This is a genomic window from Nonomuraea sp. NPDC002799 (assembly GCF_053592075.1).
Genome location: NZ_JBSFVA010000011.1, coordinates 225578 through 280735 on the forward strand (window position 1 = coordinate 225578; position 55158 = coordinate 280735).

The 55158-nt window shown below is 70.6% G+C and carries 56 protein-coding genes and 1 tRNA gene (2 of these 57 only partly in view); 26 read left to right on the forward strand and 31 right to left on the reverse strand.

All coding sequences use genetic code 11. The features are described 5' to 3' along the window. The 3 genes in view from ACWD0F_RS22030 to ACWD0F_RS22040 are tightly spaced (at most 22 nt apart) and all read left to right on the forward strand, a layout consistent with a single transcriptional unit that may run on beyond the window. Window positions 1-684, forward strand: the 3' portion of a protein-coding gene (locus ACWD0F_RS22030; protein WP_449878211.1) for a serine/threonine-protein kinase. 981 nt of this gene lie to the left of the window's left edge; only the last 684 of its 1665 coding nucleotides appear in the window; its start codon lies off the left edge, out of view; the stop codon is at window positions 682-684. Then, on the forward strand, window positions 684-2261 hold the full coding sequence (locus tag ACWD0F_RS22035; protein WP_449878213.1) for a serine/threonine protein kinase: 1578 nt from the start codon (window positions 684-686) through the stop codon (window positions 2259-2261). Before ACWD0F_RS22030 ends, ACWD0F_RS22035 begins: the two co-directional genes overlap by 1 nt. A gap of 22 nt (window positions 2262-2283) precedes the next feature. Further along, a complete protein-coding gene (locus ACWD0F_RS22040) occupies window positions 2284-2706 on the forward strand; it encodes a VOC family protein (RefSeq protein WP_449878215.1) in 423 nt (140 codons plus the stop codon). Here the strand turns inward: ACWD0F_RS22040 and ACWD0F_RS22045 are convergent. The 6 genes from ACWD0F_RS22045 to ACWD0F_RS22070 form a co-directional block, all read right to left on the reverse strand. Next, window positions 2703-3647 carry a hypothetical protein gene (locus ACWD0F_RS22045; RefSeq protein WP_449878216.1) on the reverse strand — a complete coding sequence of 315 codons (945 nt, stop codon included), beginning with the start codon at window positions 3645-3647 and terminating at the stop codon, window positions 2703-2705. The two genes, ACWD0F_RS22040 and ACWD0F_RS22045, sit on opposite strands and share 4 nt — an antisense overlap. Then, window positions 3644-6121 carry an AAA family ATPase gene (locus tag ACWD0F_RS22050; RefSeq protein WP_449878218.1) on the reverse strand — a complete coding sequence of 826 codons (2478 nt, stop codon included), beginning with the start codon at window positions 6119-6121 and terminating at the stop codon, window positions 3644-3646. The genes ACWD0F_RS22045 and ACWD0F_RS22050 overlap by 4 nt, the downstream gene beginning before the upstream one ends. Continuing rightward, window positions 6121-7260, reverse strand: coding sequence for an exonuclease SbcCD subunit D (locus ACWD0F_RS22055; RefSeq protein ID WP_449878219.1), 1140 nt, complete (start codon window positions 7258-7260; stop codon window positions 6121-6123). The genes ACWD0F_RS22050 and ACWD0F_RS22055 overlap by 1 nt, the downstream gene beginning before the upstream one ends. 13 nt (window positions 7261-7273) lie before the next feature. Next, window positions 7274-9040, reverse strand: a complete 1767-nt coding sequence (locus ACWD0F_RS22060) for an ATP-binding protein (RefSeq protein ID WP_449878221.1) — start codon at window positions 9038-9040, stop codon at window positions 7274-7276. 428 nt (window positions 9041-9468) lie between these two features. Then, window positions 9469-9876, reverse strand: a complete 408-nt coding sequence (locus ACWD0F_RS22065; protein WP_449878222.1) for a hypothetical protein — start codon at window positions 9874-9876, stop codon at window positions 9469-9471. Between the two features lie 135 nt (window positions 9877-10011). Further along, complete coding sequence (locus tag ACWD0F_RS22070) at window positions 10012-10851, reverse strand: SDR family oxidoreductase (protein ID WP_449878224.1); 840 nt, start codon at window positions 10849-10851, stop codon at window positions 10012-10014. A gap of 151 nt (window positions 10852-11002) precedes the next feature. Between ACWD0F_RS22070 and ACWD0F_RS22075 the strand changes: the two genes are divergently transcribed. The 3 genes from ACWD0F_RS22075 to ACWD0F_RS22085 all read left to right on the forward strand — a co-directional run bounded on the left by ACWD0F_RS22075 (window position 11003) and on the right by ACWD0F_RS22085 (window position 13012). After that, window positions 11003-11647, forward strand: a complete 645-nt coding sequence (locus ACWD0F_RS22075; RefSeq protein WP_449878226.1) for a hypothetical protein — start codon at window positions 11003-11005, stop codon at window positions 11645-11647. Further along, on the forward strand, window positions 11647-12021 hold the full coding sequence (locus ACWD0F_RS22080; protein ID WP_449878228.1) for a type II toxin-antitoxin system PemK/MazF family toxin: 375 nt from the start codon (window positions 11647-11649) through the stop codon (window positions 12019-12021). The genes ACWD0F_RS22075 and ACWD0F_RS22080 overlap by 1 nt, the downstream gene beginning before the upstream one ends. A gap of 91 nt (window positions 12022-12112) precedes the next feature. Continuing rightward, window positions 12113-13012, forward strand: coding sequence for an SMI1/KNR4 family protein (locus tag ACWD0F_RS22085; protein WP_449878230.1), 900 nt, complete (start codon window positions 12113-12115; stop codon window positions 13010-13012). A gap of 42 nt (window positions 13013-13054) precedes the next feature. On the opposite strand, the gene ACWD0F_RS22090 is transcribed toward ACWD0F_RS22085, so the two are convergent. The 5 genes from ACWD0F_RS22090 to ACWD0F_RS22110 all read right to left on the reverse strand — a co-directional run bounded on the left by ACWD0F_RS22090 (window position 13055) and on the right by ACWD0F_RS22110 (window position 15756). Beyond that, a complete protein-coding gene (locus ACWD0F_RS22090) occupies window positions 13055-14110 on the reverse strand; it encodes a ParA family protein (RefSeq protein WP_449878231.1) in 1056 nt (351 codons plus the stop codon). Beyond that, window positions 14107-15081: an ATP-binding protein gene (locus ACWD0F_RS22095; RefSeq protein ID WP_449878233.1), complete on the reverse strand. Its 975-nt coding sequence runs from the start codon at window positions 15079-15081 to the stop codon at window positions 14107-14109. The genes ACWD0F_RS22090 and ACWD0F_RS22095 overlap by 4 nt, the downstream gene beginning before the upstream one ends. Next, complete coding sequence (locus tag ACWD0F_RS22100) at window positions 15075-15284, reverse strand: AlbA family DNA-binding domain-containing protein (protein WP_449878235.1); 210 nt, start codon at window positions 15282-15284, stop codon at window positions 15075-15077. Before ACWD0F_RS22100 ends, ACWD0F_RS22095 begins: the two co-directional genes overlap by 7 nt. Window positions 15285-15374: 90 nt before the next feature. Further along, window positions 15375-15551 carry a hypothetical protein gene (locus ACWD0F_RS22105; RefSeq protein ID WP_449878237.1) on the reverse strand — a complete coding sequence of 59 codons (177 nt, stop codon included), beginning with the start codon at window positions 15549-15551 and terminating at the stop codon, window positions 15375-15377. A 13-nt stretch (window positions 15552-15564) separates the two neighbouring features. Next, a complete protein-coding gene (locus tag ACWD0F_RS22110; protein ID WP_449878239.1) occupies window positions 15565-15756 on the reverse strand; it encodes a hypothetical protein in 192 nt (63 codons plus the stop codon). 485 nt (window positions 15757-16241) lie between these two features. Here ACWD0F_RS22110 and ACWD0F_RS22115 point away from each other — a divergent pair, with 485 nt between their 5' ends. Further along, on the forward strand, window positions 16242-16922 hold the full coding sequence (locus tag ACWD0F_RS22115; protein ID WP_449878240.1) for a hypothetical protein: 681 nt from the start codon (window positions 16242-16244) through the stop codon (window positions 16920-16922). Window positions 16923-16934: 12 nt separating this feature from the next. Here the strand turns inward: ACWD0F_RS22115 and ACWD0F_RS22120 are convergent, their stop codons facing one another. Continuing rightward, the gene (locus ACWD0F_RS22120) at window positions 16935-17585 is read right to left on the reverse strand and encodes a hypothetical protein (protein ID WP_449878242.1); all 651 of its coding nucleotides are present in this window, start codon (window positions 17583-17585) and stop codon (window positions 16935-16937) included. Between the two features lie 76 nt (window positions 17586-17661). Here ACWD0F_RS22120 and ACWD0F_RS22125 point away from each other — a divergent pair, with 76 nt between their 5' ends. From ACWD0F_RS22125 to ACWD0F_RS22135, 3 genes are all read left to right on the forward strand, one after another. Then, complete coding sequence (locus tag ACWD0F_RS22125) at window positions 17662-18120, forward strand: GNAT family N-acetyltransferase (RefSeq protein ID WP_449878243.1); 459 nt, start codon at window positions 17662-17664, stop codon at window positions 18118-18120. Between the two features lie 22 nt (window positions 18121-18142). Continuing rightward, complete coding sequence (locus ACWD0F_RS22130) at window positions 18143-19402, forward strand: hypothetical protein (RefSeq protein ID WP_449878245.1); 1260 nt, start codon at window positions 18143-18145, stop codon at window positions 19400-19402. A gap of 284 nt (window positions 19403-19686) precedes the next feature. Beyond that, window positions 19687-20430, forward strand: coding sequence for a hypothetical protein (locus tag ACWD0F_RS22135; RefSeq protein WP_449878247.1), 744 nt, complete (start codon window positions 19687-19689; stop codon window positions 20428-20430). Here ACWD0F_RS22135 and ACWD0F_RS22140 read toward each other — a convergent pair. Continuing rightward, the gene (locus tag ACWD0F_RS22140; protein ID WP_449878249.1) at window positions 20427-22799 is read right to left on the reverse strand and encodes a DUF4132 domain-containing protein; all 2373 of its coding nucleotides are present in this window, start codon (window positions 22797-22799) and stop codon (window positions 20427-20429) included. The two genes, ACWD0F_RS22135 and ACWD0F_RS22140, sit on opposite strands and share 4 nt — an antisense overlap. Before the next feature lie 28 nt (window positions 22800-22827). Next, window positions 22828-23226: a hypothetical protein gene (locus tag ACWD0F_RS22145; RefSeq protein WP_449878251.1), complete on the reverse strand. Its 399-nt coding sequence runs from the start codon at window positions 23224-23226 to the stop codon at window positions 22828-22830. A gap of 121 nt (window positions 23227-23347) precedes the next feature. Here ACWD0F_RS22145 and ACWD0F_RS22150 point away from each other — a divergent pair, with 121 nt between their 5' ends. After that, window positions 23348-24253 carry a S41 family peptidase gene (locus tag ACWD0F_RS22150; RefSeq protein WP_449878253.1) on the forward strand — a complete coding sequence of 302 codons (906 nt, stop codon included), beginning with the start codon at window positions 23348-23350 and terminating at the stop codon, window positions 24251-24253. A 157-nt stretch (window positions 24254-24410) separates the two neighbouring features. Here ACWD0F_RS22150 and ACWD0F_RS22155 read toward each other — a convergent pair. Then, window positions 24411-24487, reverse strand: a tRNA-Lys gene (locus tag ACWD0F_RS22155). A 102-nt stretch (window positions 24488-24589) separates the two neighbouring features. On the opposite strand from ACWD0F_RS22155, the gene ACWD0F_RS22160 reads away from it, so the two are divergent. Then, window positions 24590-25429 (forward strand): AAA family ATPase, encoded by an 840-nt coding sequence (locus ACWD0F_RS22160; RefSeq protein WP_449878255.1) that lies wholly within the window; start codon window positions 24590-24592, stop codon window positions 25427-25429. Next, window positions 25422-26786 carry a vWA domain-containing protein gene (locus ACWD0F_RS22165; RefSeq protein ID WP_449878256.1) on the forward strand — a complete coding sequence of 455 codons (1365 nt, stop codon included), beginning with the start codon at window positions 25422-25424 and terminating at the stop codon, window positions 26784-26786. The genes ACWD0F_RS22160 and ACWD0F_RS22165 overlap by 8 nt, the downstream gene beginning before the upstream one ends. Before the next feature lie 4 nt (window positions 26787-26790). Here ACWD0F_RS22165 and ACWD0F_RS22170 read toward each other — a convergent pair whose 3' ends face one another. After that, entirely contained in the window at window positions 26791-27561 is a 771-nt protein-coding gene (locus ACWD0F_RS22170) for a nuclease-related domain-containing protein (protein ID WP_449878258.1), read from the reverse strand. Window positions 27562-27725: 164 nt separating this feature from the next. Between ACWD0F_RS22170 and ACWD0F_RS22175 the strand changes: the two genes are divergently transcribed. Beyond that, on the forward strand, window positions 27726-28334 hold the full coding sequence (locus ACWD0F_RS22175; RefSeq protein WP_449878260.1) for a TetR/AcrR family transcriptional regulator: 609 nt from the start codon (window positions 27726-27728) through the stop codon (window positions 28332-28334). Here ACWD0F_RS22175 and ACWD0F_RS22180 read toward each other — a convergent pair. From ACWD0F_RS22180 to ACWD0F_RS22190, 3 genes are read right to left on the reverse strand one after another with little or no spacing between them, the layout of a single operon-like run. Continuing rightward, complete coding sequence (locus ACWD0F_RS22180) at window positions 28305-29384, reverse strand: acyl-CoA dehydrogenase family protein (RefSeq protein ID WP_449878262.1); 1080 nt, start codon at window positions 29382-29384, stop codon at window positions 28305-28307. The genes ACWD0F_RS22175 and ACWD0F_RS22180 overlap by 30 nt on opposite strands. Continuing rightward, entirely contained in the window at window positions 29381-30544 is a 1164-nt protein-coding gene (locus ACWD0F_RS22185; RefSeq protein ID WP_449878264.1) for an acyl-CoA dehydrogenase family protein, read from the reverse strand. Before ACWD0F_RS22185 ends, ACWD0F_RS22180 begins: the two co-directional genes overlap by 4 nt. Beyond that, a complete protein-coding gene (locus tag ACWD0F_RS22190) occupies window positions 30541-31743 on the reverse strand; it encodes an acyl-CoA dehydrogenase family protein (RefSeq protein ID WP_449878266.1) in 1203 nt (400 codons plus the stop codon). The genes ACWD0F_RS22185 and ACWD0F_RS22190 overlap by 4 nt, the downstream gene beginning before the upstream one ends. 107 nt (window positions 31744-31850) lie before the next feature. Between ACWD0F_RS22190 and ACWD0F_RS22195 the strand changes: the two genes are divergently transcribed. From ACWD0F_RS22195 to ACWD0F_RS22205, 3 genes are read left to right on the forward strand one after another with little or no spacing between them, the layout of a single operon-like run. Beyond that, window positions 31851-32426, forward strand: coding sequence for a GNAT family N-acetyltransferase (locus tag ACWD0F_RS22195; RefSeq protein ID WP_449878268.1), 576 nt, complete (start codon window positions 31851-31853; stop codon window positions 32424-32426). A 24-nt stretch (window positions 32427-32450) separates the two neighbouring features. Further along, a complete protein-coding gene (locus ACWD0F_RS22200; protein WP_449878270.1) occupies window positions 32451-34838 on the forward strand; it encodes an nSTAND1 domain-containing NTPase in 2388 nt (795 codons plus the stop codon). 10 nt (window positions 34839-34848) lie between these two features. Further along, complete coding sequence (locus tag ACWD0F_RS22205; protein WP_449878271.1) at window positions 34849-35469, forward strand: VOC family protein; 621 nt, start codon at window positions 34849-34851, stop codon at window positions 35467-35469. A 14-nt stretch (window positions 35470-35483) separates the two neighbouring features. Here the strand turns inward: ACWD0F_RS22205 and ACWD0F_RS22210 are convergent, their stop codons facing one another. After that, on the reverse strand, window positions 35484-36032 hold the full coding sequence (locus tag ACWD0F_RS22210; RefSeq protein WP_449878273.1) for a TetR/AcrR family transcriptional regulator: 549 nt from the start codon (window positions 36030-36032) through the stop codon (window positions 35484-35486). Window positions 36033-36134: 102 nt separating this feature from the next. On the opposite strand from ACWD0F_RS22210, the gene ACWD0F_RS22215 reads away from it, so the two are divergent. Continuing rightward, on the forward strand, window positions 36135-37295 hold the full coding sequence (locus ACWD0F_RS22215; protein ID WP_449878275.1) for an FAD-dependent monooxygenase: 1161 nt from the start codon (window positions 36135-36137) through the stop codon (window positions 37293-37295). Window positions 37296-37574: 279 nt separating this feature from the next. On the opposite strand, the gene ACWD0F_RS22220 is transcribed toward ACWD0F_RS22215, so the two are convergent. The 6 genes from ACWD0F_RS22220 to ACWD0F_RS22245 all read right to left on the reverse strand — a co-directional run bounded on the left by ACWD0F_RS22220 (window position 37575) and on the right by ACWD0F_RS22245 (window position 45312). Next, window positions 37575-38729 (reverse strand): DMT family transporter, encoded by a 1155-nt coding sequence (locus ACWD0F_RS22220; RefSeq protein ID WP_449878277.1) that lies wholly within the window; start codon window positions 38727-38729, stop codon window positions 37575-37577. A gap of 176 nt (window positions 38730-38905) precedes the next feature. Continuing rightward, window positions 38906-39280 (reverse strand): VOC family protein, encoded by a 375-nt coding sequence (locus ACWD0F_RS22225; RefSeq protein WP_449878278.1) that lies wholly within the window; start codon window positions 39278-39280, stop codon window positions 38906-38908. 602 nt (window positions 39281-39882) lie between these two features. Continuing rightward, the gene (secA2, locus tag ACWD0F_RS22230; protein ID WP_449878280.1) at window positions 39883-42084 is read right to left on the reverse strand and encodes an accessory Sec system translocase SecA2; all 2202 of its coding nucleotides are present in this window, start codon (window positions 42082-42084) and stop codon (window positions 39883-39885) included. Window positions 42085-42223: 139 nt separating this feature from the next. Then, the gene (locus ACWD0F_RS22235; RefSeq protein ID WP_449878282.1) at window positions 42224-43117 is read right to left on the reverse strand and encodes a DMT family transporter; all 894 of its coding nucleotides are present in this window, start codon (window positions 43115-43117) and stop codon (window positions 42224-42226) included. Window positions 43118-43322: 205 nt separating this feature from the next. Beyond that, window positions 43323-44138: an SAM-dependent methyltransferase gene (locus ACWD0F_RS22240; protein WP_449878284.1), complete on the reverse strand. Its 816-nt coding sequence runs from the start codon at window positions 44136-44138 to the stop codon at window positions 43323-43325. Window positions 44139-44226: 88 nt separating this feature from the next. Beyond that, window positions 44227-45312, reverse strand: coding sequence for an acyltransferase family protein (locus ACWD0F_RS22245; RefSeq protein ID WP_449878286.1), 1086 nt, complete (start codon window positions 45310-45312; stop codon window positions 44227-44229). 159 nt (window positions 45313-45471) lie between these two features. Here ACWD0F_RS22245 and ACWD0F_RS22250 point away from each other — a divergent pair, with 159 nt between their 5' ends. Then, window positions 45472-45816 carry a PRC-barrel domain-containing protein gene (locus ACWD0F_RS22250; RefSeq protein WP_449878288.1) on the forward strand — a complete coding sequence of 115 codons (345 nt, stop codon included), beginning with the start codon at window positions 45472-45474 and terminating at the stop codon, window positions 45814-45816. An 82-nt stretch (window positions 45817-45898) separates the two neighbouring features. On the opposite strand, the gene ACWD0F_RS22255 is transcribed toward ACWD0F_RS22250, so the two are convergent. Next, window positions 45899-46495, reverse strand: coding sequence for a nucleotidyltransferase (locus ACWD0F_RS22255; RefSeq protein ID WP_449878290.1), 597 nt, complete (start codon window positions 46493-46495; stop codon window positions 45899-45901). A gap of 80 nt (window positions 46496-46575) precedes the next feature. Here ACWD0F_RS22255 and ACWD0F_RS22260 point away from each other — a divergent pair, with 80 nt between their 5' ends. Further along, on the forward strand, window positions 46576-47061 hold the full coding sequence (locus ACWD0F_RS22260) for a DUF1360 domain-containing protein (protein ID WP_449878292.1): 486 nt from the start codon (window positions 46576-46578) through the stop codon (window positions 47059-47061). Between the two features lie 81 nt (window positions 47062-47142). Then, a complete protein-coding gene (locus ACWD0F_RS22265) occupies window positions 47143-47292 on the forward strand; it encodes a GPGG-motif small membrane protein (protein WP_020543887.1) in 150 nt (49 codons plus the stop codon). Window positions 47293-47600: 308 nt separating this feature from the next. On the opposite strand, the gene ACWD0F_RS22270 is transcribed toward ACWD0F_RS22265, so the two are convergent. The 3 genes from ACWD0F_RS22270 to ACWD0F_RS22280 are packed head-to-tail and all read right to left on the reverse strand — an operon-like array spanning window position 47601 to window position 49586. Continuing rightward, window positions 47601-48344, reverse strand: coding sequence for a metallophosphoesterase family protein (locus ACWD0F_RS22270; protein ID WP_449878294.1), 744 nt, complete (start codon window positions 48342-48344; stop codon window positions 47601-47603). Continuing rightward, window positions 48328-48576, reverse strand: a complete 249-nt coding sequence (locus ACWD0F_RS22275; RefSeq protein ID WP_449878296.1) for a BON domain-containing protein — start codon at window positions 48574-48576, stop codon at window positions 48328-48330. Before ACWD0F_RS22275 ends, ACWD0F_RS22270 begins: the two co-directional genes overlap by 17 nt. A 44-nt stretch (window positions 48577-48620) precedes the next feature. Beyond that, entirely contained in the window at window positions 48621-49586 is a 966-nt protein-coding gene (locus ACWD0F_RS22280) for a DNA topoisomerase IB (protein WP_449878298.1), read from the reverse strand. Between the two features lie 27 nt (window positions 49587-49613). On the opposite strand from ACWD0F_RS22280, the gene ACWD0F_RS22285 reads away from it, so the two are divergent. From ACWD0F_RS22285 to ACWD0F_RS22295, 3 genes are all read left to right on the forward strand, one after another. Next, window positions 49614-49940: a hypothetical protein gene (locus tag ACWD0F_RS22285; RefSeq protein ID WP_449878300.1), complete on the forward strand. Its 327-nt coding sequence runs from the start codon at window positions 49614-49616 to the stop codon at window positions 49938-49940. A gap of 7 nt (window positions 49941-49947) precedes the next feature. Next, entirely contained in the window at window positions 49948-50958 is a 1011-nt protein-coding gene (locus tag ACWD0F_RS22290) for an SDR family oxidoreductase (RefSeq protein WP_449878302.1), read from the forward strand. A gap of 111 nt (window positions 50959-51069) precedes the next feature. Then, window positions 51070-52896, forward strand: a complete 1827-nt coding sequence (locus tag ACWD0F_RS22295; RefSeq protein WP_449878304.1) for a transketolase — start codon at window positions 51070-51072, stop codon at window positions 52894-52896. Window positions 52897-52994: 98 nt separating this feature from the next. Here ACWD0F_RS22295 and ACWD0F_RS22300 read toward each other — a convergent pair whose 3' ends face one another. Beyond that, the gene (locus tag ACWD0F_RS22300; protein WP_449878306.1) at window positions 52995-53270 is read right to left on the reverse strand and encodes a hypothetical protein; all 276 of its coding nucleotides are present in this window, start codon (window positions 53268-53270) and stop codon (window positions 52995-52997) included. Between the two features lie 38 nt (window positions 53271-53308). Here ACWD0F_RS22300 and ACWD0F_RS22305 point away from each other — a divergent pair, with 38 nt between their 5' ends. Together ACWD0F_RS22305 and ACWD0F_RS22310 are read left to right on the forward strand one after the other, a co-directional pair. Continuing rightward, window positions 53309-53800, forward strand: a complete 492-nt coding sequence (locus ACWD0F_RS22305) for a shikimate kinase (RefSeq protein ID WP_449878308.1) — start codon at window positions 53309-53311, stop codon at window positions 53798-53800. A gap of 165 nt (window positions 53801-53965) precedes the next feature. Beyond that, on the forward strand, window positions 53966-55158 hold the start of the coding sequence (locus tag ACWD0F_RS22310) for a protein kinase family protein (protein WP_449878310.1). The gene runs 2173 nt beyond the window's last position; 1193 of the gene's 3366 nt are visible here — the first part of the coding sequence; the start codon lies at window positions 53966-53968; the stop codon falls past the right edge of the window.

The window sequence follows — 55158 nt, forward strand, 5'->3', positions numbered from 1 at the left end:
GGGCGGGGGCATCGGGCGGGCGGGCCGAGGTCGGTCGGCGTGCCCGTGGCCGTGGGGGTGGCGGGTGTCGTGGTGGCGGCGCTCGTGGGCGGCGTCGTCTGGCTCGCCCCCTGGTCGGGCCGGCCGAGCTCGCTGGCCGACGCGTCACCAAGCCCTTCCACACAGATCACCCAGAACCCGGCCAAGACCTCGAAGTCACCCAAGCCCACCGGCAAGAGCACACCGAAGGCACCCAAGACCTCGGCACCGCCGTCGTCCCAGCCGAGCCCGACGCCGGCCCGTACCACCAAGAAGCCGTCCCCCACCCCGACCAGCAAGAAGCCGACGCCGACCCCCACCACCAAGAAGCCGGTCACCGGCGCCAGGATCAGCATCCTGGCGATCGAGTTGTCCGGCGGTCCGGGCCAGAGCGACGCCGACGGCTGCTACATGCCGCCCGTGCACTTCCAGACCAACGTGGAGTCGTCCCGCCAGGGGGTGTGGGTGTCCGGCGCGTGGCAGGTGGACGGCAGCGTCGTCTCACGGGACAGGTCGTGGGTGCCGGAGGACGACTACACGGCGTTCATGACCTCGGGGCAGTACATGCTCAAGGCCGGCCGCCACACCGTCACCCTCAAGGTCACCTCACCGTCCGTGGTGAGCAAGAGCGTGTCGTTCAGCGTGTGCGCCATGGAGACCTGGTGATGCCGGACGCCATCGGCCCCTATCGGGTGATCGGGCAGCTCGGGGAGGGCGGCCAGGGGATCGTGTACCTCGGTGAGGCCAGTGACGGCACGCGTGTCGCCATCAAGGTGCTGCGGGAGGGCGTGCCCGGGGACGGCCGCTTCGCCAAGGAGATCGCCGCCGCGCGGCGGGTGGAGCCGTTCTGCATCGCGCAGGTGCTCGACGCCTCGCTGGGCGCCCGGCCGTACATCGTGACCGAGTACGTCGAGGGGCCATCCCTGCAGCAGGCGGGCCGGCACGGCGGAGCCGACCTGCAGCGGCTGGCCGTCGCCACCGCCACCGCCCTCGTCGCGATCCACCGGGCCGGGGTCGTGCACCGCGACTTCAAGCCCGCGAACGTCCTGCTCGGGCGGGACGGGCCGCGCGTCATCGACTTCGGCATCGCCCGCGCCATGGACGACCAGGTCACCCGGACCAGCAGCATCGTGGGGACGCCCGCGTACATGGCGCCCGAGCAGTTCGCGGGCGCGCCCGTCGGGCCGGCGACGGACGTGTTCGCGTGGGCGTCCGTGATCGGGTACGCGGCCAGCGGCACCCCGCCGTTCGGCAACGACTCGGTGGTGGGGGTGTTGCGGCGGATCCAGTACGACGAGCCGCAGCTCGGAGGCGTGCCCGAGCCGTTGCGATCGATCGTGTACGCCTGCCTGGCCAAGGATCCACGGGCCCGCCCCGCCATGCAGGACGTCCTCTTCCGCCTCATCGGCGCCCCTGCCCCACCCCCCGGCGCCCCGCCCCAAGGCAGCTACCCGAACGGCCCCATACCGGCCGCACCCATGGGGGGCGGCTACCCAGGCGGCCCCATACCGGCCGCACCCATGGGCACCGGTTACCCAGGCGGACCGACGCCGGCGTCACCTCAAGGACCGGGTGGCTACCCTCGTCATCCGGGAGCGCGCCGCCATGCCGAAGCCACGAACCCCTCCTCCTCCCGCCTGCTCCCCGCCCTCGTGGCCGGCGGCACGGCGATGACCGTCACCGCCGCCGCCGTCGTCGCCTGGATCTGGCTCCCCCTCTCCCCCGGCGACCCCAGCACCGACACCGCCGCCATCGCCACCACGGCCACCACTCCCCCACCCTCCCTGCCCACCAGCGGGAAGCAGTCCGCCAGAACCCGCCGCCCACCCCCCACCAAGAGCACGAAGACCCCGCAGCGGACCAAGACCACCACCCCGGCGACCACGGAACCCACCACGAGCAGCAGCCCGACCACGAGACCCACCACCGCCAAGCCGACCGCGACCTCGGGCGGCGTGCGGTCGGTGTCCTTCACCTACGAGGGCATCCGGCTCGGAGACTGCTGGCGCTCCGACCTGAACATCTGGGCCACCGTCTCGGCCTCCGGCACCTACAGCTACCGCTGGCTGGTCAACGGCCAGAATCAGGGCAGGAAACAGGGCAGCTCGGGCACCAAGCCACTACTGCCGTCCATCGTCTGGAAGAAAGCCGGCACACACCAGGTCGTCCTCGACGTGATCACGCCGACGAGCCGCCAGAAGAGCGCCACCGTGAACATCTGTGACTTCGACAAGGGCTGGTAACACCGGCGCCGAAAGGACGACGATGACACCCACGATCCCCCGGTTCCATCTGGCGATGCCCGTGGACGACCTGGAGGCGGCCCGCCACTTCTACGGCGACCTCATCGGCTGCGCCCAGGGCCGCAGCTCCGACACCTGGATCGACTGGAACCTGCACGGCCACCAGTTCGTCACCCACCTGGCCCCCACCCGCCCGCAACCGGCGCACAACCCGGTGGACGGCCACGACGTACCGGTCCCACATTTCGGTCTCATCCTGACCATTCCCGGCTTTCAGGAACTGGCCGCCCGGTTCCGCGACGCGGGCACCGAGTTCGTCATCGAGCCGTACCTCCGCTTCGAGGGCCTGCCCGGCGAGCAGTGGACGATGTTCCTGCTCGATCCGGCGGGCAACGCCCTGGAGTTCAAGGCGTTCGCCGACGACGCGCAGGTGTTCGCGATCTAGGCGAGCGCGACCGACCGCAGCGCGCGGTACAGCAGCCGCGAATCGCCCAGATGGTGCCGCAACAGCTTCTCCAGGCCGCCGATCGGCACCAGGTTCTGGGGCGCGCGCGGATCCTTGTAGTCCACCCCGGCCAGCGGCTGCAGGGCCAGGGTGACGGAGTCGGCCAGGCGCACCACCGCGGCCGGATCCAGGTCAGCGCTGGCCTCGCACCGGGCGATGCCCGCCCACGGGGCCGGCGACTGGACCGGAAGCCGGACGTACCAGGCGTGCCGCCGCCAGCTCGTGCCCATCAGGAACACCGGCGTGCGCTGCCCAGGCGTGAGCGCGGCGACCACCGCGGACTGCGGGGACGGCAGGTAGGCGGCGTGGTGGGTCTTGATGTAGCCGACCGTGCGCGGCAGGTGGGTGCGCCCGCGCAACGGCCCGTCCACCAGCAGCAGGTCCTCGCCGTGAGACCGGTGCCGCACCGCCAGGTCCACCTCCAGTTGGGTGACCTGGCGCTGCAGCGCCAGGGACAACTCCTCGAAGCTGGAGTCGGCGGCCTTGCTGGGCTGGTAGGTGGCGTGCGCGGTCTTGACCTCCGGCGTGTACGGCGAAGCCGAGATGAGCGTCCGGTTGACCTCGATCGCCGCCAGATCGGCCCCCTCGGGACCGCATCGCACGATGCCGGCCGCGTAGGAGGCCGCGATCCCGGGCACCGGCATGGGCACCTCGGCGTCGTGCACCCACACGCGGGCGTCGATCCGCCGTACACCGTCGATGACCAGCAACGTCTCCGGAGCCTCGGCGTCGGGTCCCGGCGTGACGGGTTTCCAGTCGGCGGCCGGGCGTTCGACGTCCATCACCAGCTCGGCGCTCGTGGCACCCAGCTCGGCGAGGGCCTCGACGGCGAGGGCGGCGGCGTAGCCCGGATCCCACGGGTCGACGGTGAAGCCTGTCAAATGCCCGCCTTCCGGACGTGGGAGCCCTTCGCGTCACGCTGGACCTCGAAGCGTACCGGCACCCGCTCGGCCAGCGCGGGCACATGGGTGACGACGCCGATCATGCGCTCCTGGCCGGCGGCGAGGCGTTCGAGGGTGGTGGCCACGGTGTCCAGCGTGGCCGGGTCGAGGGTGCCGAAGCCCTCGTCGAGGAAGATCGAGTCGAGCCCCCTGGCGACGGCGCCGGACAGCGCCAGGGCCAGGGCCAGGGCGGCCTGGAAGGTCTCGCCGCCGGAGAGCGTGCGGGCGCTGCGCCGCAGGCCCGCCTCGCCGTAGTCGATGACCTCGATGTCGCCGGTCTTGTCGCTGAGCGCCAGCTCGTACTGGCCGTCGGACAGCTCGCGCAACGTCTCGGAAGCCCCGGCGACCAGGATGGCGAGGGCTTCGGCGCAGAGCCAGCGTTCGAAGGCGTTGGCCCGCAGCCGCAGGGCCAGCTCGTGGGCGACCTTGGCCTCGTGCTCCTTCTGGGTTGCCGCCACCTCCAGCTCGGCGGCGCGCTTGCGGTCCTCGCTTACCCGTTCGAGCGCGCCTTCCACGCGCGCGGCCGTCGCGGCGACGGCGGCGCCGAGCTGGTCGGGAGAGGCGTCGCGCGGCGGGACGATGCCGTGCTCGGCCAGGCGCTCGCCCAGCTTGCGGCGCTCGGCGGCGAGTCTGGCGGTGGCCTGGGCGAGCTCGTCCTCGCGCGCGGCCAGCGCGGCGCGCCCGGCCTGCGCGGCCTGGTCCCGCCAGGCGAGCAGCTCCGTCCAGGCCCGGTGCAGGTCCTCGCGGGTGAGCGGCGGCGGTGGCTCCTCGTGGGCGCCGGAGACGAGGAGGCGGTCGCGGGTGCCCTCCAGGGTGCGCCAGGCGGTCTCGGCCTGGCGTTCGATCTGCTGCACCTCGGCCCGTGCCTGCTCCAGCTTCTTGCGGGCGGCGCGTACGGCGTTCCGCGCCTGGGCGGACAGCTCGTCGGCCTTGGCGATGGCGGCCAGCCGCCCTTCGATCTCGGCCCGGTCACCGGGGGCGGGCAGCGCGGCCAGCTCGGACGCGAGGCGGGTGGCCCGCTCGGCCAGCATCGCCGCCGACGTCTCGGCCCTGGCCTGCGCGGACCGCCCACGGACGGCCAGCTCGCGCGCCGCCGCCAGGGCACGATCGGCGGCGAGCAACTCGGAGTCCGCGTGGCCCGCGTGACCAGCCTGGGCGGCCTGGCCGGACGACTCCGCGCCCGCACGACCCGCGTGGCCGGGCAGCTCGGCGACCGGATGCCGACATACCGGGCACGGTTCCCCCACGGTCAGCCGCTGCGCCAGGTCGGCGGCGGTGTGCGCGTCCCGCAGCCGCTCCCGTTCGCGCTCGGCGTCGACCAGCGCCTGTTCGGCGGCGGCGACCCGCGTCAGGATGCCCTCCAGCGCCTCGGCCTCCGCCCCGGCCGCGGCCCCGGCGGAGGCGGTCTCCGCCGTCAGCCGCTCGCGGGCGTCCAGGGCGGACAGCGCCGCCATCGGCTCGGCCCGATCGCCCAGCGCCGCCCGCGCCTCGTACGCCTCATGATCGTCTGCTTCCAGGGACGCCACCTCGGCGGCCAGCCCGTCGATGGACTCGGCGGCGGCCCGCCGGGTGGCGGCCAGGGTCGGCACCGCGGCGGGCATCCGCAACGACGACAACACCGACTGCCGCTCGGCCACGGCCGCCCGCTCCTGCTCGGCCCGCCGGATGTCGCCCTCGCGGGCCCGCAGCAGGTCCAGGTCGGTGTCGATGCTCTCCGTCAGCCGCCGCAGCGCGGTCAGCCGGTCGGCCAGCTCCCGCTCGGCCTCCTCGGTGGCGCCCGACAACCGGGCGAGCTGGTCGCGGGCGAAGGAGGCGGCCTGCTTGGCGCTCTCCTCCTCACGGGCCGCCTGCTGCCTGATCAGCTCGTACACGTCGGCGTCGAGGAGCTGCACCAGCAGGTCCTGGCGCTCGCGCGGCGCGGCGTGCAGGAACTCGGCGAAGCGCCCCTGCGGCAACACCACGCACTGGGTGAAGAACTTGTACTCAAGGCCGGTGACCCGCTGCACCTCGGGCGTGACGTTCTCGCCCTCGGCCAGGGGTTTGACCACCGCCTCGTACGCGTCGGCGAGCGCCGCGGCCGGATCCAGCTCGTCGATCCTGGCCTCTTTGGTGCGCACCGCGCCCTTGGCGTCGCGCACCATGGACCGGACCACGCCGTAGCGCCGCCCGTCGCTCTCGAACACCAGCGCCACCTTGCCGGAGCTCGCCGAGGGCGCCAGGGCGTGCGCGATCACGTTCTCCTTGCCCCAGCGGGGCACCGTGCCGTACAGGGCGAAGCAGATCGCGTCGATGATCGTGCTCTTGCCCGCGCCGGTCGGCCCGACCAGGGCGAAGTATTCGATGTCGGAGAAGTCGACGCTCACCGGCTCGCGGAAGCTGCCGAAGTGGTCGAGGTGCAGCAACAGCGGGCGCATCAGCTCGTCACCTCGTCGTAGAGCCGGTCGAACAGCGTGGCCACCTGCTCGTCGTGGCGTCCGGTGGCCGTCAGATACTCGCGGAACAGCTCGCGCGGGCTGCGGCCGGCCGTGCCGCCCTTCCGGGTGGCGGGCACCGGGCGGAACCGCTCGTCCAGCATGACGTCGACGGAGCCGGGCAGCAGGTCGCGTACGTCGTCGGCCAGGCCGACCCGGGGTTTCTCCTCCACGATGACCTTGAGCCAGTCGTCTCCCGGCTCCAGCCCTTCGAGCTGCTCCAGCGTGCCGCGTACCGTCCGCAGCTTGCGAGCGGAGGCGAACGTCAGCTCCCGCACCACCGCGGGGCGGCCCGGCTCGACCTCAACCAGCAGCGCGCCCGGGGTGTTGCCCTCCTCGCCGAAGTCGACGGCGATGGGCGAGCCGCTGTACCAGATCGGGCAGGGGCCGGGGATCTGCTGGCGGCGGTGCAGGTGGCCGAGGGCGGCGTACTGGGTGGCAGGCGGGAACGCGGTCGGCTCGAAGTAGTAGGAGAAGATCGACTGGGCCTCCCGCTCGCCGCCGCCGAGCGCGCCGCCGGGCAGGGTGCCGTGCGTGGTGACCAGGTTGACGGTGTCGTTCTCGAAGCCGGCGGTCAGCGCGCCCATCAGCTCGGAGATCCGGGCGGCGTAGTCGCGGTTGTGGTCGGCGGCGCCGCCGGTCAATACCTCGGCGGCGCGTACGACGTAGCGGTGGGACAGGAACGGCAGCACGGCCAGGCGCACCGGCTCGCCGGAACGCGCGGTGAAGGCCAGCGTGCCGCCCGCGTCGGGGCGGCGGAAGGCGCCGACGACGTGCATGCCGAGCTTGCCGAGCACCGGCCGGTAGACCTCCAGGAGCTGGGGGTTGTCGTGGTTGCCCGCCAGCACGATGACGTCGCGGCCGTCGCCGCGCAGGGCCATGAGGGCGTTCAGCACCAGCGACTGGGCCTCGGGCGTGGGGGCCGAGGTGTCGAAGAGGTCCCCGGCCACGATGACGGCGTCCACGTCGTGCGTACGGGCGGCGGCGTAGAGCTCGCGCAGCACGGCGCGATGCTCCTCGATGCGGGGCCGCCCCTTGAGCACCTTGCCCACGTGCCAGTCCGCGGTGTGCAGGATCTTCACTGAACCCCCAGGATCAGAACGGCGGGATGTCGTCTTCGACGCCGGGCAGCCCCTGGAACGGGTCCGCCGGGGCCCTGCTCCCCTGGACCGCCGGGGTCGCCGCCTCCGCCGGCCGCGTCGCCCAGGCCGGGAACGGGAACGCGACGGCCAGCGGCACCGGGATCTCCGGCTGCGCCACGAACATGGTGCCCGGCTTGGCGATCGTGGCGCGTTCGCGCACGGCCGTGGGCAGCCAGCCGTACTCGGACCTGGCGGCCTCGGCCGGGTCCAGGCGGCCGGCGACGCGTACGGCGCTGTTGGAGACGATGCGGCGCTCCACCTCGGAGGCGGTCTGCTGAGCGCCGATGAGGATCACGCCCAGCGAGCGCCCCCGCTCGGCGACGTCGAGCAGGATCTCCTTGATCGGGGAGTCGCCCTCGCGCGGCGCGTACTTGTTCAGCTCGTCGAGCACCACGAACAGCAGCGGCCTGGCCGTGCCCGAGGACTCCTTGCGGTGGAACTCCCCGCGCAGCACCACGCCGACCACGAACCGCTGCGCCCGCTCCGGCAGGTTGTGCAGGTCCACGATCGAGACCTGCGCGTCGGAGGTCTTGACGGAGTGGTTGCGGTAGAACGGCAGGTCGCCGCGGACGATCGGGGACAGCGGGCGCACGGCGCTGCGCAGCCTGCGCAGGAACGCGTTGACGGTGCCGAGCGGGGTCTGCGCGCCGGTCCACTGCTGGCGGCTGCCCTCGTCCTGGAGCTGGTCGGACAGCAGCTCGACCAGGTCGGAGAAGGTACGGCAGGTGGTGCCCTGCACCCTGATCGCGCCGCCGTCGCCCACCGGCTCCGCCCACGCCTTCAGCCGGGCGGCGACCGTCCCCACCAGCAGCGAGTATCCGGCCCGCTCGTCGTCGGCGTCGGCGAAGACGAACCGCAGCAGCTCGTCCTCGCAGAACTCGACCAGCGTCCAGTAGAAGGCGCTGACCCCCTGGGTGCGCGCGGCGACGTGCGGCACCCCGTTGGGGTCGTTCGGCCGGGGCGGGGCGAAGACGTGGACGCTGCCGAACGGCCGCGCGGGCAGGCCCAGCCTGGCGTAGACGCCGCGGGCCTTCTCGTCGAGCCGGACGTTGTCGTGGTCGAGGAAGAGCAGGTCCTCGCCCTTGACCGAGAAGATGAGCGCCTTGGTGTTGGCCGCCTCACCCTCCAGCACCCCCGAGTTGAAGATCGAGTAGAGCAGGAAGGTCGCGAACGAGGTCTTGGTGGCCACGCCCGACACGCCGGAGATCGACACGTGCGCGCCACGGGTGCCGTCGAGGAAGTCGAAGTTGACGTAGAGAGGCAGGCCGTCGCGGCCCAGGCCGATGGGGATGCGCCGGTCCATCACGTCGAAGTAGAGCGCCTGGTCGCGGTCGCCCGCACCGGCCAGGTAGACCTTGGAGCCGGGCAGCGGCGGCACGAACACCTCCGGCTCGACCCTGGTCACCCGCACTTCGGCCACCTCGATCACGGCGGCGGGCAGCGCGCCGTCGGCGATGAGGAAGACGTCGGAGTCGTAGGCGGCGCCCTCGTGCCTGGCCTCCACGGTCGTCACCACGCCCGCGACCAGCACCATGCCGTAGCCCGGCACGTCGCGCCTGGTCACCACGACGTCGTCCAGCTGCAGGACCTTGCCCTGCTCCAGACCGACCCAGAAGGACAGCGGCGAGGCCGCCTGTGTGCCGAGCACCCGGCCGACCACCTCACCGGCCACTTCCGCCTGATCGGTGGCCTCCCGGCTCGCCGCCCCGTTGACCGTCACGAATCCCTCCGCCCCCACACATGCCCGTCAATGGGAGCGTAGTGGCGGTCGAGGGGTGCGTCCGGCCAGTTCCCCGAACGTCGGCGCCCGTGTCCGGCCAGGACACGCACGGCACGGCCTGCTACACGCACCTGCGCTCAACCTCAGGTCGTACGGTCACCCTGAGGTGGCCCATGCCGCGCCGCGAAACGGACTGCAGCCTTCTGGCACCCAGCCCAGCTCGTCTCCTTGGCGGGTGGTCAACAGGGCGCGCCTGTTCACCGTTTCGCGTGCGTGCGACGGCGTTTCGCGTGCGTGCGACGGCGAAGACTGAGTGGACCCAGCCATCGAGCAGCCCCCTCCTGTTTGCCTCCACGAGCTCTGCAGCGAACGTACGCGCCGCCTCCGACATTTCCGGGACGGACACATCGTGGAGCGCGCGGATTCTCCTAGAAGCGGAGGTGGCGTCCGCTTTCCCTTTCGACGATGAGTCGTCCTCCAAGCGGAGCACGCAGTCGAACATCCACGGCGTATGGATGACCAACCCCCGAACCTCGCACCGTTCCCCAGGACAACGAGGGAGCGCACTCGTTGTAGACCTGTACGCCCACTGTCACCAGAGCGGCGGTCTCTTCCACTGCCGTGTCCACCACTCGCTGGCAGAAGGTGCCATCGGGCCTCGGCTTGCTGAACATCAGTTCCACGCGCAGAGTACGTCCGTCGGCCAGCGGTTGCACCTCCGCGATCCGCCACCAGCGCGGTAGGTTGATCCGCACGGTTGCGAAGAGGATGGCGACGGCTACCAGCAGCAGAAGCCCAAGGATGATACTGAGCCTGCTACGGCGAGTGGTGAACATGAGGTGACGGTTCCTGCTTACGCTTGGCGATGCGGTTGCCGCAGGCCAGGGCCACATCGTGGATATCGGTGACTCCGGCCTCGCAGCTGGTCTTCAGCGGTGTCCCGTCGTCATTGACCGGGAGCGTAGTGGCGGTCAAGGGGTGCGTCTGGCCAGTTCCCCGAACGTCGTCGCCGGTCTGCCGGTGAGAGCGGGCACCGCATCGCTGACTCCTTCGAGCTCACCCGCGGCGATGGCCAGATAGGTGGACACCCAGGCATCGACCTGCCAGCCGGGCGCGTCGTAGCGCCGGCGCGACTCATAGGCCTCTTCGACGCTCTCATCGTGGTAGGTGACGCTCCGCCCGGTCGTCGCGCTCAACGTGGCGGCGACCTCCTCCAGCGTCAGCGCCTGCGGGCCGGTGAGGTCGTACGTCGCCCCTTCGTGCGCTCCCGGGTCCAGCAGCACCGTGGCCGCCGCCGCGGCGATGTCGTCCTGGGCCACGGCCGCGACCCGCCCCTGCCCCGCCGGACCCCTGATCACGCCGTCGTCGTCTGCCATGCCGGGCAGGAAGTCGGCGTACAGGTTGTCGCGCAGGAAGGTGAAGGGCAGGCCGCTGCCGCGGATGTGCTGCTCGGTGGCCCAGTGGTCGCGCGCCAGTGTGAACGTGGCGTCGGGGGCGGCGCCGTAGAAGGAGATGTAGACGAGGTGCGTCACGCGGGCATCGCGGGCGGCTTCGACGAAGGTCCGGTGCCGGTCAAGGCGGTCGGCGCTCTCCGACGCGGACACGAACAGCACGGTCGAGGCACCGTCCAGCGCCTGGCGCACCGCGGCCGGGTCACCGTAGTCGGCGCTGACGGCACCGGCGCCGGGGAGGGGGGCGACACGGTCCGCGTGCCGGGAGACCAGCCGCTGCTCGGCTCCGGCTTGGGAGAGCAGCGCGGCGATCCGCCCACCGAGCCGGCCACTGGCACCTGTGGTGACGATGAAGCCCATGACGCCACCTTAGGTGCCCTGATCGCCGGACACACGAAGGCAACAGAGGGTAGCGTTTCAGATAACAGAGAGCTATTATAGAATGTGTATTCGAAAAAATGGGGAGAGGGGATGAGCGGCGATGAGGAGCTCCGTGCCTACACTGGAAGACGTGTCGGACGCTGTGTCCCTTCGCGGTCCCGCGGGTGTCATCGCCTACCTTTTGGCGACCGCTCGGGCCAGCGGCATGCGAGTCAACCGCACCAAGCTCACCAAGCTCCTCTATCTGGCCGATCTCCGTGCCGTCGAGCAAGGCTTGCCTCCCGGCTCCGGAGTGGAGTGGCGTTGGCGCCATTACGGCCCGCACAGCCATCGTCTCGGCGAGGTCGAGCGTGACCTCCGTGAAGCCGGCGTCCTTCTCGTCGAGGAGGGCGCCGATCCCTTCGCCGGCTACCGCGAGTGCGTCATCCACCTGGTGGACGCTCCACACATGGTCATCGACGCCGCATTCGCCAGGATCGTCGACGGCGTCCTGGCGGACTATGGGAGATGGTCGGCAGGCCAACTACGTGACCTCACCTACCAGACGGCTCCGATGCAGGCCGCGATCAAACAACGCCAACGTGAAGTACGCCTTGACCTCGCCGGTGGTCCCCCGCTACCCGACCTAGGCTCCGGTTTGACCCGCTTGCGTTACTGGGCTGCGCGCAACCCCTTGCCCGATGACGAGCCTGGTGGCATCGACGATCTCATCGAAGAGAGCCGGCAACTCGGCGAACACCGTGCGGAGGCGACCCGCCGCCTCTTGGAGGAGTAGTGCCGGGCCCCTACATTTCCGGCGGTGTCTATCTCGTCAGCGACAAGACGCTCCGTCTCATCCCCGAAGAGGAACGCGTGGTCCACGACGAGCGCCGTCCCGTGGTCGTGGTCACCAGTGCGGCATCCAACGGCGATCCCGGCTGGCCGTTTGTCCTAGCTTGTCCCATCTCCGGCTCCACCTCGCGGCGCACTCGATTCGACGTGCAGTTGGCCAAGGGCCAAGGTGGCGTGGTCAAAAAATGCTGGATCCGCATCCCGGCGATACAACCTCTCACGAAGTCCGCTCTGGAGGATCGCACCGGCACACTGGACGAGGATCTGCTGACTCAAGTCCAAGGCCGCCCGGCCCAATATCTCGGTCTGCTGAGCTGAGCTCGGGTCCTCGACCGATGGGGCGACTGTGCCCACCACTGCCCTTGAGCCAATGATCGTTTTGTCGGGCGGGTGCCGTAAGGTGCCGCTCATGATCGGCTTACCTGCGTGGCGTACGGTCCGGCTGGGGCTCGCGTCCGTTCTGCTGGCGGGCGCGCTGGTCGCCAGTGGTCCGGTCGCCGAGCGCAGATTCTGCGGCTTCGTGGGCAACGTGATCTCGTGCGGAGACCCCGAAGTGGACGCGGCCATGAGGACCAGGGCTTTCACGCCCGCCGAGGCCCGCGCCGTCGGTTGTTCACCCGTCTACTTCGGCGAAGGGCCCGACGAGCCGATGGCCACGCTCGACGGGCCGATGCCCCGTTACCCGGAGCGCACGCCCGACCCGGCCGTGGCGGCGCGGGTCGGCCGGGCGTGGGAGCGGATCGAAGGCTGGCTCGGCACACACGCCCCGGCCACCCTGCGCAAGCTGAGCCCCGGCGCGGAGCCGCAGCTCCTGGCCCGGCGGGAGGCCACCGGCGGCGTGCGACTACCCGATGAACTGTACGCCTCCTACCTCCGCCACAACGGAGCCGAAGGCAACCTGGGCGACAACTTTCAGCTCCCCGGCTCGTACGGCCTCCTGGGGGTCTCCGACATCGGCTACATCAACGCGAGCAACTGCCAGACCCTGGTCATGCGCGGCGACCCGAAGCTGGCGAACGACGAGACCGGCCACTGGCACGGCAGCCTGCTCCCGATCGGCACCACCGCAAGCGGCCAGAACCTCTTCGTCAACCTGCGCACCGGGCGCGTGGGCGAGGCCGAGTCCGGCCGGCCGCTGCGTTACGACGGCCCGATGGGCTGGCCGTCCCACGCCGCGATGCTCGAAGGGGTGGCCACCGCGCTGGAGCTCGGTGGCGGGCTGCGGAGCTGGTTCCCGACGGTGACCTCCGGCTGCGAGCTGCGCTGGGCGAACGAGCCCGCCGCCCCGCCCACGGGCTGCGTCACTTGAGGTCCGCGAGCACGCGACGAACACTGCGGTGGGCCCGAACCGTCAGCCGTAGAATCGGCGTCCCCCGTCATCTACGGTCGGCGTCTCGCGTATCTGGTCCAGGCGTTCGAGGACATTTTCAGCAAGGTGCTTGAATTCGGTGCGGCACTTGTGCACATAGGCTTGCGTGCTGCCCAGCGCACCGTCGGCCGCTTTCAGATCGAACATCGGCTTCCTGGCGTCATGCGCGAGCGGCATCAGGCTCTGGTAATTGCGCATGGTGGCGATCTCATGAGAGCGGCCGTGCGATGCGGAGACGTTGGCGATCACCGCGTCCGCGAAAACCTTGGGGATCCGCTCCAACCACCGGTGGTACGCCTTGACCGGCCGATCCAGCCGCATGGTCGGCTGCATGATCACATAACCCAGGGGACGCATCGACCCGGAAGGAGCCGAAATGCTCGCCGGCACCTTGGGCAGCACCGTCTCTTGCCACGTCGTTCGCCAATGGCGCAGGGTCGGCCCCAGATTGCGCAGGCCACGCAGCGAGAAGAGGTCGGCGGCCAGCGGCATCACGACCGTGTCTGCCGCCAGCAGCGCCGCCCGGTTGATCGCCCCCAGGTTGGGTCCGACGTCGATGAGCACGATGTCCGCCTCCACCTGCCGTGCGGCATCCTCGATCACCCGGTGGAAGGCCGTCGTCGTGCGCAGGGCTGCTTGGTCTCCGGTGAAGCAGAGCGGCCAGGCGGCGGAGAGCCGGTCCTCGAACGCGCTGAGCTCGAGGTCACCTGGAACGAGCCAGAGACCCGGGAGGATTTTGGTGGGTTCGAAGAGTTGGACGTCACCCAGCCCTTCCATGATGGGCCGGACGGACGCCGCCACCGTGCCGTTCTCTTCGCTCACCCGCCCGAAGAGCGGATACAGCTCCGGCGTCTCCGGCTCGGCCCAGAGCGTCACCAACTCGTCCTCTTCCAAGAACGCCGCGGTGAGATTGGCCTGCGGATCGAGATCCACGGCCAGCACCGCGTGCCCGAGGCGCTGCATCATGTGCGCCAGATGATAGGTGAGTGTGGTCTTTCCGACGCCGCCCTTGTTGTTGAAGAGCGCGATCGAGATCATTTAGCTTTCCTCAATGTCACTGACCACGATGTTTCGTCAACTCGAAATTCCGCCGGCGGGTTTCCATTGCGACCAAGCTCCATCTGAATCCGGGTGATGCCCCGGCCGAAGCGATTGACGTAACCGAGGGACTTCATCGCCGCGGCCACGGATGGATTCCGATAGTCGTTCACCCGGTCGAAGTTGTCGGCCCGGACCTGCCCGTACGGACCGCCCGGATTGGACACCTCCACACGGTCGGAGAACCACAAGACGCGGATGGGCGCGTTCGACGTCTCATAGTTGCGGTGCATCACAGAGTTCATGCAGACCTCTCGCAACCCGGCCAGTGGATAGTCAGGCTGATGGCGCTCCCTGAAACCCGTTTCCTCGACGACCCTGGTGTGGAGATGCCCCTTGAGCAGCACTTCGAGACGCTCAGCGAGGTCGACCACATTGTGGCGCAACTCCTGCTCGTCAATGATCGCGGCACCGACGTCCACATCGTCGTACCTGACGAACTGAAGGTAGGCGCCGGGGACGAAAGCACTGGGGTCATAGCCGAGAACCAGCAGGCCGAGCACGGTCGGCGTGCCCGTCTGGTCGGTCATGCGCAGGCTGTTGAGCTGCTGTGGCTCCGGTCTCCCGTTCTCCTCGATCACTTCGGGCGCGACCACCGACGGCAGGTAGGTGGAGCGGAAGAGCGTCAGATCGAGGTCTTCCACCGTGCTTCCTGGAACAGCCCGGCCGTCGAGAGGGCCATCAAGAGCCCTGCGGCGTTCGGCGAGCACGCGCTCGTCATCGCGGTTGGCCTTACGCGTCGTGGGCCCCGGCCGCACCCAGACGACCCCGTCATAGCGGACCGGCGGCGTCGCCGACGCCTTGACCCGGATGCGGATCACCGTCTCGCCCTTGAAAACCGCCCGCTCCACCGTCAGGCACGGCCGGTCGAGAATTTGCCCGCTGTCGCGGAAGTCGGCCAGCTTCAGCAAGTCCTTGTCGCCTGCCCTGACATGCGGAACCGGTTGCCCTTGTCGTCGACCCCGATGAGAATGTCCCCGCCGCCCCGTCCGCACAGGTCATTGGCGAAGGCGCAGATGGTCTGCCCGATGCGGCTGGGGTTGGCAGCGGACTGCTTGAACTCCAGGACCATGCTCTCCTGGTCGCCCAGCAGGGTGGCGAGGTCGATCGTCATGCCGCTCATTCTCCCACCCGGCACCGACAAACCGTGTGGCAGAGACGAGTTCGGTGGCCATTTCCCGGCACGGCCCGACCGGCGAGTCTCCTACGGGTCGCGCCGGTTCAGCAGTTTGGGCAGGCTCGCCAGCGTCGCCCCGCCCGCGCCGCCGCCGCTGAGCAGAGCGCTCGGCCAATCCGCGCCGGCGGCCAGGACGAGTGCGCAGGTGATCGCGGCGATCGTGATCGCCAGAGTGAGCGTGAGCAACTGGTGGGTGGTGAACATGGGTCCTCTTTCGTCACGTGTGGTCGTCGGCCCAGAAGTCGATGAGCTCTTCGGGGGTGAGGTCGTCGGGGCGTACGGCGGGCGGCGGGCGTCCCGTCGCGAGCACCCAGGTCGTCAAGAGCGTGACCAGCAGGCGCTCGTCCGCCGGGCAGTGGGCGTCGGCGCAGTACACGATGCTTGACGGGCGAGCCGTGAGTAACGGCATGGGGCAGTGGCCTCCGGGAGCGGCAGCGATGAATGCGGCCAACCCTGCAGTCTGCGAAAGGCCGTCGGCCAGTGGTTCCGGCGTGTTCGGACGGAGCCGTACAAGACCGAAGTGAAATGTCAGGAGGCAAACCTCCGCGATCTTCCGACCTCGTCCGGATTCATGCGGAATCATCCGGCTGTAGCGCCGCCAATAGCGACATAAGACCAGCTAGCTGCCCGAACCGGCACCCGCCTCTACTCTTGTGGCAGATGGGATGGCGATCAGGTGCAGGGGCCACAGCGACCGGATGAGATGGAATCTTCCAAGTGTCCTGGCTTACCGGACTATTTCTGGAAATATGGCGATGACCAGCTAGTTGACCTTCCAACTCCCCCAGGACGATGACTGAAACTCTCAGGGCCGGATCCCATTCCGCCTTCATAGCCGCGCTCATAGAGCTGCGCGAATCCGCTGGCCAGCCCAGCTATTCCACGATGCAACGGTTGTCACGCGCGCCGGACATCCCCAAGGAACTGCCGGGGAGCACGGTCAGCGACATCCTCAACGGCAAGCGGGAACGCCTGCCCGACTGGAGCCTGGTCGTCTCCTTCGTGATGGTCTGCCGGCTCCACGCCCAGCAGCACGGCCTGCCCACGGACGCCCTCGGCACGGTGGAGCAGTGGCAGGCCCGCTGGCGCGCCGCCAGGAACGACCAGACCCGGCCCGCGGCCACCGGGTCGTACGACCTCTACCGCACACCCGCCGACGAGGCCGAGCGGCGCACCACCAGGACCATCGCGCGCCTGGTCCGCCTGGCGGCCGACGGTGACGCCGAGTCCGCCTACCGTCTGACGATCATCCACTTGCTGACCGGCGCATCGGCGGAAGCCCGCTACTGGATCCACGCCGCCGTCCAGAAACATCACCCGGAGGCCCAAGCCCTGTCGGGCACCCAGCGCCCCATCGAGTTCGCGGCGAACGTGTCCTTCGCCTACGGCCAGGCCTACGAGCAGGAGGGCCCGGCCAAGCTCGACATCGCCAGGTTTTACTATCGGCTCGCCGCCGACCACGGCCACCCGCACGCCACCGAACGTCTCCGCGCCCTGCGCACCCTCCCGTTCGGCAAGCTGCTCCTCTCACCGGCCCACCCGCCGGCGAATCGCCAAGGCGACGCCGTTCTCTGACGACCGTTCGGCTCAGGAGGCGAGCTGCTGGTGCAGGTACGCGCGGAACTCCCGCACCTGGACGGTGCCCTCGTACGGCCGCAACCGCCTGTCGAACTGCCGGATGCTCTCGACGAGGCGTGCGGAGGCCAGGTCAGCGGCCACCGGAACCGCTGACCGCACGCTGTGGAGGGCCTGCTCCAGCTCTCGTCCGCCCAGGTAGGCGTCGGCGGCGGCGAGGCGGTTGAGCTGGGCGGATCTGGGACGTGACACGGCGAACTCCCGGACCGCGTGCTCGGCGTTCGCGGCCCCTCGGTCGTACGCACCCAGCAGGTTGCAGGTCGTGCCGATCTCCGCACCCAGCTCGGGCTCATCGTAGTTCTCGATCCAATGCGGATCACGATCGGTCCTGCCGTGCGCGTACGCCTGCTCCGCCTCCCCGATCAGCCGCTCGATCCGCGTGGCGGTGTGCGGGTCGGGGGTCTTCGCCGGGCCCGCCCGCAGAGCCGTGGTCCAGGCCTCTCTGACCAGCATGAGCGCCATGACCCGAGGGGACGCCTCGCCCTTGCGCGCGCTTTCGACGCCGAGCACGGACGCGGCCTCGTGATCGTCGCCACGGTCGCCGATCAGGTCGGCTACGAAGGCGACGACGCGGTGGGCCACCGAGTCTGGGCGAGAATCCACACCCGTCCCAGCCTTTGGTGAGGGGCGGGATCAATCCGGATGCGGCCCATGGGCTCGGCCTCATAGCCTCGGCCTCATGAGCGACCATGCCTTCGTCCCCGACGACTTCGCCGTCCCCCCGTCCCTGGTCACCCCGCGGTTCCGTCTGGAACCCCTGGGACCCCAGCACAACGCCGCCGACCACGCCGCCTGGACCAGCAGCATCGAGCACGTCCGCGCCACCCCGGGCTTCCCTGACGGAAAATGGCCTCCCGTGGGCGGCATGACCCTGGAGGCGAACCTCGCCGACCTGCGGCGCCACGCGAACGACTTCGCTCAGCGCCGCGGATTCACCTACACCGTCCTGGAGCCGCCGGCCGACGAGGTGATCGGATGCGTCTACATCTATCCCTCCCACAGCGACGGCCACGACGCCGACGTGTCCTCCTGGGTCCGGGCCGACCGAGCCGAGCTGGACGTGCCCCTGTATGAAGCCGTGACAGCCTGGCTGTCCACGCATTGGCCCCTCGGGACGCTCAACTATCACCCGCGCTGACGGCGCATGGCACTACATGCTCATGCCGCCGTCCACCGCCACCGTGCTCCGGGTGGCGACCAGGGTGCAGTGCCTGCTGGAGGGCCGTACGACATTGGCGGGACGCCCACAGGACCTCACCCGGCCCCCGATCGAGTCCGCCTATTTCGGACTCGCCACCCCGGCTGAGGGTCTTCCCTATGCTGCGCGGGTGCCCACAGAAGCCGCCGGCCGGCTCGCCGAAGCGGAATCGCTGCTCTCCCGCCATCACGCCGCACCGGTCACCATCACCGAGTGGCAGCACCTGACGCCCTGGGCCGTCGCCCGAGCACGTTTGCAAGGCCATCCCGACCGGGTGATCGTCAAATGGATGCGCCCCCACCCCGGCCCCGGATATCCCACGTCATGGCGCCACCGCACCGAGTCGGCCGCCCTCCGTTTCCTCTCCGACGACCTCGCCCTGAGCCTGGCCCCACGCGTCATCGCCGCCGACCCGTCGGCCGAGCTCCTGGTCCTGGAGGACCTTGCTCCCCGCACTGCGCTCGACCGCTTGTTACGCGCTCAAGGCGCGCCCGCGCACATGGACCGCCTGGCGGCCTTCGCCCGTGTACGCGGCGAGCTCAACGCCGTCACCGCAGGCCGGGCCGCGCTCTACCACGCCCGCCGGGCGGCCCTCGGACCCGATCATCCCGTCGTCTCACCTATGGACGAGGCCCGCGCGCAGGCCGCCGTCCTGGGCGCGCCCATCACCGGCCGAGCCGAGACCGAGCTGACCGCCGCCCTGGACGAACTGGCCGCGCCGGGCCCGTTCCTGGCCCTCAGCAACGGCGACCCGGAAGCGAACAACGTCCTCGTGCACGAATGCGGCGCTCCGGACCCCCGCCTCATCGACTTCGAGTTCGCCGGCTACACGCACGCCCTCAACGACGCCGTCTGCCTGCACGTCCCCGGCCCCGCCTGGTTGTCGGTCGACCCGTCGATCGCCGATCACTACCGCCGTGCGCTGGCCGCCGGCGTACCCGAGGCCGAGGACGACCGGCGGTACGGCTTCGGGCTGGCAGCGGCCTGCGTCCGCTTCGCCCTTCTCCGCCTCGGCCGGCTCCCCGCTCTCGACGCCCGCGTACCGGGCGACGACAGCCGCCCGCAACTCATCGCCGCCCTGGAAGCCACCGCCCGCACCGCCGAGTCCCACCACGCGCTGCCCCACCTCACCGGCTGGGCCCGCCGGGCAGCCGACACCCTCCGCCGCCGCTGGCCCGACGCCGACCGGACGACCGCCCCGCCCTACACGCCCCGCCACTGACGTAACGCCGCAGAGCCTGCTATGCCGCGCTCGCCTCGAACGAGAGCGACCCAAGATCATGCCCGGACGTGAGACGGACGTCGGCATCGAGCGCGAAAGCCAGGCGGCGTAGGGGGGCCTTTCAAAAGGCTCCGTCGCAGGACTATAGATACATCGCTGCAGGGTCCGCAGACCGTCGGAGCAAAAGCTTCCGAGCGGGGTTGTCCGGATGTGGACAGCGGTGTCAACCCAACGGCGACGCGCGACGTCCCTCATATGCCTCATCCGTAGCAAAGGGGGCCTCTGTGCGCGTCCGTTTGATGGTCTTAGCCGCCTCCGTGCTCCTCCTGCCCCAGCCCGCACACGCCGCCGCCGACGTCGTGCCCTACGAGTGCACCACCGCGGCCGGCGAGACGCAGAACATCAAGGTCACCATCGAGCTGACCGTCCCCACCGACGCCATCGTGGGCGTGGAGATGGCCATCGGCTGGCAAGGCTCGTACGTCACGGGCTCCGAACTCAAGGCACCCGCCACCGGCCTGGACGGCGAAATCAACCTGTACGCCTACGCCGGCATCAGCGGCTACCCCGGCCTGACCTCCGCCACCGGAGTGGCCCCGGTCGGCACCATCACCCCGGGTGGCCCCATCCCGCTCCCGGCCACGCCGGTCCAGCTCAAGACCAAGGCGAACAGTGAGGACCAGGGCACCGTGCACGCGGCCGCCATCAACTTCGGCCCCACCCCTCAGCAACCCCTGATCGAGTGCGAGATCTCGGACGGGGCAGCCCTCACCGAGCACCCCCTCACCGTCCCTGGAACAGGCGGCCCAGCCGACCCGGACCCGGCCGACCCGGACCCGGCCGCCTCGGAAAGCCCCGACCCGGAGCCGACCCCGACCATCACCCAGACCCCCGAGGGCGGTGTGCAGACCGGAGGCGGCGGGGAAGCCGGCCCCGACGGGCGGATGGTGATGCTGACGGGCTCCATGCTGATCCTCGTCTCGACCACCGGCCTGGCCCTGCACCGCCGCCGGCGCCCGCCCCACTAACTGACGAGCTGACGGGTGATGCTGGGATCGGTGATCGCCGTGTCATCCGCCAGCAGGAACGCCTTGGACAGGATGATCGACAACATCCCGCCGTCCTCCTCGAACGGCAGGAACACCGACTGCGCGGCGCGCTTGCCGCCCGGGACGATGCACAGGTAGGCGTCGTTCGGCTCCATCAGGATGTTCCCCGACCCCAAATGGATCTTGTACGTGCGCAGTTCCCCGCGCACCCGCAGGAACCGATCCGTCAGCTCCGCCCGGTCGGCGATCTTCAGCCGGGGCAGCAGCCTGACCAGCGCGTCCCGCCGCATCTGCGCCGTCTCCAGGAGCTCCCCGAACCCGTACGACTGCCAGTAGTCCTCATGACCGCCGGCCGCCTGCTGGTCGAGCCCCATCGAGGCGACCCCCACGGCCAGGTCGCAGTCGCGCAGCACCTCCGACAACACCATCGGCGGCACCTCGGTCATCAGCGCCGCTCCGGTGGGCCCGGAGAAGCGGATCGTGCCGGAGGTGCAGGAGGAGGCCGCGCCCCACCCGTCGTCGTGCGGATCGCCGGCGATGTGCATCCCCCAGCGGGCCTGCCAGCCGTTCAGCTCCTTGACGGCCTCCCCCTGGTCGGCGCCGCCTGCGTAGTCCCAGTGGCCGATCGACAGGTCTGTCCAGCCGCGCTGGCTCAGCAGCGCCTTGGCCTGGCCATAACGCAGCACGTGGCCGGCGAAGCGGCCCGAGTAGGCGCCGGTGCCCTCCTCTGCCGGGGTGAGCAGGTAGACCTCGCGGAAAGCCTGTTTGTACGGCTGGCGCACCCCCCGCTCCAGCAGGTGATCGCGCCAGGCCCGCACGTCGCCGGCCGTCTCGCGGATCGGGTGCCAGAGCTGGACGGGCGTGTCGGGGTAGGGCTGGATGCGGCGGCCGAGCGGGTCGGTGAGCTCCCAGCCGGTCTCGGTCCTGACCGGCAGCCCGGCCGGGCCTTGCAGGATCTGCCAGATCAGGTTGCGCGCGTACAGGCCGGTGACCGGATGGTCCAGGAAGAACTCGACGACGTGCCGCCAGCGCCACAACCGGTCCTCGATCAGCGCCCGCTCCAGCCGGAACCGCTCGGCCGGCAGCGCCTGCCTCAGCTCCTTCAGCGTGGCCTTGAGCTCGGCCACCGCCGGCTCCTTGCGGACGGCCTGCGGCGCCGCCCGCAGGACGCGCCCGGCGGGGTTGACGAAGGTCAGCGCCGGGCCCTCGGCGCGCAGACACACCGTGTAGTCGCCGGCCCGCTCCGTCCGCGCCCCGTCCTGGCCCAGCCCGAACGTCGGCACCGTACGGTCCAGCAGTTGCTCGGGGCTCAGCCCCGCCTGCGCGGCCACGGTGTCCAGGGTGTCCGCCACCTTGGCCAGCACGGACTTCCGGCGTACCTTGACCTGGATCCTGGCCAGCACGGCCACGATGTCGAGACCGCCTCGGCGGGCCAGCGCGCTGACGGCGGCGGTGGCGATCTTCTCGCTGCGGCAGTTGGCCCCCGTGCCGCCCATCCCGACGCCGCAGGTCACCGCGACATCGCCGAGCAGCCCGTGCACCCAGGGCCGGTCGATGACCCCGCAGGTCCACACCATGGCGCGCACCGGCAGGACGGTCTGCTCGTCGAGGAAGACCGTGCTCTCCCACTCGTGGCCGGCGCTCAGGCGGCGCTCGGCCGTCTCCCGGTGCGCCGCCACCCGGGTGAGGATCTCGCGGACCAGCTCGATCGCGTCGTCCGTCAGCAGCTTCTGGGTGCGTTCCAGCCACTTCTCACTGGGTTTCGTGGCTTTCGACGCCATCCAGTGCTTCAGCAGCGGCAGGACGGCGGGAGCGGCCAGGCGCGGGCCATACTCCTCGGCCATGACGCGGGCGATGGGATCGAAGTCCCCGGCCAGCATGCGCACGAGGCCGGCCGGACCGTTCTCCGGCGGCTCGGTGAGCACCTCTGTCAGCCGCTCGTGCAGTGCTTCCCACACCGGCCGGTGCCACTTGCGATACCAGCCCAGCGAGGACTTCAGGACGCGGCGCCGTCCGGGGTAGTCGATCGCCTCGATGGCGGCCAGCGGGATCCGATAGAGCTCCGCGTAGTTGGTGTGCAGCGAGACCATCAGCGTGTTGGCGGCCCACCAGAGGAAACTCGCGTCCTCGACGGTCCACGGGAGGTCCTCGCGGGCCACGTCACGCACGGCCGCCAGCAGTTCGGGGTCATGGTCGTGCCCGCCCCTGGCGCCGAGGTTGAGCCGTAGCTGCGTCCAGCGCGCGTGCGTCCGCCGCTCGGTGACGTCCGCGCCGGGCCGGTGACCCTGGTCGAGGCGGGCGAACAACTCCCGCTCGGACTGATCCAGCACGCCGCTATAGCTGTTCACGCGAAAAAAGTCGTCGACGACCCCCACGTCAGCCTCCGACCAGCGGCACGAGCTTGACGAACGACACGACGGGGTCGACGGTCAGATCGATCATCTCCGACAGGTCGCTGATCTGCCGCTCCCCCACCAGCAGCAGGAACCCGTTGTGCTGGAAGGCCCGCTCGGCGACGTCGGCCTGCCGCTCCCAGTCGATCCGCCGGACCCTGCCCCCGCCCATCCGGTAACCGTTCAGCTCCACCTCGGCCGCCACCGGGCGCACCAGGCCGTTGAACCGGGCCGCCGGGTCGGCGTTGTGGCGGGCCACCTCCTCGCGGACGCGCAGGCGGACGAGCTCGCGCGCCGAGATGCGCTCGGGCAGGTCGGGCAGGGAGAACTCGGCTAAGTGCCGGCCGGTCGCGCTCTCGTCCCTGAAGGTCACCGTGACCATCTCATGGCTCCATCGTCGTCGTCGGAGATCATCGTGATGAGCCATGAATACCAACCGCCGCCGACAGAACCTCCAGACGCGCCTTTGACGTTGTCGTCAGGGCGGTGCTCTACTCCCTGCCATGACGACTCTGACGAATCTTCGGCCTGCCCCTGTCATCGACGAGACGGCCCGGCTGCTGACCGAGCACTACGTCTTCCCTGAGATAGCCGAGCAGCTCGCCGGCCTGCTCCAACGACGCCTCGCCGAGGGCGCCTATGACGTCGGCGGTGCCGAGGAGCTCGCCCGTCTGGTCACCACGGACCTGCAGTCCGTCAACAACGACAAACACCTGAGACTGAAGCACCACGCCGACCCGGTCTCCCCCGAGCAGGGCGCGGCCACCCTGGAATCCATCCGCCGGGACTTCGACAGCTCGCTGGGCGGTGCGCCCCGGGTGGAGTTGCTCGACGGAGGGGTCGCCGTGGTGGAGCTGGCGCCGATGCTGTTCCCGCTGGAGTGGGCCGCCGAACCGCTGAGCGCCGCGCTCACCCTGGCCTCCCGCGCCCGAGCGCTGATCGTGGACCTTCGCCACAACCGGGGCGGCGACCCGGACACCGTCGCCTTCGTCTGCAGTTACCTCCTGAACGAGCGCACCCACCTCAACACCATGTACTGGCGCGATGGCGAGCGCAGCGAGCAGTCCTGGAGCCTGCCGCACGTTCCCGGCGCGCGTTTCGGCGGCAGCAAACCGTTGTACGTGTTGTCCAGCGACGACACCTTCTCCGCCGCTGAGGAACTGGCCTACGACCTGCAGCAGCTCGGGCGCGCCGTGGTCGTCGGCGAGCCCACCCGCGGCGGCGCGCACCCGTGCAAGGGCTGGACCGTGCACCCCCACCTGGAAGCCACCGTCCCCACCGGCCGCGCCATCAACCCCGTCTCCGGCGCGAACTGGGAGGGCGCCGGTGTGCGGCCGGACGTCCCTTGCGCCGCCGCCGAGTCCCTCGGCCAGGCGCACGCACTGGCCCTCGCCCAACTGGCAGGCTGACGCAGCCCGGTTCATCGGCAGCGTGGCACCGAACGTCGTTCGTGATCAACGCGATCGGACATTCGAGCGAACACCGGGCGGAAACCGGCACGAATCAGGACACCGGAAACCCGACCAGCGCACCCCTTGTGATCAAGGGATGCGCTGATCGGGTGTGTGGTGCGCCGCCAGGGACTCGAACCCCGGACCCGCTGATTAAGAGTCAGCTGCTCTAACCAACTGAGCTAGCGGCGCGCTGCACGTAGGAATATACCGGCGATCCGCATGTTGGTCGAATCGGTATCAACCGGGCTCAAGCCGCTAGAATAAAGTTCGGCCTTGTAGACAGGAGCATCGATGTTCGACTCGCCCGCCGACGTGACGGAACGGCTCGCCGCCGTGGACTACCTCTCCGACGACGCCATCTCCACCTCCGTGTTCCTGGCCGGCGCGCTGGGCAAGCCCCTCTTGGTCGAAGGTCCCGCAGGGGTCGGCAAGACACAGCTCGCCAAGGCGGTGGCCCAGACCACCGGCGCCGAGCTGATCAGGTTGCAGTGCTACGAAGGGCTCGACGAGGCACGCGCCCTGTACGAATGGAACTACAAGAAGCAGCTGCTCCGGATCCAGGCCACCAGCGACGACGACGACATCTTCACCGAGGAGTTCCTGCTGGAGCGGCCGCTGCTCAAGGCGATCAGGTCGGCGACCCCGACCGTGCTGCTCATCGACGAGACCGACAAGGCCGACGTCGAGGTCGAGGGGCTGCTGCTGGAGCTGCTGTCCGACTTCCAGGTGACGATCCCCGAGCTGGGCACCGTCGTCGCGACCCGCAAGCCGTACGTCGTGCTGACCTCCAACGCCACCCGCGAGTTGTCGGAGGCGCTCAAGCGGCGCTGCCTCTACCTGCACATCGAGTACCCCACCCCCGAACGCGAGCGCGACATCGTGCTCGCCCAGGTGCCGAGCATCCGCGCCGACCTGGCCGAGCAGCTCGCGCGGACCGTGGCCACGCTCCGCGCCATGGAGCTGAAGAAGGCGCCGTCCGTGGCCGAGACCGTCGACTGGGCCAACACGCTGCTCGCCCTCGGGCGCACGGAGCTGGACGAGGCGACGGTGGCGGGGACGCTCGGCGTGGTGCTCAAGCACGCCTCCGACCACACGCGGGCGATCAAGGAGCTGGGGCTGCCGGATGCCTGACCTGATCGACCGGCATGTCGGCTTCGTGCACGCGCTGCGCGAGGCCGGGATACCGGTGTCGGTGGCCGAAGGGCTGGACGCCGCGCAGTCGCTGCGGGTGATCGAGCTGACCGACCGGGAGTCGCTGCGCGCCGCCTACGCGGCGACGCTGGTGAAGAAGCCCGCCTACCGGCCGGGGTTCGACGTGCTGTTCGATCTGTGGTTCCCCGCCTCGACGACCGGGCTGCACGCCGGCCGCACCGGCCAGGCGCTGGATCCGGCCCAGGCCACCGTCCCCGAGTTGCGCGCCTACCTGGCCGGGCTGCTCACCGACGGCGCCGACCAGGAGCTGCGCGAGTTCGCCCAGGCCATGGTCGAACGCTTCGGCCGGCAACAGGCCGGCCCCGGCCGCCAGAACTGGTTCTCCTACAGCGTCATGCGGGCACTGTCCCCCGAGACCCTGATGGCCGGCATCCTGCGCAACGTGCTGCAGGGCCACGAGCGCGGCGGCCTGGCCGAGCGGAACGCGCGCCGCCGCGTCAGCGACGGCGTCAAGCGCTTCGAGGACGCCGTGGCCACCGACGTGCGCCGCCGCATCGCCGAGGACTCCGGGATCGAGCGCATCGCCCGCTCGGCCGTACGCCCGCCGCTCGACCAGGTCGACTTCCTGCGCGTCACGAAGGCCGATCTGGCCAGGCTGCGCAGGGAGGTTCATCCGCTGGCCAGACGCCTGGCCGCCCGGCTGACGATCAAGCACAGGAAGGGCAGGAAAGGCAGGCTCGACTTCCGCCGGACGATGCGGGCCTCGCTGCAGAGCGGCGGCGTGCCGCTGACGACTCATTTCAAGCCGCCCCGGCCGCACAAGCCGGAGCTGGTCATCCTCTGCGACACCAGCGACTCGGTCTCGTCGTTCGCCCACTTCACGCTGCTGCTCACGTACGCGCTGCGCGAGCAGTTCACCAAGGTGCGCGCGTTCGGTTTCGTGGACACGATCGACGAGATCACCAAGTTCTTCGTGCCGGGCGCCGACGTGGTCGAGGCCATGACCAGGCTCGCGAACGAGGCCGACATGGTGCGTTTCGGCCGTACGAACTACGGCCACTCGCTGGAGCGCTTCGCCGAGCGCTACGGCGACGCCATCGGCCCGAAGACCTCGCTGCTCATCCTCGGCGACGCCCGCTCCAACTACCAGCCGCCCGCCCTCGACGTGCTCAAGTCGCTGGCCGCCAAGTCCCGCCACGCCTACTGGCTCAACCCTGAGCCGAAGCCGCAGTGGGACACCGGAGACTCGGTGGCAAGCGACTACGGGACCGTGGTCCCGATGTTCGAGTGCCGCAACGTCGTCCAGCTGACGGCGTTCATCGAGACACTGGCCTGAGCCGTCAGACGCGCTGCAGCTCCCTGGCGGCGGTCCGGGTCAGCAGCTCGATCTGCTCGTCGTTGTACACCGCGCCCTCGGCCGCCTTGACGACCTTGGCGGCCAGCCGCGGCTTGAGCAGCATGAGCCCTTCGGCGACCACGATGCCGGTCTTGGGGAGAATGCCGCAGTGCACGGCCAGCATGGGCGTGATCGTCACCGGGATGCGGGTCTCACGGGTCAGCATCTCGGCGAACGCCTCAGCGGCCTCGACCAGCGGCTTGGCGGTCTTGCTGCCGTATTTCTCGCCGAAGAACAACCGCCCGGCGTAGCAGGCGATCTCGGTGTCGGGGCTCCAGGACTCGTTGTCGATGATCCACACCCCGGCCGGGCCGATCACCAGATGGTCGATGGAGGCCTGGCCGCGGATGGCGCGGCCGTCGAGGACGCGGTAGCCCTGCCGGCTCAGCGACCTGCGCAACATCTTGCCGGTGATCGTCTCACCGTGCCGCGCCCCGCGCCAGACCGCGGTCGCGTGGAAGGCCCGCCAGTCGAGGTACCAGTCTCCGCCGGCCACGAGCCCGGCGAGCAGGAGACCGAAGAGGGGAGAGGCGCCCGTGAGGTCGAACCTCAGCGCGAGGGCGACCCCGATCACGAACCCCACGCCCGCCTTGACATATCTGGCACGGCGCCGGTTCTCGGCGTCCTCCCGCCAGAACTTCTCGTACCACCACTGCGGGGACGACCCTGTGTACTTCTCGTTGGGCTGCACGTAGATAGAGCCACCACCGGGCACGGCAAACTCCCCGAAGAGTCGTTGTGATTACAGGATCTGCCACGCCGAAGATCCCTCGCCAGTCAAGAGATACCCTCTCTCAACCAAGGCGAGCCTAAGGTGACGGAATTAGTACCCGCAAGACCAGCAAATGAGTTCAACCGACCAGTCGGTATGCTAAGGCGGTGACCAAGGGGGACCATGTGAAGGAAGAACCGGTCAGACAGCGGCTGCTGGCCGAGGCGACCAGGCTGTTCGCCGAGCGCGGGTTCGAGGGCACCTCGGTGCAGGAGATCGTCGCGGCGGCGGGCGTCACCAAGGGCGCCATGTATCACTATTTCGACTCCAAAGACGATCTGCTGCACGAGATCTACGCCCGGGTGCTGCGCATGCAGATGGACCGCCTGACGCAGATCGCCGACGGCGACGGCACGCTCAGGCAGCGCCTGCACCGGGCCGCGGCCGACGTCGTGGAGACGACGACCGCGAACCTCGACGACTCCAAGATCTTCTTCAGGTCGAACCACCTGCTCGCCCCCGAGACGCAGAAGAGCGTGCGCGCCGAGCGCCGCCGCTACCACGAGCGCTTCCGCGCGCTCGTGGCCGACGGGCAACGCCAGGGCCTCTTCAGCGACCACGTCCCCGCGGAGCTGGTCGTCGACTACTTCTTCGGCTCGGTGCACCACCTGGGCACGTGGTTCCACGCGGACGGGCCGCTGACCGGCGCCCAGGTGGGCAGGCACTTCGCCGACCTGCTGCTGGCCTCACTCGGGGCCGGGGACACCGGCCAGTGAGCCCAGCGCCGCACGGTGGTCGCCCGGCGTGCCCAGGGCGATCTCCGTGGCTTTGGCGCGCTTGAGATACAGATGGATGGGGTGCTCCCACGTCATCCCGATGCCGCCGTGCAACTGCAGCGCCTCCTCGGCCACCCGGACGGCCACCCCGGCGTTCCACGACTGGGCCACGGCCACGGAGATCGGCGACGGGTCGTCGGCCGCGCCCCGGGCGGCGGCCCTGGCCCGCACCACGTCCAGCCACAGGTCGGCCAGCCGGTGCTTGATCGCCTGGAAGGAGCCGATGGGCCGGGCGAACTGGTGGCGCTCCCTGACGTAGGCGAGCGTCGTGTCGAGGCACCACTCGGCCACCCCGAGCTGCTCGGAGGCCAGCAGTCCCGCCGACGACCGCAACACCTCGGCCACGTCGCACGCGCCGACCGGCCGGGCCTCGGCCCCGGAGAAGGTGATGGTGGCGACCGGCCTGGTCAGGTCGAGCGAGGGCACGACCTCGACGGAGGCGCCCTCGACCGCGTACAGGGTGCCGTCCACCGGCGCCAGCAGCACGTCGGCCACGTCCGCGCCCGCCACACCCGTGACCGACCCCGACAACCGGCCGCCTTCGACGCGCACTGAGGCGCCCCGCGACGGCTGGTAGGCGGAGGCCGCGAACGACACGGCCAGCGCCGCCGCCTTCCGCCCCTCGGCCAGTTCCCCGAGCAGCGCGTCGCCGGTGGGCAGCAGCGCCAGCGTGGCCATCACCGAGCTGGTGAAGAACGGCACCGGCGCCACCGCCCGCCCCAGCTCCTCCAGCACGACCGCCGCCTCCCTGGCCGAGGCCCCGGCGCCGCCGTGCTCCTCGGGCACCAGCAGCCCGGCCACCCCGATCTCACCGGCCAGCGTCTTCCACAGGTCCAGGTCGTATACGGAGTTCGCGGAGTCGAGGAGCTCGCGACGATGCGGCTCGGACTCGATCCGCTTGAGCACCGCGGCCGGGGGACACCGGTCGGCGAGCAGCCCGCGCACCGCCGAGCGCAGCTCCTCCTCGACCTCCGAGTACAGCAGGGTCATCGCGGCAGGTCCTTCCAGGGGACGTCCTTGTCGACGCGGGGCTCTGAGGGCAGGCCGAGCACCCGCTCGGAGATGATGTTGCGCAGGATCTCGGAGGTGCCGCCCTCGATCGAGTTGCCCTTGGCGCGCAGGTAGCGGTAGCCGGGGCCGCGGCCGTAGAAGTCGACGTTCTCGGAACGGCGGAAGCTCCAGTCGTCGTAGCCGAGATCGCGCCGGAACTCGACGTCGAACCCGGACAGCGCCTGGTTCAGCTTGGCGAACGACAACTTCATCCCCGACCCCTCGGGCCCCGGCTGCCCGGCGACGAGCTGCTCGCGCAGCCGCGCCCCCGACAGGCGGGTGACCTCGGCCTCCACCCAGAGCGACAACAACCGCTGGTGCAGCTCGTGGGTGCGCAGCTCCGGCTGCTCCCGCCAGGCGTCCAGCACAGCGGCGACCATGCCGCCCCCGCGCCGCACGGGGGCGCCGCCGATGGCGACGCGCTCGTTCATCAGCGTGGTCTGGGCGACCCGCCAGCCGTCGCCGATCTCGCCGAGCCGCAGGTCGTCGGAGAGCCGCACGCCGGTCAGGAAGACCTCGTTGAACTCGGCCTCACCGGTGATCTGCCGCAGCGGCCGCACCTCCACGCCGGGCGCCTGCATGTCGCACACGAAGTACGTCATGCCGCGGTGTTTCGGCACGTCGGGATCCGTACGGGTGACGAGGATGGCCCACCGCGAGTGGTGGGCGCCGGACGTCCACACCTTCTGGCCGTCCACGACCCACTCGTCGCCGTCCCGTACGGCCCTGGTCGCCAGCGTGGCCAGGTCGGACCCGGCGCCGGGCTCGCTGAAGAGCTGGCACCAGATCTCCTCCCCCGTCCACAGCGGGCGCAGGAAACGGCGCTTCTGCTCCTCGGTCCCGAACGCCAGGATCGTCGGCGCGGCCATCCCCAGGCCGATGCCCTGGACGCCGGAGTTGATCTGCGGCGTGCCGGCCAGCTCCCGCTCCACGACCTGCTGCAGCTCCCGCGACGCCCCCAGCCCGCCGAGCCCCTCCGGGAACCACACCCAGGCCAGCCCGGCGTCGAACCTGGCCCGCAGGAACTCGAGCCGATCCCTGCCCGGATCGTGCTCGCCGAGAAACGCCGCGACGCGCTCCTTGATCTCCGCCTCGTTCACGTCCACCTCTTCAACTCGCGATAGGCCAGCGACCGCTTGTGCACCTCGTCGGGACCGTCCGCCAGGCGCAGCGAGCGGGCACCCGCCCAGAGCGCGGCCAGCGGGAAGTCCTGCGAGACGCCGCCCGCGCCGTGCACCTGAATGGCCTTGTCGAGGATCCACTCGACGGTGATCGGCGTGGAGATCTTGATGGCCTGGATCTCGGTGTGGGCTCCCTGGTTGCCCACCGTGTCCATGAGCCAGGCCGTTTTGAGCACGAGCAGGCGGAGCTGCTCGATCTTGATGCGGGACTCGGCGATCCAGTCCTGGATCACGCCCTGCTGCGCGACCGGCTTGCCGAAGGCGGTCCTGGACAGCGCCCGCTTGCACATGAGCTCGACCGCGCGCTCGGCCATGCCGATGAGGCGCATGCAGTGGTGGATGCGGCCGGGGCCGAGCCTGGCCTGGGCGATGGCGAAGCCGCCGCCCTCCTCGCCGATCAGGTTCTCGGCCGGCACGCGGACGTCCTCGAAGACGACCTCGGCGTGGCCGCCGTGGTCGGCGTCGGTGTAGCCGAAGACGTGCATGCCGCGCTTGACGTGCATCCCCGGGGTGTCGCGGGGCACGAGGATCATGCTCTGCTGACGGTGTTTGGGGGCGTCGGGGTTCGTCTTGCCCATGACGATGAAGATCTTGCAGGCGGGGTTCATCGCGCCGGAGATGAACCACTTGCGGCCGTTGACGACGTACTCATTGCCGTCGCGGACGATCGAGGTGGCGATGTTGGTGGCGTCGGAGGAGGCCACGTCGGGCTCGGTCATCGCGAACGCGGAGCGGATCTCCCCGTCGAGCAGCGGCCGCAACCACTCCTTGCGCTGCCACTCGCTGCCGAACATGGCCAGCACTTCCATGTTGCCGGTGTCGGGCGCGGCGCAGTTGGTGGCCGTCGGGGCGAGGGCGGGACTGCGGCCCATGATCTCCGCCAGCGGCGCGTACTGGAGGTTCGTCAGCCCGGCGCCGTGCTCGCCGGGCAGGAACAGGTTCCACAGGCCGCGCTTCCTCGCCTCGTCCTTCAGGTCCTCAAGGAGCGGCGGCGGGCTCCAGCCGCCGGCCGCGGCCTGCTCCTCGAAGGCGGACTCGGCAGGGTAGACGCATTCGTCCATGAAGCGCAGCAGTCGCGAGCGCAGGTCCTCGGTGACGGTGTCGAAGGCGAAGTCCATGCCGTGAGCCTACCGACCGGCCGGTATGAGTGTCGACAGGTGGTTCCCCGCAAAAGCGGGCAGGTGGCCATCATCATCCGGTGTCCCGGCTTCCTACACTGGGCGCCATGACCGCGAAGCTGCCTGTCCCGGTGGTGCTGGAGAATGACGTCGTCCGGCTCGAACCGCTCTCCATGGATCACGTTCCCGACCTGTTCGCCGCCGGGGGTGCGGACGAGGACGTCTGGCGCTGGCTGCCCATCGGCCCGCCGCGGTCGGAGGAGGAGCTGGGCAAGGTGGCCCGGGGCCTGATCGACGACGACCAGCACGTCCCGTTCGCGGTGGTGCTCAAGGAGAGCGGCCGGGCGGTGGGCTGGACGACGTACGGCGACGTGCCCGGCTTCGAGCAGAGCGTCGAGATCGGCTGGACCTGGTACGGCCGCGCCGTCTGGCGCACGGCGGTGAACACGAGCTGCAAGCTGCTCCTCCTCGACCACGCCTTCGAGCTCGGCTTCAACCGCGTCCTGCTCAAGACCGACCACCTCAACCTCAGGTCCCAGAACGCGATCAAGCGCATCGGCGGCGTGCACGAGGGCACCCTGCGCCGCCACCGCAAGAGGACCGACGGCACCTGGCGCGACACCGCCTGTTTCGGCATCCTCGAAGAGGAGTGGCCGCAGCACCGGGCTCGGCTGAACCGATGACGGGAAGGCGGCGTCCCATCCCGCATGACTGATCGGCTGGGGGGCTACTGGCTCGGCGCGCGGCTCGACGGCGGTGGTCAGGTGACCGTCCGCGAGGCCTATGACGAGTCGGGCGTCCGCCATGCGCTGGGCGTGCCCTTCCTGCCCGACGCCGAGGCGCGGGCCAGGCTCGCCGCCGCGGCGGCGGCCGCGGGGCACGTCCGCTCGTTGTCGGTGGCCACGCTCACGGAGGCGTGCCTGGAGGGCGAACCCCCCTACCTGGTCAGCGAGTACATCTCGGGCCCGACCCTGCGCCAGGTCGTGGACCGGCACGGCCCCTACACCGGCGACGACCTCTACCGGCTGGCCGCCGCCACCGCCACCGCGCTGGCGGCCGTGCACGAGGCGGGCGCTGCGCACGGCTCGCTCACCCCGGAGAAGGTCGTCCTCGGGGCCGAGGGCCCGCGGCTGGTCGGGCTGGGGCTGGCCGGCGACGGCGACGGCCCGCCCGGCGACGTACGGGCCTGGGGGCGGCTGCTCGTCTACGCCGCCTACGGCCCCGACGACCGATTAGGCAACGGCGACCGGCTGGACCGCCCGTTACGCGGGCTCGTCGCCGCCGCCCTGGCCCCCGACCCCGACCGCCGCCCGAACGCCCGCCAGCTCCTGATGTCCCTGCTCGACGCCCCGCAGTCCCAGCAGGGCCGCCTGCTTCCCCCCGAGCCCGTCGACGACCCGCCGCTCGGCGCCCGCGCCGAGGCCGTCTACCGGGGGCTCGGCCCCGCCGAGCAGGAGCTGGTGCCGGACGTGTTCCTGCGGCTGGTGGGGCTCGACTCCGACGGGGCCGACACCGTGACCCCCGCCGCCGGGGACGAGCTGGTCGCGGGGCGCGACGCGGGCGAGACGGCCTCGATCGACCGGGTGCTGGCGGCGTACGAGCGGGCCGGGCTGATCACGGATCACGGGCCGTGGGCGATCGCGTACCCGGCCCTGCTACGTGCCTGGCCCCGGCTGCACGAGTGGCTGGACGGCGAGCGCGACGGGCTGGCGGTGCACCGGGAGCTGGCGCGGGCCGCGCGGCGATGGGAGGCGGGCGGGCGGCGGGAGACGGCGCTGCTGCGGGGCGAGCCGCTGGACAGGACCCTGGCGTGGGCGGCCGGCGGGCGGCGCCGGATGACGCTCAGCGGGGGCGAGCAGACGTTCCTGGACGAGGGGATCGCGCGGGGCCGCCGGCGGGCGCGCCGGCGGCGGGCGCTCATGGCGGGGCTGGTGGCGGTGGTCGTGCTGGTGGCGTCCTGGCAGACGTTGCGGCAGCGCGGCGACGCCGAGCGGCGCATCGAGCAGACGATGGGCCGGGTGGCGGCGGCGCGGGCGGAGGCGCTGCGGCTGACCGATCCGGTGACGGCGCGCAGGCTCAGCCTGGCCGCCTGGCGGCTGGCGCGGCTTCCCGAGACGCGGCGGGCGGTGACGGCGGTGGACGCGGCCGTGGCGGTGTTCGCCGATCCGCTGGCGGGGCCGCGCTCGATGCACGCGGTCAGCGAGGACGGGGCCAGGCTTGCGGCGCTGAACGAGGGCCTGCTGCGCGTGTACGACCTCGAATCGGGCCGGGAGATCGCCCGTACGGCGGGGCCCGAGCAGAGTGTGCGGGCGATGGCCTGGTCGCCGGGTGGCCGGACGCTGGCCCTCGTCGGGGTCGATCGTTCGTACCTGTGGGAGGTCGGCGCCGCGCACGTCGGCCCGCCCTTCGGCAGGGGGCTCGGCGCGCCGGGCGAGCAGTCGGCGTGGTTCAGCCCGGGCGGCGGGCTGCTGTTCGCGGCGGCCGGGCAGTCGGGCGAGCGGTGGGCATGGGACCTGCGGGCGCGGCGGGCGGTGTACGTGGGCGAGTACGCCGTCGTCGGCCCCGGCGACCGGGTGGCGCTGGTGTTCGCGGGCCGGGAGTCGGAGCTGCGGCGCGGCGGGCGGGCCGTCCCCGCGCCGTGGCTGGACCGGATGCCGTGGGAGTACACGACGTTCGCGCCCGACGGGCGGCGGGTGGCGATCGCCGAGGAGACCGGCATCCAGATCTACGGCCTCGACGGCGTCCCCGGCACGGACACCCGGCTGCGGCCCTCCCCCGGCAACCTGCGCTTCGGCGCGGACGGGCGGCTGCTGGCCGGCACCGACCGCGAGCACGTGCGGGTGTGGCGGGTCGGCGACGGAGCACTGCTGGCCGAGCGCCCGGTGGCGGCGACCGGCGCGGACCGCGCGGCCCGGGCCGTCTTCACCGCCGACGGACGGCGGTTGCGGGTGCTGACCGGGCGCGGCATCGTGCTCACCATCGACCTGACGGGCGGGCACGTGCCCCCGGACCGGATCTGCGCGACGTACGGCGGTCTCTCGCCCGGGGAGTGGGCCAGGCACCTGCCTGAGCTCCCTTACCGCGACACATGCTGAAATGCTTCCCATGAACCTGGACCATCTCGTCTACGCCACCCCCGATCTGGAAGCGACCGCGGCCGAGCTGGAGCGGCTGCTCGGCATCGAGGCCGCAGTCGGTGGCCGGCATCCCGGCTTCGGCACCCGGAACCGGCTCATCGGCCTCGGCGGCAGAAGCTATCTGGAGATCGTCGGCCCCGATCCCGAGCAGGAGGCGCCGGCCGTGCCCCGGCCGTTCCTGATCGACGAGCTGACGGCGGCGGCGCTGGTGGGATGGGCCGTGGCGGTCGAGGACATCGACGGCGTCACGGCGCGGGCCCGCGCGCGCGGCTACGACCCCGGCGACCCGCAGGACATGTCGCGGCGTACGCCCGACGGGGCCCTGCTGTGCTGGCGGCTCACCCCGCCGCAGCGGGCGGGGCTGGGCGGGCTGGTGCCGTTCCTCATCGACTGGGGCGGCACGCGGCATCCGGCCGAGAGCGGCCTGCCGGCCGCCGAGCTGATCTCGCTGAGCGGCGGCCACCCCGACCCCGAGGCCGCGCGCCGGGACCTGGCGGCCGTCGGCGTGGACCTCGACCTCGACCGGCAGCCCCGCCCCAGCCTGACCGCCGTCGTCTCCGGACGCTACGGCCCTGTGACACTCACCTGATTCGGTATCCCGCCTCAGCGGAGCATTCCGGACAACAACTCGCGGACGCCGTCGTTGAGCTCGTCCAAGGTGGGCGTGCTCCCCGCCCCGGCGATGGCGTCGAACATCAGCCCTTCCCCGAACGCCACCAGCTGCCGCCCATGCCGCACCGGGTCCGGCGACCCCAAGGCCGTCAGCAGCGCGACGACAGGGTCGCGGAACCGCCGCCCCGCCTCGTCGTAGATCGTGCGGAGCTCCGGCCGCCGGGTCGCCTCCAGGGCCAGCTCGTAGCGGGCCAGCGTGCGCCGCCGGTCAGAGAGCTGGACGTGCAGCGCCTCGGCCACCCGCCCCGGCAGGTCGGCGAACTCATCGCTCTGGTAGACCGAGGACAGAGCGCGCATCTCCAGCTCCGTGAGCCGCGACAGGGTCAGCTCCAGCAGGGCGGCGCGGGTGCGGGCCAGATTGGACGTGGATCCGGGCGGCAGGCCCGCCGCCTCGTCGACGGCCCGGTGGGTGAGGCCGCGCATACCCCGCTCGGCCAGCAGGGTGATGGCCGTGTCCGCGACGGTCTCTGAGCGCTTCACGGAAGCCGATACTACAGGGGTAGTGAGGGCGCACTACAGGCGTAGTAGGGTGACACTACAGACGTAGTTCAACTGCAGACGTAGTTCAAAGGAGGGCCGGACATGCCCAAGGCTGTGGTGATCGGCGCGGGCGTAGGCGGTCTGACCGCCGGCGTGGCACTTCGCCGCAAAGGGTGGGACGTGACCGTGCTGGAACAGGCGGCCACGATCGATCCCATCGGATCAGGGCTGGCGATCGCGGCGAACGCCCTGAAAGCACTCGACACGCTCGGCCTCGGCGACCCCATCCGCCGCCTCGGCCGGATGCAGGGGCAGGTGGGGATCCGGCGACAGGACGGGCGGTGGCTCGTCCACACCACGGGAGACGACGCGGAGGCCCGCTACGGGGACTCGGTGGTGGTCACGCTGCGGGCGACGTTGATGGACGTGCTCGTGGACGCGCTCGGGGGCGATGGGCTGCGGCTGAACACCACCGTGTCCGGGGTGGACGCCGGCAGCGGCGTCGTGCGCACCGAGGACGGTGAGTTCGAGGCCGATCTGGTCGTGGCGGCCGACGGCATCCACTCGGCGACCCGGCGGACGGTCTTCCCCGAGCATCCTGGGCCGGCGTACTCAGGGGTCACGGCCTGGCGCGCGCTCATGCCCAGGCGCGATCTGGACATCGCCAGCATGGAGAGCTGGGGGCGGGGGCTGGTGTTCGGGGTGCATCTGCTGGCCGGGGACATCGTGTACGTCTACGCGACCGACCTGTCCCCGGCCGGGACCGTGCACGGTGACGAGCGGCAGGAGTTGATCGCGCGGTTCGGAGGGTGGCACGAGCCGATTCCCACGCTGTTGCGGACGGCCGACCCGGCGAAGATCCTCCGGAACGACGTCTACTACCTGCGCACCCCGCTGCCCGCGTACCACCGGGGGAAGGTGGCGCTGGTGGGGGACGCCGCGCACGCCATGACGCCGAACCTGGGGCAGGGAGCCTGCCAGGCGATCGAGGACGCGGTCGTGCTCGCGCACTACGCCGGTGGCGATCTCACCGCCTACACGGCCGCCCGCCTGGAGCGGACCTCGAAGATCGTGCGACGCTCGATGTCCATCTGCCGGATGACCAAGCTCCGCAACCCGGTGGCGGTGTGGGTGCGGGACTTCGGGATGTCGATGGGGGCGCAGCTCAGCTCTGATCTGATGTTGCGGTCCATGGATGAGCTGCTGGGGTGGCAGCCACCGACGTCGAACGGAACGGGCCGGGGCCCAGCCGCCCAGGTCTGACCACGATCCAGAGGCGGTGAACCCAAAGACGGCACGACCCGGAGGCGGTGGTCCCGGAGGCGGTGGTCCCGGAGGCGGTGGTCCCGGAGGCGGTGGTCCCGGAGGCGGTGGTCCCGGAGGCGGTGGTCCCGAAGGCGGTGGGCCCGAAGGCGGTGTCATGCGGGCACCGGGGTTGCGGGGGTGGACCCGAAGGCAGTGGACCCGAAGGCGACGTCATGCGGGCACCGGGGTTGCGCGGGGGGTGGGGACGGCGGCCAGGGCCGAGATGCGGCGGGGGCCTCAGCGGGTGGCGGCGTCTCCCGGCGTGGTGGCGGAGCTCGCTGATGCCCCGTTGGAGTGGGCGCCGTTCACGCCTCCTCCGTTGACGCTTCCTCCGTTGACGCCGCTGCCGTTCGCGGCGCTCGCGTTCGCGGGTTTCCCGTTCGCGATGCTCGCGTTCGCAGGCTTCCCGCTTGTGGCGCCCGCGTTCGCGGGTTTCCCGTTCGCGATGCCGGCGTTGACGGGGTCCCCGTGCACAGCACAGGCGCTGACGGGCTCTCCGAGCACAGTGCCCGCGCTGACGGGCTCCTCGTTCACGGTGGCCGTGGGTGTCGGGGTGGTGGCGTTCGCCGGGGTCGAGTGGTCGGGGGCCAGGCGGCCGAGGGTGATGGTGCCGCCGATGGTCAGGGCACTGGCCAGCAGGGCGGGGATCGCGGTGGAAGGGCTGGTCGGGAGGGGCTCGCCGAGCAGGATCGCACCGGCGAGGACCGAGGTGATGGGGTCGATGACCTGTACGCCGGCGTACGCGATGCCGAAGAAGCCCACGGCGTACGAGCGCTGCAGCAGCACCACCGCGCAGACCAGCAACACGGGCACGGCGAGGGTGAACCAGTGCAGCAACCTGCCCCAGTCACCCTCCATGCCACCCCCCACGACCCGCACGAACGTGGACACGCTCGCCGTGACGACGCCCGCGCCCACCGACAGCAGCAGCGCCCTGGCGGGCCCGTGGACCCGGCGGGCGAAGAGCTGGCTGATGAGGACGATCACGCCGATCACGGCCACGAACCCGAGCGCCGCCCCGCTGCCCAGCCTCGGCGTCACGTTGTGCTGCGGCACGAGCAGCATGAGCCAGAGCAGGCCCACCGCCACCGCGATCGAGCCGAGAACTTCCGCCTTGTACGGCTTGCGCCCATACATGAACGCGGCCAGCGGCACGGCGAACACCAGCGTGGCGACGCTGATCGGCTGCACGGCGACGAGGGGGGCCAGGCTCAGCGCGACGGCGTGGAGGCAGGCCCCGGTGAAGCCGATGATGCCGCCGATCCACCACCGGGGACGTTTCACCAGCCTGAACGAAGCGCCCTCGGCCACGGCCTCGTACTGTTGCAGAGCCGCGCCGAGCGCGTATCCGAGCGCTCCGGCCAGCGCGAGCAGCAGACCGACCCAGGTCATCGTCGCCCACGGGGGGGCATGGATCCTTCCAGGAGCATTGCTCTAGCTTAAGAGGCCAGCGAAGCGCCCGAATCATCCTTTAGGCGGATCGTTCATCAGATACCGCGCGCGACCAGCACGAACATGTGGCACATTCATCAGCCGACCCAGGTCAACCAAGGTAGCCACGGGCCAGGTCAGGACCGTTCGGGGCAGACGCAGAACAGGTGGCCCTCCGGATCCTGCAGGACGATCCAGTTCGTCCCGTCTTCCCCGACCCCAGGCTGGAACTCGGGCTTCGTCGCCCCCAGCGCGAGGTACTCCTCCACCGCCCGAGCCACGTCGGGAACCCTGAAGTCCAGGTGGAACTGCTTGTCGGGGCTGGGCCACACCACGGGCTTGCGGTCGGGGACCCGGCCGAAGTAGATGTTCGTGGTGCCGTCGCCCACGGCGGCGTACTCGTCCTCCGAGTACTGGATGTCAAGGCCGGTGACCTCGTGATAGAAGGCGGCCATCTTCTTGGGGTCCGCGCAGTCGATGGTGAACGCGACGAGCTTGGCGTTGGTTGTCATGAGTCGAGAGTCGCAGGGGTACCTGTCATCCTCCGTCAGGTACCGAGAAGTTCATGAAGCCGCCAGCTCTCCCTGTCATTCACGACGCGCAGCGCGAGGTCCGCGCGGCTGGCCAGGTTGAGCGGGAGGAGTTCCCCGGTGGCGTGGCCGTAGGCGAGCCGGTCCAGGACCGCCCCGACGAATTGAAGGACGACTACCGAGACCCGGCACGACCACGCCGAGCTCGCGGAGCCGGGCGACTGCCATCGACAGACACAGCGCGGCGCTCGCGCCGTCGGCACGCATGCCCGCCTCCAGCGGGCCGCCGCTCGCCGCGAAGGTCCAGGAGTGCCGACCTTCTGCCAGCCTCTCGGCATCAACCCTGATCATCGCGTTGATGCCCTGCTCGGCGAGCCACTCCAAGATGAGCAGGGCCGCGTCCTCGATGCCGCCGTCCTGGTCAGCCTTCGCCCACCGGCCTGTCCTCCCGGTCACGGCACGAAGTCGCCCGAAAGGGCCGCTCCCCACCGCCTTTTCTGGGGTCCGATCTCTACGGACAAGCTTTGCGCACGGTGGCCTCGCCGGTCTCCGAAATCACGCAAACCCCAGAACGAAACACCAAGTCAGCCCCGTCGCGTCGCCGCCGTCACGCGCTTGAGGATGCGGTCCCACTCCGTCCCGAACGGGTTGTCCTGCACCAGGTACGTCCACGTGGCCGTCGGCCGCTTGAGGTCGGGCTCCGGCGCCTCGAACGACTCCAGCGACCGCCGCTCCACCTCGGCCAGCAGCGACTTGTACTCGGCCACCGCCTCCCGGTGGAACTCGTCGATCGGGCTCATGCGCCCCAGCGCCCGCAGGTGGATGCCCTCACGCAGGTCCGTCAGGAACGCCAGGTGCTCGGTCCAGCAGCGGTCGATGGCGTGCAGGACGATCTGGCGGGCCGTCTCGTCGCGGGTGTCCTCGGGCAGCTCCGCCCAGCGCTCGGCGTCGGCCGAGGACAGGGCCTTGGCGGCGGCGTCGCCGTGCAGGACCTTGTCACGCCACTCCAGGATGAGCTCGCGCTGGTGCTCCAGCAGGCGGGTGTAGCGCCAGGTGTTGCGGTGGATCTCCAGGTTGACGCCCTCGGCGACGCGCTGGGCGTGACCGACCAGGTACGCGCCACGCCGGTGGCGGACGAGGCCGTCGGCGTCGGCTGCGGGCGGTCGCTCGTCGGGCACGAACTGGGTGATCAGGTCGTCCTGCATGCTGACGAGGAAGACCGAGGCCCCGGGGTCGCCCTGGCGGCCGGCCCGCCCGCGGAGCTGGTCGTCGAGGCGGCTGCTGGCGTGGCGGCCGGAGCCGATGACGTAGAGGCCGCCGAGTTCGGCGACGCCGTCGCCGAGGCGGATGTCGGTGCCGCGGCCGGCCATCTGGGTGGAGACGGTGATGGCGCCGCGCTCGCCGGCCTTGGCGATGATCGTGGCCTCTTCGGCGTCGTTCTTGGCGTTGAGGACGACCGGTGTGAGCGAGCGGCGCTGGAGGAGCTTGGCGAGGTTCTCCGACTCGGCCACGTCGAGTGTGCCGATGAGGATGGGCCGGCCGGTGGCGTGGGCTTTCTGGATCTCCTCGACCAGCGCGGCGTCCTTGTCGGGGACGGTCGGGTAGATGCGGTCCGGCTCGTCCTCGCGGACGCACGGCCGGTTGGACGGGATGACCGCGACCTTGAGGCCGTAGAACTCGCCGAGCTGCTCGTGGACGGCCACGGCCGTGCCGGTCATGCCGCAGATCTGCGGATAGCGGCTGATCAGGCCCTGGACGGTGATCGAGTCGAGGATCTCGCCCTTCTCGCTGGGCGGCAGCGCCTCCTTGGCCTCCACGGCCGCCTGCAGGCCGTCCGGCCAGCGCTGGAGCAGCGCCACCCGGCCGCGCGAGGGGTTGATGAGCTGGACCTTGCCGTCGCGCACGATGTAGTCGACGTCGCGGGCGAGCAGCGCGTGGGCGTGCAGGGCCAGGTTGAGCTCGATGAGCGCGCCCGGCTCGTGCTCGTCGTAGAGCTCGACGTCCAGCAGGTTCTCGACGCTGTCGGCGCCCTTGGGGGTGAGGTAGACGTTGCGCGACTGCTCGTCTATCTCGTAGTGGTAGCCGCGGACGAGCTGCCGGACCAGCGCCGCCATCTCGGGCACGGCGCTGCCCGCGTCGGACGCGCCGGCCATGACGAGCGGCACCCTGGCCTCGTCCACGAGGACCGAGTCGGCCTCGTCGATCAGGGCCACCTGGGGCGCGGGCACGATGATCTCGTCCGCGTCGGTGCGCAGGCGGTCACGCAGCACGTCGAAGCCGATCTCGCTGACGGGGCCGTACGTCACGTCCTTCGCGTACGCCTCGCGCCGCTCAGCCGGGGTGGAGTTCTGGCCGATCCAGCCCACGGTGACGCCGACGGCCTCGAAGAAGGGGCCCATCCATTCGGCGTCCCGCCGGGCCAGATAGTCGTTGACGGAGATCACGTGGACCCGTTTGCCCTGCAACGCGTAGCCGGCCGCCGCCATGGCGCCCGACAACGTCTTGCCCTCGCCGGTCGCCATCTCCGCGACCTTCCCGTTGAGGAGGGCCAAGGTGCCGAGCAACTGCACGTCGTACGGCCGCAGCCCGAGGGTCCTGTCGGCGGCCTCGCGCGCGATGGCGCAGAACTCGGCCAGATCGTCCATGGCGGGCCTCGGCAGCTCGTCGAGCTTGCCCACCCGGTCGGCACGGAGCCCGGCCGCTTTGACGATCTTCAAGTAGGGGGTCAGGGGCACCCCGCCTGGACGATCCAGGAGGTTCCTGAAAATTCCCTTTATTGAGGCCACAGTTCCTCCAACGCGCGCTACGCCGACACCGTTCCCTGTTGTATCGAGGAATGGGAGCGGAGCGACGATACGGCAAGCGTCGCCGTACCGGACCTTAACTTATCCGGCGCCCCGAACCGTTACACCGCTCGCGCCCGAGTCAGCCCGCTTCGGCCCGTACCGCGAGCACCGCCACGGCGGCGAGCAGCAGGGCGCAGCCGGACCAGGCCAGCGGCGTGAGCCGCTCCCCGAACAGCACGACCCCGAGAACCGCCGCGGCCGCGGCCTCGCCGAGCGAGATGATCGAGACCGTGGTGGCCCGCAGCGCGGTCAGCGCGCGGAAGAACAGCCCGTAGGCCAGCGCCGTCGGCACCGCGCCCAGGTAGAGCAGCAGCGCCACCGAGCCCAGGCTGACCTGCGGCACCACCCCGTCGGCCAGGGCGAACGGCGTCAGGCACACCGCCCCGACGACGAAGCCGCCGAGCGCCACGGCCTGCGGGTCGTCGTCCCTGTGCCGCCTGGAGAGCAGCGTGACGCCGGCGTACCCGGCGGCGGAGACCAGGGCGAAGGCGATGCCCGCGAGGGCGGACGTACGGCTCCGCAGCACCGTCTCCCCCGTCAGCAGGACGAGCCCGGCCAGGGCGACGACCAGCGCGACGCGGGCGACCGTGCCGAGGCGCTCGCGGAGCAGGAAACGGCTGCCGAGGGCGGTGAAGATCGGGGTGGCGCCCATCGTCACCACGGTCGCGACGGCCACGCCCGAGACGGCGATCGCGGCGAAGTACGCGGTCTGGTAGACGGCCATTCCGGCGCCGACCACCAGGACGCGCCAGTTGAGCCCGCCGGAGAAGCCGCCGGAGAAGGAGCCGGAGGAGGGGCGGCGGACGAGGGCGAGCAGGAAGGCGGCGCCGAGGAGGTAGCGCCACAGGGACACGCCGACGGGGCCGAGGCCGCCCGTCTGGAACAGGAGGGCGCCGGCTGCGCCGCCGGTGCCCCAGGCGGTCGCGGCCACGGACACGTAAAAGGCGCCCCGCCGGGCGGAGACATGGGTCATGACAGGAGTTCTCCGGATGGAGTGGTCGGAATGGGCCCGGTGTGCGGGCAGCGACCATCACCGGATCTGTCGGACCCGGAAATTTCAGGAAAGGCCGCCCGCTAGCGGGCGGGGGGCGGGGAGCAGATCAGAAAGCGCGGCACGGGCGACACCCTACCGTTCCCGGCTCATCCGGATACCGCACCGGTACGCGCCGGACGGGTTGCTAAGGCTTGCGGGCCACGCCGCCCAGCAGGAGCTCCTCCCAGACCGCGAGCGGCCCGGGGATACGTTCGTCGGGATGCCATTCGGGAAAGTGCACCACTCCCGGCTCCACCAGCACCAGGCCGTCGAAGTAGGCGGCGATGGACTCCTGGTCGCGGAAGTAGCCGGTGCCCATGGTGGCCTGGAGCATCGCCTCCAGCGCCTGGGCCTTGGGGTTGGCGGAGGCGAGCATGTTGGAGGCGGCCAGGTAGCTCTCCTTCGGCAGCGCGCCGAGGTAGGCCCTGATCAGCCCGTGCGGGTCCTCCCGGTCGGGCAGCAGATGCAGCAGCCCGACGCAGAGGATCGCCGTGGGCTGCGAAAGGTCGATCAGGCGGGTCAGCGACGGGTGACCGAGCACGGAGTCCACGTCGCGGGCGTCGGCGGTGATGGCGTCGGCGTGGGCGTTGCCGTGCAGGATGGCCCGCGCGTGCGGCTCGACCATGGGGTCGATGTCGACGTACACCACCCGGCACAGGGGATGGGCGAACTGGGCGACCTCGTGGGTGTTCTCGACGGTGGGGAGGCCGGCGCCCAGGTCGATGATCTGCCGGATGCCCGCCTCGCGGACGAGGAAGTCGACGACCCGGCCGATGAAGGCGCGGTTGCACCAGACGAGGTCCACCACCTCGGGCACCGCGTCCTTCAGCTTGCGGGCGACCGAGCGGTCGGAGGCGAAGTTCTCCACGCCTCCCAGCAGGGCGTCGTGCACGCGGGCCACGCTCGGTCGCTCGGGATCGACTCCGGGTGGAGCCCACTCGCGTCCAGCGTCGAGACTCATCCTGCTCCCATTCTGTCCGTGACGCGGATGGTATCCGTAGCCGGGCCACCGCGCCCCGCCTGACCTGCGGTTGTCAGGGAGAGTCGGCTCAGCTTGTCGGGCGCCCCGCCACCAGCGCACCCAGGACGGGCGCGGCCGGGCGGCGCGACAGCAGGCTCTTGAGCCGGGGCGCGAGCGGCCGCTCCACGAACCGGTGCACCAGGTACGCCGCGCCGAGCATGATCAGGACGAGCCCGAACAGCAGCACGTACTTGCCGACCACGCCGCCGAGCCGGTCGAAGACGATGAAGCCGATGTGGGCGTGCAGCAGGTAGAGCGGGTACGTCAGCGCACCGGCCGTCACCAGCCACGCCTTGGCCAGCACCCGGGTGACGCGCAGCGCCACGAGCGTCATGAGCAGGAAGATGCCCACGACGATGACGGTGATGAGCACGTGCGAGTACGTGACCGCGTACCGCTCTCCGACGGCGTCGGCGTAGCCGATGGCCCGGTAGACCGCGTTGCCCAGGCAGACCGGCACCAGCAACGCGATCTGCCGGTTCAGCCCGAACTTGTAGAGCATGAACAGGGCCATCCCCGCGATGAAGTAGTGCGAGAACTCCGACTGCACGATCAGGTCGGCGAAGCGGGGCAGCAGGCCCAGCTCGACGGCGAACGTCAGCCCGAGCCAGCCCCACAGGGCTCCCATGACGCGGGTACGGGTCATCCCGATCCAGGTGAACAGCAGGATCAGGAAGTAGAACCGCATCTCCACCCAGAGCGTCCAGTAGACGACGTCCACGTTCGCGATGTCGGGCACCGCCTGGAACATCGTCACGTTCGCCAGCACCTGCGGCAGCGAGAGCCGATAGAGGCTCTGCCCCAGCGTCACGGTGACCAGGGCGGTGATCGCGATGCCCACCCAGTACGCCGGGTAGAGCCGCACGGCCCGCGACACCAGGAACGCGCGCGGGCTCCTGCCCCACGCGCTCATCAGCACCACGAACCCGCTGATCAGGAAGAACAGGTCCACGCCCAGGTAACCGTACTTCGACCAGGCGCTCTCCGCCACGAAGGACACGGGGCTGGCGCCACCCGCCCAGCCGGAGAACGTGTAGTGGAAGAACACGACGAACAGGGCGGCCAGCAGCCGGAGCCCGTCCAGCTCGTACAGCCGGTCAGCCTTGCTTCTCATGGGATTACCCCTTCCTGACAGGAAGAGGGTCACCTTGACCGCTTGCCCGGCGATTGACGGCAGCCTGCCTGCAAGGGCTTTGCAAGGCGTTTAAGAGGTTCAGCCCGGGTAGCGGGGTCAAGCCCGAAAAAGACGGAAGAAGAAAGGAAGAGAGCCCCCATGGAGCTCTGGAACTATCGTCCTGACGTCTATGACCGTGGCCAGAGCCTGGATCTCGTGGGTTACCACGTCCAGGCGACGGACGGCAAGATCGGGTCCGTCGACGAGGCCACGTACGAAGTCGGCGAGAGCTATGTCATCGTCGACACCGGTCCTTGGATCTTCGGCAAGAAGGTGCTGCTCCCGGCGCAGGTCATCACGAGCATCGACCCGCAGGAGCGCAACATCTTCGTCGCGCGCACCAAGGCGGAGATCAAGGACGCGCCCGAGTTCGACGCGGGCACGTTCAAGGAGACCGAGTACCGAAGCCGGCTCGGCGACTACTACGGCCGCTTTCCCGGGTAACACCCCGGCGCCGTAGAAGGGGGCCGCGTCCCAGCCGGGGCGCGGCCCTTCGGCGTGCGCCCCCGTGAAGGGGCGCCCCCCGTCAGGGCCAGGTGGAGTCGCCGGAGGGCTCGACCGGGCCGTTCAGCACGTTCAGCCGTTCCAGCAGGGTGATGAACGTGACCGCGTACGGCGAGTGCGCCGTCACGGCGGCCACGCGCGGCCAGTCGACCTGCTCGCGCAGCGCCCGCACCTGGGCCAGCAGCGCCCCGTAGTCGCAGGCGTGCTCCGACAGCGGCAGCAGCCAGGAGATGACCAGGTCGGTGGCCTCCAGCACGGGCACGATCACCGCGGACGCCTTCAGCGGCTCGGCCCGGTCGAGCAGTTCGTCGGTGATCGCCATGTCGGAGACCCGGAAGATCAGGTCGACCAGCCGGCCCTCGTCGTACGCCTTGACCAGCCAGTCCTCCGGCGGCTTGGCCGTCTGGAAGCCCAGCCCGCGCAGCGCCTCCAGCGCGGCCGGAACGTCGTGCTCGGTGAGGACGAAGTCCACGTCGTGCAGCGACGGCGCCGCGCCCCTGGCATAGGCGGCGCAACCTCCGGCCAGCGCGAATTTCACCTGGGCGTCCTTCAGCCCCGAGCTGGCGCGCTTGAGGGTGTCCAGGATGGCGTCGGTGACCGCGTGCCCATGGCTGCTCATGTGATCGGGCTACCCAGACGATCGTCGAGTAGGCGTCGGATCCCGAGTAGGGGCAGGGGCTGAGGGTAGCGCCAGGCCTTATGACGGAAATCCTCGAGAAGACCGAACGGGCTTACGAAGGAGATCGGGACCGGCCGCTCAGCGGCTACCTCGCCATCCTCGCGACGTACGGCGGCACGGTCGCCGTCGCAGCCGGCGCCGCCATGCTGGCGGGGCGGAAGGCTCCTGACCACATCGGGACCATGGATCTGCTGCTCATGGCGGTCTGCACGCACAAGATGTCACGGCGGCTGGCCAAGGATCCGGTCACCAGCCCGCTACGGGCGCCCTTCACCACCTACGAGGGCCAGTCCGGGCCCGCGGAGGTACAGGAGAAGCCGAACGGCACGGTCGGCGAGCTGCTGGCCTGCCCGTTCTGCCTGGCGCAGTGGGTGGCCACCGCCTACGCCGCCGGGATGGTGCTCGCCCCCAAGGCCACCCGGCTCGTGGGCGCCACGATGACTGCGGTGGCCGTGTCCGACTGGCTGCAGTTCGCCTACAGCAAGCTGATGAAGTCGGCGAGCTGACCGGCGCCCGCGCCGAGCCCAGCCCGCTACGGACGGAAAAAAAGATGTTATGCCTCCCCTCCTGAGGGCAGTTGCTGGCCCATGGCTACTTTGCTCTGGATCATCGCCGTTATCCTCGTCATCGCCGGGATCTACGTCATCCTGGCCCGGCGCGATCTCCTCTGGGGGATCGTCCTGATCGTCCTCGGGTTCCTCGTCGGTCCTGGTGGGGTCAGCATCTTCAATGTCTAGGGGCGCCCGACGCCCAACCTCCTGTCCATCCTCACCCCCCGCTGGGCCGATCCCCGAGAACGGTCCAGCGGCTACCCAGCTTTGCTGAAACACCGTAGATTTCACATCTCCTTGCCGCCCGGGCGGGCATGAGAAGCATGTGAGCAGGTTCCGCCGTTCAGCCGCTATGAGACGGGCGCGGCCTCGGCGTGAGTGACACGCGACTTCGGCACCACATGCGCGACGAAGCATGTGGTGCCGAAGTCATGTTCAGGCAAGTCGTGTTCAGGCAATCATGTTCAGGCGCGGAAGGCGCGGAAGGCGTGCCGCTAGCCGCTGCTTCCGTTCTCGTCCAGGCAGTAGACGGCGTACGCCCGGCCGATCACCGGCAGGGCCACGTTGCGGACCCGGATGCCGCCCGGCGTCATGCCCTTCTCGGTGCCCTTGTGGGCGTGCCCGTGCAGGATCAGGTCGGCCCCGGCCGTGTCCACCGCCTCGGCCAGCAGATAGCTGCCCAGGAACGGATAGATCTCGTGGGGCTCGCCCTCCAGCGTCTCCTTGATCGGGGAGTAGTGCGACAACACCAGGCGCTCGTCGGCCACGATCTCCTTCAGCGCGACCTTCCACGCCTCGGCGATGTAGCGGGTGTGCGCGACGAAGTTCTTGATCTCGCGCTCGCCGAACTCGCTGGCGCACTTGCCCGCGAACCCGCCGCCGAACCCCTTCCCGCCGACCACGCCCAGCTTCTTGTCCCCGCACTGCACCACGACGCCGTCGTCGTCCAGCACGATGACCCCGGCGTCACGCAGCTCACCGGCGATCTCGTAGTGGAGGTCGGAGTGGTAGTCGTGGTTGCCGAGCACGGCGACCACCGGGATCGGCAGGCCGCGTATCTCATCGGCCACCACCCGGCCCTCTTCGAGGGTGCCGTGCCTGGTGAGGTCGCCCGCCAGCATGAACACGTCGGCGCGGTCCTCGATGCCCTCAAGGTGCCGGCGGTACTGGCCTCTCATGTCCTCGCCCAGATGGATGTCGCCCACGGCCGCTATGCGCAGGTCAGTCAAGGTGCTCATCCTCTCCCGGCTCGGTGACGTCCACGACTTTGACCTCGTTGTGCACGTGGAGCTCGGGCGCGGCCTCCTGGGCCACCTGACCCAGCCGTACGCGCTGCTCGACCCCGCTCACCTGACCACGCAGGAAGAGCTGGTCTCCTCGTATGTCGACGCGGATGCCGAGCTCGTGCGTGCGCCCGTCCTCGGCCAGCGCCTGCTGGACGCGGGCCGCGACGTACTGCGGAGCTTCCATCACTCGCCTCCTTCTCTGTCGCCGCATGCCCCCGAATGAACCGCTCAAACGGTACGAATAAGGTCAATCACCGCGCGCTCCACGGTTCCGGCCGTGGCCAGTTGCCCGAAATCGGCGTCCGCGCCCAGCTCGGTGAGGGCCGCCGCGATGGTCCTGTCCTGGTCGTAGGCCTCGACGACGCGCGGGTCCACGTACGACGCCCTGGCGACGGTGGGCGTGTTGCCCAGGTAGTCGGAGACCTCCTGCATCACCCGGTTGACGGCGCGCTGCTTCTTCGCCGCGCCCTCCGCGCCCGCGTGTCTGGACACCGCCAGGCCCACGGCCGCCAGCACGGTGGCGTGCCAGGTGCGGAAGTCCTTGGCGGTGACCTCGTACCCGATGGTCTCGCGGAGGTAGTCGTTGATGTCCTCGCTCCTGACGTCCGCCCAGCCGTGGTCGCCCCGGTACCGCAGCAGCTCGCCCTCCGCGCCGAGCGCCTTGAGCGATCTGAGCACCGCGCACGCCGCCGGGTCGGCCACCTCCACCTCGCGCGCGATGTCGCCCTTGGCCTGGTAGGAGCAGGTGACGATGCCGTGCGAGCAGGAGACGTGCTCCATTCTGAGCGTCGCGAGGCCGTAGGTGCCGTAGCTCTCGCCGCCGATCCTGAAGAAGCCGATGTCGAGCAGGCGGGCGGCGGCGGCCAGCACCCGGGCTCTGGTCAGGCCGCGCCCGCCGAGCTCCTCCCCCACCGCCTTCCGGAAGGCCGGCAGCCGCTCGGCCACCTCCAGCACCCGGTCGAACTTGGCCCGGTCCTGCTGCTCGCGCCACACGTCGTGGTAGCGGTACTGCCGGCGTCCGGCGGCGTCCGTGCCCACGGCCTGCAGATGCCCGAGGGGCGAGAGGCAGATCCACACGTCCGTCCAGGCCGGGGGGATGGCTAGGGCTTTGATGCGCCCCAGCGTGGGCCGGTCACGCACCGGACGGCCGTCCGGATCGTGATAGCCGAAGCCGCGCCCGCGGCGCCGCCGCACGATTCCCGGCTCACTCTGGTCACTCGGATGGAGGTCGAGCACGCAGGGCGGCTACCCCCGACGTTAGGCGGCAAACAGGACGGGCAGGTGAGCGGCATGTCAGATAGCGGAGAGTGGCGCGACGAGAAGGACAGCCGGGGCCATTCCATGGTGCCGGCCACGCCGCGCGACGTGGTGCACATCAGAGTGGGCTCTTTCATCCTGGTGTTCCTGTTCGCGTTCGCGGTACTGGGGGTCATCGCGCGGGCGCCGGTCATCACCGGCATCGCCCTCGTGCTCGCCGTGGTCACGGTGATCGACATCGTGCTGGCCGTACGACGACAGAAATCTCGACGTGATGGAGAGGCAGGCTGATAGAGACATGGCACCACTTCGAGGGCGGGTAGTGGTGGTGACGGGCGCCAGCGGCGGTGTCGGGCGCGCGGTGGTCCGCGAGCTCGGCGCGCGCGGGGCGAAGGTGGCGCTGATCGCCCGGGGGACGGCCGGGCTCGGCGCCGCCGCCGTGGACGTGGGCGTGGAAGGAGGCAGCGGCCAGGTCTTCGAGGCGGACATCGCGGACTATGACCAGGTGCGCCAGGCGGCGGAGCGCATCGAGGCGGAGATGGGACCGATCTCGGTCTGGATCAACACCGCCTTCTCCTCTGTGTTCGCCAAGTTCACCGACATTTCACCGGAGGAGTTCAAACGCACCACGGAGGTGACGTACCTGGGTTATGTCTGGGGCACGAAGGCGGCCCTGGACCACATGGGCCCGCGCAACGCCGGCGCGATCGTGCAGACCGGCTCGGCGCTGTCCCAGCGGGGCATTCCCCTGCAGTCGGCGTACTGCGGGGCCAAGCACGCCGTCAAGGGCTTCACGGAGTCCGTCAGGACGGAGCTGCTGGCCGACCGGAGCAACATCCACATCACGCTGGTGCAGTTGCCCGCCGTCAACACGCCGCAGTTCGAATGGGTGCTGTCCAAGCTGCGACGGCACCCGCAACCGGTGCCGCCGATCTACCAGCCGGAGGTCGCGGCCCGGGCGATCGTGTACGCGGCCGAGCATCCTGAGCGCAAGGAGTACTGGGTCGGCGTCAGCACGGCGGCCACCCTCCTGGCGCAGCGGGTGGCCCCGGCGCTGGTGGACCGCTACCTGGCCAAGACGGGCGTGCAGTCCCAGCAGACGGACGAGAAGACGCCGAGCGGCGTGTCGAACCTGTGGGAGCCCGCCGACGAGAACGAGGACTACGGCGCCCGCGGCACGTTCGACGATCGTTCCCATGCGCGCAGCCCGCAGGTGTGGTTGTCGCAGCACCGCGGGCCGGTGCTGCTGACCCTGGTCGCGGGCGCGGCGGCGGCCACGCTGGCCTCCCTCCGCCGCGCCAGACGCTGACGCCCGCGCGGCTTCCGATGAAGGCGCTGCCACCGCCCCGGACGACCGGGGCGGGCGACTTAACGGTGCCGGGACGGGTAGGCGGCGTGAACCCAACTCCAGGAGGCCACGATGCCCGAGCGTGATCTGCACTATCTGACCGGCCTGGCCGCACAGCTCCGGGTCGACTCCGTACGGGCGGCCGCGGCGGCCGGCTCCGGCCATCCGACCTCCTCCATGTCCGCTGCCGACCTGATGGCCGTGTTGTTCACCTGCCACCTGCGCTATGACTTCGACAACCCCGGCAACCCGGCCAACGACCATCTGATCTTCTCCAAGGGCCACGCGTCTCCGCTGCTCTACGCGCTCTACAAGGCCGCCGGCGCCATCGGCGACGAGGAGTTGTTGTCCTTCAGGAAGCAGGGCAGCCGGTTGGAGGGGCATCCGACCCCGCGCCTGCCCTGGGTGGACGTGGCGACCGGCTCGCTCGGGCAGGGCCTGCCGGTGGGGGTCGGGGTGGCGATGGCGGCGCGGCTGGAGCGGCTGCCGTACCGGGTGTGGGTGCTCTGCGGGGACAGCGAGCTGGCCGAGGGGTCGATCTGGGAGGCCGCCGAGCACGCCGGGACCGAGGGGCTGGCCAACCTGACGGCGATCGTGGACGTCAACCGGCTCGGCCAGCGCGGGCCCACCCGGCACGGGTGGGACACGGGCGCCTACGCGCGCAGGTTCGGGGCGTTCGGCTGGCACACCATCGAGATCGACGGGCACGATCCCGGGCAGATCGACTTCGCCCTGGGCGACGCCTGCAACACCCGCCGGCGGCCCACGGCCATCCTGGCCAAGACCCGCAAGGGCGAGGGCGTGCTGGAGGTCGAGAACCGCGAAGGGGTCCACGGCAAGGCGCTGAAGGATCCCGGCAAGGCCATCGACGAGCTGGGCGGGCCGCGCGATCTCCGCGTCGAGGTGCACCGGCCGGACGCGGCCCCCGAGCCGTACCGGTTCGCCTCGAAGTCGCTGGAGCTGCCCGCGTACGAGGTGGGCGAGATGGTCGCCACGCGGACGGCGTACGGCGCGGCGCTGGCGGCGCTCGGCGCGGCCAGGGGCGACGTGGTGGCGCTGGACGGCGAGGTGGCCGACTCGACCAGGACCGAGGCGTTCGGCAAGGAGTTCCCCGAGCGGTTCTTCGAGATGTACATCGCCGAGCAGCAGCTCGTGGCCGCGGCCATCGGGCTGCAGGTGCGCGGCTGGAAGCCGTACGCGGCCACGTTCGCGGCGTTCCTGACCAGGGCGCACGACTTCATCAGGATGGCGGGGGTGAGCCGGGCCTCGATCCGGCTGATCGGCTCGCACGCCGGGGTGGAGATCGGCGAGGACGGGCCCTCCCAGATGGGCCTTGAGGACCTGGCCATGCTCCGTACCGTGCACGGGAGCACCGTGCTCTACCCCTGCGACGCCAACCAGGCGGCGGCCCTGACCGCCGAGATGGCGGACGTCGAAGGCGTGTCCTACCTGCGCACCACGCGTGGGGACACTCCGGTGATCTACCCGCCGGGCGAGCGGTTCCCCGTGGGCGGCTCGCGGGTGCTGCGCCACTCCCCCAGCGACCGGGCCACGATCGTGGCCGCCGGTATCACCGTGCACGAGGCGCTGGCCGCGGCCGACGAGCTGGCGGCGGCCGGCATCCCGGTGGGGGTGATCGACCTGTACTCCGTCAAGCCCGTCGACTCGGCGGTGCTGATCGAGGCGGCGACGACCACGGGCAACCTGATCACGGTCGAGGATCACCGTCTGGAGGGCGGGCTCGGCGACGCCGTGATGGACGCCGTCAGCGAGCTCGGGCCCCGGGTGGTGAAGCTGGCCGTGACCGGGCTGCCCGGGTCGGCGACGCCGCAGGAGCAGCTCTCCGACGCACGCATTGACCGCCAGGCGATCGCCCTGGCGGTCAAGCGGCTCTTGTGATCGGGGGCCGGTGGGGATATTCGGGGACGGGGGGTCAGCGGGACTTGGCCGTGGCCTGCTCAGGCAGCTCTTGAACGCCTGGCAGGTCTGCGTACCTCCTAAAGCGGCGGCTCGTGGCGACGTTCCTCGTACACCGTGGTTCGGCGGGTCTCAGGCTCCTCGTAGATCTCGTGGCGGACCACCGGCTCGTCGATCGGGCCGACCGCCCTGCGGGTGACCGTGATCCGGTAGATGCCGAACGCGAGTCCCACCAGACCGCCGAGCATGAGGATGACACCGACTACGTTGATGTCGAGGCCAGCGAGGTCGAACTCGACGGCCCAGGTGAGGATCGCACCGAGCATGATGAGGATGATGCTTCCGGCGATGGTCATCGAAATTACCTCCTTGACATGAAGGAACATCTATCCACATGGCGAAAAACAAACCAGTCGTGGTGATCGGGCTGATGGGCGCGGGGAAGTCGACGTCCGGAAAATTGATCGCCCAGGCGCTCGACCTGCCGTTCAGCGACAGTGATCGCTACCTCCAGGACAAGCACGGCGGCACCTCCGCGCCGATCGCCGCCCGCGAAGGAGTGGACGCGCTGCACCGTTACGAGGCCGAGCACGTGCTCGACGAGCTCGCGGGCGAGCCCAAGGTGATCGCGGCGGCGGCCAGCACGGTCGAGAACCTCGCGGTGCGCACGGCGATGCGCGCGGCCCTGGTGGTGTGGGTGGACGCGCCGGACGAGGTGCTGAAGGAGCGGATGAGCACCAGCAGCCACCGCCCCGACTTCGACCCGGCGGCCATGCGGGCCCGCCGCGAACCTTTTTTCCGGGAAGTGGCCGGTCTCGTCTGCGACGTCAGTGAGCTCACCCCGGAGCAGGTGCGGGACGCGGCGCTGCACGCGCTCGGCCGGTAAGGCGGGCGGATCGGTGTCGACAGGCGATTCGGGCGGAATGTCCGGCAAGATCCAGAAGCCTGGCATAATGATCATGACGCATGGGTCCCCCGAGGCGCGCGGGGGACCTGTGGCGTCGTTCTTCACAACCAATGGACGGTGTCGTGCATCTAAGCATCAGTGACGATGCGCTTGGTGCCTGGTGACCCCGAGAGGCTCGGCGGCTTCTGGCTGGCGGCCCGGCTCGGCGCGGGCGGGCGCGGCATCGTCTACGACGCCTACGACGACCAGGGACGCAGGTTCGCGGTCACGGTGCCGCGGGGACAGGTCGGACGCCGGTTCGAGCGGGTGACGTGCCGCCATCTCGCGGAGGTGGTCGCGGTCGGCACCGACGAGGGCGTGCCGTACGTCGTGAGCACGTTCGTGGACGGGCCCGATCTGCGGCGCGCGGTCGAACTGCACGGCCCCTACGCGGGTGACGAGCTGGTCGCCCTGGCCGGGGCGCTGGCGGGGGCGGTGGCCGCGCTGCACGCGGCGGGGCTGACACACCGCGGGCTGAACCCCGAGAGCGTGCTGCTCGCCGCCGACGGGCCCAAGGTCATCGAGCTGGGCGTGCCCGCCGGGGGGGCGGTCGGCGGGACGTATACGTACCAGGCTCCCGAGGTTTTGACCGGCGGGGAGCCGGGGGCGGCGGCCGACGTGTTCGCGTGGGGTGCGGTGGTGCTGTTCGCGGCCACCGGGCAGGACCCGTTCCACGGGGAGAGCCTGGGCGGGGTCATGCACCGGCTGCTGACCGTCGACCCCGACCTGAGCGTGCTGCCCGAGTCGCTGCGCGGGCCGGTCGGCCGGGCCCTGGCCAAGGCAGCGGCCGACCGGCCCGCCGCCGGCGAGCTTCCGGCCGTGAGCGCGGCCGAGGTGGGCGTGCCCGAGAGCCTTTCGGGGCCGCGGTCGCTGGGCGAGGTGGCCGAGGAGGTCTTCCAGTCGCTCACACCGCGCCAGCAGGAGGAGGTCCCCGGGCTGCTGCTGCGCCTGCTCGACGGCGACAATCCGCATGACGAGGGCGACGTGCTCGGCCCGCTCATGGACGCGGGCCTCCTGGTGCGCCGCAGCATGCGCGTACCGCCGGTCGAGACCTCCGTCGGCAAGCTCGTGGCCCTCAGCGACGACCGGGTCACCCCGGCCGGCGCCGCCCTCTACCGCGCCTGGCCCCGGCTGCGCGGCTGGGTCGCGGACGAGCGCGAGGGCACGCACGCGCACCGGCGGATCCGCGAGGCGGCCAGGCACTGGTCGGAGCACCGGCGCGGCGGCCGAAAGTTGCTGCGCGGGCAGGAGCTGGACACGGCGCTCGGCTGGGCCGCGACCAAGCGCCGGCACGTACG

Excerpts from the sequence above, each read along its gene's own strand:
- ACWD0F_RS22035 (WP_449878213.1), top strand. The coding sequence starts at position 684 with ATGCCGGACGCCATCGGCCCCTATCGGGTGATCGGGCAGCTCGGGGAG.
- ACWD0F_RS22150 (WP_449878253.1), top strand. The coding sequence starts at position 23,348 with ATGACGACTCTGACGAATCTTCGGCCTGCCCCTGTCATCGACGAGACG.
- ACWD0F_RS22270 (WP_449878294.1), bottom strand. The coding sequence starts at position 48,344 with ATGAGCACCTTGACTGACCTGCGCATAGCGGCCGTGGGCGACATCCAT.
- ACWD0F_RS22295 (WP_449878304.1), top strand. The coding sequence starts at position 51,070 with ATGCCCGAGCGTGATCTGCACTATCTGACCGGCCTGGCCGCACAGCTC.
- ACWD0F_RS22285 (WP_449878300.1), top strand. The coding sequence starts at position 49,614 with ATGGAGGTCGAGCACGCAGGGCGGCTACCCCCGACGTTAGGCGGCAAA.
- ACWD0F_RS22305 (WP_449878308.1), top strand. The coding sequence starts at position 53,309 with ATGGCGAAAAACAAACCAGTCGTGGTGATCGGGCTGATGGGCGCGGGG.
- ACWD0F_RS22255 (WP_449878290.1), bottom strand. The coding sequence starts at position 46,495 with ATGAGCAGCCATGGGCACGCGGTCACCGACGCCATCCTGGACACCCTC.
- ACWD0F_RS22260 (WP_449878292.1), top strand. The coding sequence starts at position 46,576 with ATGACGGAAATCCTCGAGAAGACCGAACGGGCTTACGAAGGAGATCGG.
- ACWD0F_RS22160 (WP_449878255.1), top strand. The coding sequence starts at position 24,590 with ATGTTCGACTCGCCCGCCGACGTGACGGAACGGCTCGCCGCCGTGGAC.
- ACWD0F_RS22190 (WP_449878266.1), bottom strand. The coding sequence starts at position 31,743 with ATGGACTTCGCCTTCGACACCGTCACCGAGGACCTGCGCTCGCGACTG.
- ACWD0F_RS22085 (WP_449878230.1), top strand. The coding sequence starts at position 12,113 with ATGATCGGCTTACCTGCGTGGCGTACGGTCCGGCTGGGGCTCGCGTCC.
- ACWD0F_RS22235 (WP_449878282.1), bottom strand. The coding sequence starts at position 43,117 with ATGACCCATGTCTCCGCCCGGCGGGGCGCCTTTTACGTGTCCGTGGCC.
- ACWD0F_RS22110 (WP_449878239.1), bottom strand. The coding sequence starts at position 15,756 with ATGCCGTTACTCACGGCTCGCCCGTCAAGCATCGTGTACTGCGCCGAC.
- ACWD0F_RS22130 (WP_449878245.1), top strand. The coding sequence starts at position 18,143 with ATGCCGCCGTCCACCGCCACCGTGCTCCGGGTGGCGACCAGGGTGCAG.
- ACWD0F_RS22265 (WP_020543887.1), top strand. The coding sequence starts at position 47,143 with ATGGCTACTTTGCTCTGGATCATCGCCGTTATCCTCGTCATCGCCGGG.
- ACWD0F_RS22225 (WP_449878278.1), bottom strand. The coding sequence starts at position 39,280 with ATGACAACCAACGCCAAGCTCGTCGCGTTCACCATCGACTGCGCGGAC.
- ACWD0F_RS22245 (WP_449878286.1), bottom strand. The coding sequence starts at position 45,312 with ATGAGAAGCAAGGCTGACCGGCTGTACGAGCTGGACGGGCTCCGGCTG.
- ACWD0F_RS22220 (WP_449878277.1), bottom strand. The coding sequence starts at position 38,729 with ATGACCTGGGTCGGTCTGCTGCTCGCGCTGGCCGGAGCGCTCGGATAC.
- ACWD0F_RS22205 (WP_449878271.1), top strand. The coding sequence starts at position 34,849 with ATGAACCTGGACCATCTCGTCTACGCCACCCCCGATCTGGAAGCGACC.
- ACWD0F_RS22090 (WP_449878231.1), bottom strand. The coding sequence starts at position 14,110 with ATGATCTCGATCGCGCTCTTCAACAACAAGGGCGGCGTCGGAAAGACC.
- ACWD0F_RS22290 (WP_449878302.1), top strand. The coding sequence starts at position 49,948 with ATGGCACCACTTCGAGGGCGGGTAGTGGTGGTGACGGGCGCCAGCGGC.
- ACWD0F_RS22300 (WP_449878306.1), bottom strand. The coding sequence starts at position 53,270 with ATGACCATCGCCGGAAGCATCATCCTCATCATGCTCGGTGCGATCCTC.
- ACWD0F_RS22105 (WP_449878237.1), bottom strand. The coding sequence starts at position 15,551 with ATGTTCACCACCCACCAGTTGCTCACGCTCACTCTGGCGATCACGATC.
- ACWD0F_RS22050 (WP_449878218.1), bottom strand. The coding sequence starts at position 6,121 with ATGCGCCCGCTGTTGCTGCACCTCGACCACTTCGGCAGCTTCCGCGAG.
- ACWD0F_RS22070 (WP_449878224.1), bottom strand. The coding sequence starts at position 10,851 with ATGGGCTTCATCGTCACCACAGGTGCCAGTGGCCGGCTCGGTGGGCGG.
- ACWD0F_RS22250 (WP_449878288.1), top strand. The coding sequence starts at position 45,472 with ATGGAGCTCTGGAACTATCGTCCTGACGTCTATGACCGTGGCCAGAGC.
- ACWD0F_RS22240 (WP_449878284.1), bottom strand. The coding sequence starts at position 44,138 with ATGAGTCTCGACGCTGGACGCGAGTGGGCTCCACCCGGAGTCGATCCC.
- ACWD0F_RS22195 (WP_449878268.1), top strand. The coding sequence starts at position 31,851 with ATGACCGCGAAGCTGCCTGTCCCGGTGGTGCTGGAGAATGACGTCGTC.
- ACWD0F_RS22100 (WP_449878235.1), bottom strand. The coding sequence starts at position 15,284 with ATGACGATCGACCTCGCCACCCTGCTGGGCGACCAGGAGAGCATGGTC.
- ACWD0F_RS22200 (WP_449878270.1), top strand. The coding sequence starts at position 32,451 with ATGACTGATCGGCTGGGGGGCTACTGGCTCGGCGCGCGGCTCGACGGC.
- ACWD0F_RS22215 (WP_449878275.1), top strand. The coding sequence starts at position 36,135 with ATGCCCAAGGCTGTGGTGATCGGCGCGGGCGTAGGCGGTCTGACCGCC.
- ACWD0F_RS22180 (WP_449878262.1), bottom strand. The coding sequence starts at position 29,384 with ATGACCCTGCTGTACTCGGAGGTCGAGGAGGAGCTGCGCTCGGCGGTG.
- ACWD0F_RS22065 (WP_449878222.1), bottom strand. The coding sequence starts at position 9,876 with ATGTTCACCACTCGCCGTAGCAGGCTCAGTATCATCCTTGGGCTTCTG.
- ACWD0F_RS22125 (WP_449878243.1), top strand. The coding sequence starts at position 17,662 with ATGAGCGACCATGCCTTCGTCCCCGACGACTTCGCCGTCCCCCCGTCC.
- ACWD0F_RS22165 (WP_449878256.1), top strand. The coding sequence starts at position 25,422 with ATGCCTGACCTGATCGACCGGCATGTCGGCTTCGTGCACGCGCTGCGC.
- ACWD0F_RS22040 (WP_449878215.1), top strand. The coding sequence starts at position 2,284 with ATGACACCCACGATCCCCCGGTTCCATCTGGCGATGCCCGTGGACGAC.
- ACWD0F_RS22275 (WP_449878296.1), bottom strand. The coding sequence starts at position 48,576 with ATGGAAGCTCCGCAGTACGTCGCGGCCCGCGTCCAGCAGGCGCTGGCC.
- ACWD0F_RS22145 (WP_449878251.1), bottom strand. The coding sequence starts at position 23,226 with ATGGTCACGGTGACCTTCAGGGACGAGAGCGCGACCGGCCGGCACTTA.